The following is a 54,921-nucleotide window of genomic DNA, read 5'->3' as shown; positions in this document are numbered from 1 at the left end:
CCGTGATTCGGCCCAGGGCGTGGCGCGGCGCCAGCAGGCGCGGCTGGCGTTGCTGCTGGATGCGGCTCTGGCCGGCTCGCGCCTATACCGGCAGCTGCTGGCCGCCCGCACCACGGCCCGTACACCGCTGCAGAACTTGCCGGTGGTGACGCGCGGGCAGCTGATGGAGCGCTTTGATGACTGGGTGACCGACCCCTGCCTCACGCTGGATACGCTGCGCGCCTTCACTGCCGACCCGTCGCGCATCGCCCAGCCCTGGCAGGGCCGCTACATGGTGTGGGAAAGCTCGGGCACCAGTGGCCAGCCGGGCATTTTTGTGCAGGACGCGCAGGCCATGGCCGTGTACGACGCGCTGGAGGCGCTACGCCGCTGCGCACCGCGCCCGCTGGCGCGCTGGCTGGACCCGCTGAGCCTGGCCGAGCGCATTGCCTTTGTGGGCGCGACTAGCGGGCATTTCGCCAGCTATGTCTCGGTGCAGCGGCTGCGCGCGCTCAACCCCTGGCTGGCGGGCAACACGCGCAGCTTTTCCATCCAGGTGCCCACGCCCGAGCTGGTGGCTGCCCTCAATGACTTCGCACCCACGGTGCTGGCCACTTACCCCACTGCAGCGGCGCTGCTAGCCGACGAGGCGGGCAGCGGCGCCTTGCGCATCGCACCGCGAGAGGTGTGGACCGGTGGTGAAACGCTGAGCCCCACCGTGCGCGCGCACATCGAGCAGGGGCTGGGCTGCCCGGTGCGCAACAGCTATGGCGCTTCAGAGTTTTTCACCATGGGCTGGGAGTGCGCCCATGGCCACATGCACCTGAACGCCGACTGGGTGATCCTGGAGCCGGTGGACGAGCACCAACGCCCCGTGCCCCCAGGCCAGCCCTCGTGCAGCGTGCTGCTGACCAACCTGGCCAACACCGTTCAGCCCCTCATCCGCTACGACCTGGGTGACCAGGTCACGCTGCAGGCCGGGCCCTGCGGCTGTGGTTCGCCGTTGCCGGTGATACGGGTGCAGGGGCGCCAGGACGACGCTTTGCACATGGCGGGGCGGGGCGGCCGGCCGGTCACGCTGCTGCCAATGGCTTTGTCCACCGTGCTGGAGGATGACGCAGGCGTGTTCGACTTTTATCTGCGCCAGCAGGACGACCACACGTTGGTGCTGCGCCTGCCTGCGCCGGGCGAGGCCGGGCAGGCAGCCATGGACCGGTGCTGCACAGTGCTCAAGGCCTTTGCCAAGGCGCAGGGCGTGCCCGGGCTGCGTGTGTTGCAGGAGCTGGGACTGCCCGTGCCCCGGGGGCGCAGCGGCAAGGCCTGCCGCATCGTTGCGTGCCCGGCCTGAATGTGCTATCGAAGTAATAGCTATATGCGCTTGCTGAATAAGCGCCATAGCCTGTTTTTATCAAAATTCAGACGGCTTTTGCGTGTGTGCCGCAGGGGCGCGGCAGGTGTTCACGGCATCGATGAAACGTAGGCCACCACGGCCTCGATGTCGGCATCCGACATCAGCTTGGTGTTGGGGGTCATGATGGAGTTGGCGCGCACCCCGGTGCCCGCGCGGTAGCGCTGCAGCGTCAGGCGCAGGTAGTCGGGCTGCTGCCCGGCGATGCGGGCGATTTGCTCATTGCCCCGCCCTCCGGTGCCATGGCAGCGAAAGCAGGTTTTCTCGAAATACTCCTGTCCCTTGGCGGCGAGCATGGGGTTGGCGGGGGTCTGGTGGGCCACTTGCTGCGCTGCATAGAACAGCACCATGCCGATTTTTTCGTCGCTGTTCATGGCGCGGATCATGCCTTCCATGAATTCGTTGCGGCGCCGGCCGTCGGCAAACTGCCGCATCTGCTCCAGCAGATAGGCGGGGTTCTGCCCGGCCAGGTTGGGAATGGAGGGCTTGGTGCTGGTGCCGCCCTCGCCATGGCAGTTGGCACACACGGCGGCCACCTTGCGGCCCACCTTGTAGAGGTCATCGGCCAGCTGGGGGCTGGTTTGTGCTTCCTTGAAGCGGGCGTCCAGGTCCACGTTGGCGGTGGCGCGTGCCTTGGCAGGCTGGGCCACCACGGGCTGGACCGCGAGTGCAGCCATCAATGCAGCCATCAATGCGGTCGTCAGTGCTGTGCGCTGGATCATGGAGGTAACCACTTTATTGAAAAGGTCATTTTAGACCTCCCTGCATGCCTGTGATTGCCGGAGAAGTGCGGTGAAGCCGGGGTTGGATCAAACGGTGTGCTTTTGGGGCCAGGCGGGCGCACCGGTTTTGTTGGTGCACCGGCTGCAGTCAGGGTGTCGCGGCCGTGCAGACAGTTTGGGGTGTTGTTCGTAAAATGGCCAGCGCAGGCTGTTACTGCCGTGGCCTGCAACGCCGCGTGGGATTCCCGCCCCAGAAAACCATGTGCGCCCGCAGGCCGCCTGCGGCATGGGCTGTTTTTCCCAACTTCTCCTCATCCTTTCTCTTTTGACGAACGCAGTCCTCCCGGGGGCTGGCTGTCGCTTCATTCAACACGTATGCAACGTCATTGGCCCCCGTTTGCCTGGGTGTGTTTTGCCATGTGTGTGGGGGTCATGGGCACCGCCCTGGCCAGCCCGCTGTATCCGCTGTACCAGGCGCACTGGGGCTTGCAGCCCAGCCACATCACCGGCATCTATGTGGCCTATATGTTCGGGGCGCTGGCCAGTCTGCTGTTTCTGGGGCGGCTGAGCGACCGGTTTGGTTTTTTGCCGGTGCTGCGCCATGGCCTGGTGCTGGTCACGGCCGGCGTGCTGCTGTCGGCGCTGGCCTGGAGCGTGGCATCGTTCGTGGTCAGCCGCGTGCTGATCGGCATTGCCTCGGGAATGATCACCACGTCGGCGTCGATCGGCCTCACGCAACTCAACCGCAGTCGCAATGTGATGCGCGCCTCGGCCATGACCAGTTTTGCCATGGCATTGGGTTTTGGCCTGGGGCCGCTGGTGGGCGGGGTGATGGCGCAGTGGGTGCCGCAGCCGCTGGTGACGGCCTATGCACCCAGCGTGGTGCTGGGGGGGCTGGCGATTTATGCATTGCACCAGGTGCAGCTGCCCCGCCCGGCTTCTGCCGCCGCGCCAGGGCGGTTTGCCTTGCATGACTGGCTGCCGCGCATCACGCTGCCGCAGCCCGCCCTGCGCCGCCCTTTTCTGATTGCCAGCCTGGGGGCGTTCAGCACCTTCGGCATCTTTGGCCTTTATGCATCGCTGGCACCGAGTTTCATGGCGCTCATGGTCCCCTGGCACGGGCCGGCCGTGAGTGGCCTGTCGATTGCCATGATCTTGTTTCTCTCTGCCGGCTTTCAGTGGCTGGCCCGGCCGGTGCACACCAAGACCTGCGCCATCGCGGGGCTGGGTTTGCTGGCGGTGTGCAATTTCTTGCTGATAGCCACCACCTACACCAATCTGCCGCTGCTGTTTGTGCTGAGCGTGCTCACCACGGCAGCGGGCCACGGTCTGGTCAACCTGGCGGGCATTGCCATCGTGAACAAAGTGGCTGGCCCGCAGAACCGGTCAGGGCTGTTGTCCACGTATCTGGTGGTGGGGTATCTGGGCACCATCGTGCCCATTCTGGGTGTGGGCTGGCTGTCGGACCACCTGGGCCTGACGGTGGCCATCGTGATTTTCTGTGGGGCAATGGCGCTGCTGACCGGCGCACTGGCCTGGCTGGCGCACCGCACCCCGGTGATCGAACAGGCCTGAGCGGGCTGCAGCGTGGTGCCGATGTGGTGCCGGCACGGTGGTGGCTGCGGGGCAGGGCCTTGGTGTCAGGCGCCACCCGTCGCACTGGCGCTGTGCAGCGGCGCGTGGATGGCGCGGGCATCCTGGGGGCGGACCACGCGCGCCATTTCCGTTCCATCGCGCAAAAACACCAGCGTGGGCCAGAGCTTCACGCCAAAACTGCGGCCCAGGCGCTGGCCGGGGCCGTCTTCCACCTTGACGTGGACCACATCAGGCCGGTCGCGCAGGGCCTGCTCGATGAGGGGCTGGGCGCGCTGGCAGTGGCCGCACCAGGGTGTGCCGAATTCGAGCACGGTGGTGCCGGGCAGGCTGTCCACCTCGGCGCGGGTGGGGGCTTGTGCAAGGTGCTGGGCGGCGTAGGGCATAGGTGCGAAGATTTCTGCAGAAATGCGAAGAGATCCATTGTGCTGCGCTTCACCCGCTCGGCGTGCAAGCGGCGCGTCCCCGGCCAGGGACGCCGAGCAAGGGCCGCCCCGCAGCGAGGGCGTCGTCCCCCTCTAGGGGAAGGCGCGAAGCGACACAGGGGGGTTAAATGACACCGTCAAACACCATCACATCCACGGCGTCACCCGGCGCCACGTTGCCCTGGCCGTGGTGCAGCACGATCAGGCCGTTGGCCTGCACCATGGAGCTGAGCACGCCCGAGCCCTGGTTGCCCGTGGTGCAGACCTGCAGCGTGCCGTCGGCTGCCGTGGTGACGGTGCCGCGCTGGTATTCGGTGCGGCCAGGTTTCTTGCGGATGGCTTCGGTGCTCACGGCGCGCAGCAGTGGCGGTGCGGCGCGGGTGCAGCCCATCATGCGCAGCAGGGCGGGGCGCACAAAGGCGAGAAAGGTCACCATCACCGCCACGGGGTTGCCAGGCAGGCCAAAAAGAACAGCGCCGCTTGCCGCTGACGCAGTATTGTTTTGATAGCTGCTTGCGCTTTCTGCATAAGGGCTAGAGGCACTTTTGGCTTGAAATCCTGCGCTGGCGATGCGCCCCACGGCCATGGGCCGGCCGGGGCGCATGGCGATGCGCCAGAAGGCCACGTCACCGAGCTGCTTCATCATGGTGCGCGTGTGGTCGGCCTCGCCCACGCTCACCCCGCCGCTGGTGATGATGGCGTCGGCCCTTTGCGCAGCATCGCGAAAGGCGGCCTCCAGCAGGGCGGGTTCGTCGCGCACCACGCCCAGGTCGATCACCTCCACGCCCAGGCGCGTGAGCAGGCCAAACACGGTGTAGCGGTTGCTGTCGTACACCGCGCCCTCGCGGGGCGGCTCGCCCAGGCTCAGGATTTCGTCGCCGGTGGAGAAATACGCCACGCGCAGGCGGCGGTACACAGTGATGGTTTTCAGGCCCAGACTGGCCACCAGGCCAAGAGCAGCGGGCGTCAGTAGCTCACCTTTGGATAGCGCTACGCCGCCTTCCATGAGATCTTCCCCCTTGAAGCGGCGGTTGTCACCCAGGCGCAGCACGTTGGCGGCGATGGTGATGTGCCCGTCGGCGCTGGTGGTGAACTCTTGCGGCACCACGGTGTCCAGGCCCGGGGGCATGATGGCGCCGGTCATGATCTTCAGGCACTCGCCTGCGCCCACAGCGCCAGTCCAGGCCTTGCCAGCCAGTGCGGTGCCCACCACGCGCAGCGTGAGCGGCTGACCCGCCACCAGTTGCGCGCCAGCCAACGCATAGCCATCCATGGCCGAGTTGTCGTGGGGCGGCACGCTCAGGGGCGAGACCACATCGCGGGCGAGCACGCGGCCCAGGGCCTCGAAAATGCCAAGCTCTTCGGTGGCTGTGACGGGCAGCGCCAGCCGTTCAAGAAAGGCCGACACCTGGTCGGCGCTGAGCGCCTGCGGGTCGTAACCCTGCAACTCGGCGGCAATCTGGGCAATGGATTTCATGGGAGAGTCAATACAGAAGGGGGAAGGAGCCGCACCATGTGCAGCTGGTCGTAACCTGCGCCCTGCACCACGATGGCACGGGGCAGCAAGCCCCAGGCGCGAAACCCGGCGCTCTCGTACAGGCGCACCACATGGTGGTTGGACGCGGTGACCGAGAGGGTCAACTGCTCCAGCCCGGCCACCTGCGTGGCCCGGTCAATGCAGGCGGCCAGCAGTTGATGCCCGATGCCGCGGCGCTGCGCGGCGGGCGCCACCATCATGCTGACCACCCTGGCACTGTGCCGCTGCTGGGGCAGCAATTCGCGCTCGGAGCCAATGCAGCCCAGCAAGGGGCCATCAGGGGCGAAGGCGCCCAGAAAAAAATGGCCCGATGCGGGGGCGCCAAAGCGCGGGGCGTAAGCGCTGGCGGGCCGGTTCACCGACGCGGCATGGTCCGAGCTGAAGGACTCGGGGGCGCAGTCAAGGGCTTCGTCCCGCAGCGATTTGTAGGGGTCTACGTCCGCAGCCGTCAGGGGGCGGATGAGCCAGGTCATGGCGCGCCAGAACCCTCAAGGCGGTGCAGCTCGGCCAGCGTGTTGGCGTTGAAGAACGCCAGCGGGTCATCGCCGGGCTGGTCAAACGGCACCACCACCTGGTGGTGCTGGGCGGTCCAGGCGTCAATCTTGCGGCCACCTGCCTGGGTGAAGGCAACCAGGCTTTCAAGCAGGTCCACGCGCAGCAGGCTGAAAACGGGCTGGGGGCGCACGGCGGTGCCGCCCGCGCCATCGTCTTCCGGGGCGGCGGCCATGGCAATGTCGGCGCCTGCCTGGTCGGCGGCAGCGGCCAGCCGCGCGGCCAGGTCCAGCGGAAACAGGGGCGTGTCGCAGGGCACGGTCAGCAGCCAGGGTGTTTCGCAGCGCTCCAGCCCGGTCAGAAAACCTGCCAGCGGGCCGGCATAGTCGGCCAGTACATCCGGCCAGACCGGTGCGCCAAAGGCCTCGTAGGCCGCCAGATTGCGGTTGGCATTGACCATGGTGGCGCCCACCTGCATCTGCAGGCGCATCAGCGTGTGCAGCGCCAGCGGCAGGCCGCGAAAGTTCTGCAGGCCCTTGTCGACGCCGCCCATGCGGGAGCCTCGGCCACCGGCGAGGACCAGGCCGGTGATGTCTTGGGTGTCAATCATGTTTTTGCGGGGTGTGTGCTATGAGCGCGTGCCAGGCCAGGGCAGCCCAGCAAGGGCCGCCCCGCAGCGAGGGCTGCGTTCCCCTCCCCGCGCGCAGCGCGAGAGGAGGGGGAAGGCGCCGAAGGCGACTCAGGGGGAGGTGTCACGTGCTATCCGCCGATGTAGCTCATCTCGACGCGCCGCGCTCCACCTTGCGTGGTATCCGCAGGCAGGCTGCTGCGCAGCTCCGAATAGCGGTCGGTGCGCTGCTGCCAGATGGGGGCGATGGCCGATGCAATGGCTTCGTCGGTGGCGCCGCCGCGCAGCAGCGTGCGCAGGTCGTAGCCCTGGGTGGCAAAGAGGCACAGGAAGAGCTTGCCTTCGGTGGACAGCCGCGCGCGGTTGCAGTCGTGGCAGAAAGCCTGGGTCACGCTGCTGATCACGCCCACTTCGCCCAGCGCCGGGTCGTGCTGGCCTTGCGCGTTGGTGTAGCCCCAGCGCTCGGCGGTTTCGCCGGGGTTGGTGGGGCTGAGCGGCACCAGCGGCAGCTCGGCGCGCAGGCGTGCAATGAGCTCGGCCGAGGGCAGCACTTCGTCCATGCGCCAGCCGTTGGTGGCGCCCACATCCATGAATTCAATGAAGCGCAGCGTGGTGCCCGTGCCGCGAAAATGCCGCGCCATGGGCAAGATCTCGTGGTCGTTGGTGCCGCGCTTGACCACCATGTTGACCTTGATGTGCGACAGGCCCGCTGCGTGCGCGGCCTCGATGCCCGCCAGCACATCGGCCACCGGAAAATTCACATCGTTCATGCGGCGAAACACCGCGTCGTCCAGGCCATCCAGGCTCACGGTGACACGGTTCAGGCCCGCATCCTTGAGCGCCCGCGCCTTGCGCGCCAGCAGCGAGCCATTGGTGGTGAGGGTGAGGTCGGGTGGCAGGCCGTCGACCGTGCGCAACTGGGCCAGTTGCGCCACCAGTTCTTCCAGGTTCTTGCGCAGCAGGGGCTCGCCCCCGGTCAGCCGGATCTTGCGCACGCCATGCGCCATGAAAAGTCGTGCCAGCCGCGTGATTTCTTCAAAGCTCAGCAGGGCGTTGTGCGGCAGGTAGGCGTGGTCCTTATCGAACACCTCCTTGGGCATGCAGTAGTTGCAGCGGAAGTTGCAGCGGTCGGTCACGCTGATGCGCAGGTCGCGCAGCGGGCGGCCCCGGGTGTCGGTCAGCAGCCCGGTGGGGGCGGCAGCCTGCGCGGGCACCTTGGCCGCCAAAGCGGCGATGCGTTGGTCCACCAGAGGAATCACACGTTCAGCCATGGCGTGATTCTGCCGCATCGGCCCCGCCATCGACGGCTTGCCCCTACCGGCGGGGTTGACACGCATCAACCGTGCGGGTCGGGAGGTGCGTTTTGCAAGTGTCCGGCGAATGGCACTTGCTTGACTTGGCTCATGGGGTGCACATGCCGCATCACAACAATCACGGGCACACAGTTTCAAGGATATGACATGACGAATGCGACATCGATAGCACAAGCGCTGCCCTGCCAGCGCCGGGTGGCCGTGCAGTGGGTGGCGGCAGGCATCCTGCTGCCCACCTGGGCCAACGGGGCGCAGGCGCAAGTTGCGCTGTCGGGGGCCATCAACCACGCGGGGCGTTTTCGTGCGCTGTCGCAGCGCATGGCCAAGGCGTATTGCCAGCAGCATCTGACGGTGATGCCTGCCGCCGCCGTGGATGTGATGGCCCATGCGCGCAAGCTGGTGCAGCAAGGCTCTGCCGAACTGGCGCGGGGCTCGCAGTCGGGCCAGTGGCCTGCCGATGTGGTGCGCCAGCTGGACGAAGTGCAAAAACAGTTTGCCTTGCTAGACGAGTTGACCGCGGTGCCCACGTCGCGGGCCGCCGTGGTGGCGGTGTCCGAGCAGTCCGACCGCACGCTGCTGGTGGCCCAGGCGGTCACCGAAGCGATCGAAAAAATGGCGCGGGTGGCCAGCGCGCGGCTGGTGAACCTGGCTGGGCGCCAGCGCATGCTGTCGCAGCGCATGGCCAAGAACTATTTTCTGGTGGCGGCCAAGGCCGACTCCAAGCTGGTGCTCGCGCAACTGGCGGCAGACGCCAACGATTTCCGGCAGGCCATGCAGTCCCTGGTGGCGGCACCGGTGTCCACGCCCGCCATTCGCGGCGAGCTGGAGCTGGCGGCCTCGCAGTGGGTGTTTTTTGAATCAGCCCTGCGTCGGCCCGCCGACGAGCAGGGCATGAGCGCGGTGGCCACCACCAGCGAACGCCTGCTGAGCGTGATGGACCGCCTCACCGGCCTCTACGAAGCCGCCTTGCGCGAAGTGCTGGGCTGACCACGCAGCGTGCAGCGTGGCGTGCCCGTGCGCAGGGTGTTACTCCAGCCAGCGCACGTTCTGCATGACTTCGTCAAAAAAGCTGCGCAGCGTTGACGTGCTCATGCTGTAAGGGTCGAAATCGACCGAACTGGAGTATTTGAGGAACAGTTGCCGGTTGGTGTCCAGCGAGGTCAGCAGCCCCATGGACCAGCTGGTAAAGCGCCGGTGCGGAATTTCACCAAAGTCGAGCACGGCAGTGTCGCGGTGGCGCGTGTCCTTGAGCAAGCGGTGGTACAGCGCATTCACCGCTGCGCGGTCACCTTCAAGCTGCTGCAAAAAGATGCCATGGTTCAGGCACAGCGCGCCCGTAATGCCCGTCCGGGCATTGTTGCGCTGCGATGCGCCCTGAATATCCTTGATGTCCGCAGGGCCCAGCACGCGCGCGGTGCGGCTGGCGTAAGTGAGTTGTATCAACATGTTTGTCTCCTGAGGGGCGCAGTTTCTCAGGTTCGGCGTACCAGGGTGCGTGGGTCCGCCAATGACCCTGCACTCCGCGCGCACGGTGTGCGCCGCCCGTATTTCGCAGGGTTTCAGGTGTCGGTCAGACGCAGCGGGCGCCGTCCACCTCGATGCACACGCCGCTGACAAAAGCCGCCTCGTCGCTGGCCAGGTACAGCGCGGCGTTGGCTACATCCAGCGCGGTTGAAAAACGGCCCAGGGGAATGGTGGCCAGAAACTTCGCACGGCGGGTTTCGTCCACCGGGCCGCCCGCAAACTCGGCGGCCAGTCCCGTGTCGGGGTTGAACACGGGGTTGATGCAGTTCACGCGGATGTTGTCGGGCCCCAGCTCGGCCGCCATGGACTTGCTGGTGGTAATGACGGCGCCCTTGGAGCCGTTGTACCAGGTCAGGCCCGGGCGAGGCCGCAGCCCGGCGGTGGAGGCAATGTTGATGAAACTGCCTCCACCGGCCTGGCGCATGGCCGGCACCGCGTGGATGGCCGAGAGGTAAATGCTTTTGACGTTGATGGCATAGACCTTGTCGAACTCTTCCTCGCTCACTTCGAGCATGGGGCGGTTGCGGTGCGTCCAGCCCGCGTTGTTGACCACCACATCCAGCCGGCCATGCAGGCGCAAGGCTTCATCGACCAGGGCCTTGACGTCGGCGGATTGCGTTACGTCGGCCTTGAAAAACGCCGCCGTACCGCCCGCAGCCATGATCTCGGCCACCACGCGCTGGCCACCGGCCTCGTTGATGTCGTTGACGATGACCTTGCCACCCTCGGCGGCCAGGCGCTTGGCAATGCCTTCGCCAATGCCGTTGCCAGCGCCGGTGACGATGATGGATTTGTGCTGCACGCGCATGGTGTTGTCTCCTGGCTGTTTAAATTTGATAGCAGCTTGCGCTTTATGGATAAGCGCTTGGGGCCATTTTCATATATTTTTTTTGCCCCATGACGCGCGCCAGGGCTACCGCCCGGTATGCGCGTCGGCCGTCGGGCTTTGTGTGGCGGCCTGGTCCACCGGCACTGCCAGACCGTCGGGGCTGCGGCGGTAGAACTGCGGAAAATACTCCTTCACACCGTTGCCATGGAAGTCCCAGCCGGTGCACTGGCCCAAGTGGCGGGGCGGCTCGTCCTCGTTGGCCGACGAAAACACGGCGGGCACCGACTGGAAAGCCGCCGTGGCCAGGTTGAACAGCAGCTCGCGCAGGTGCGTGCAACTGGCCACGCCGCCCAGGTTCTTCTGGATGGCCTGGCGCCAGCCGCGTGCCATGCTGCAGCCCACCATGGATTGCAGCGCGGGCTGGGCCTGGGGGCAGTCTTTGAGCGGGTGGGTGTCCATGGCCACGTCAATGGCCTGCACCACCAGCTGGCGGTTGACGGTAACGCGCAGCCACATGTGGTGGATGGGTTCACCGGCACGGCGCATGCCGGCATCGCGAAACGAGGGGGCGTCGTGCATCTTGCTGTCGTGCAACTCGCCTTCGATGTCCCACAACCCATCGTCGCGTTCATAGCCTTGGTAATTGACGCGGCGCTGGTGCCGGGCGGTGCGGGGGGCAGGGGGGCTCAGGGGCATGGAGAAGAAAAAACGTCGTGCAAAAGTGAAAGGGGAAGTGCAGAGGCAACCATGCTAGCGGCACACCGCCGCGCCGTCGTGCACCGGCGTGACAGGGCCTGCCGCAGTCAGCCGTGCTGAATGGCCACGGTTTTGAGCGTGGTGAAGCCATACAGCGCCTCCAGGCCCTTTTCGCGCCCGTAACCACTGGATTTGACGCCGCCAAAGGGCAGCTCCACACCGCCTGCAGCGCCGTAGTTGTTGATGAACACCTGTCCGCTGTGCACGCGCCGGGCCATGCGGAACTGGCGGCTGCCGTCGCGCGTCCAGATGCCCGCCACCAGCCCGAACTGCGTGGCGTTGGCCAGCGCCACAGCATGGTCTTCGTCCTGAAAGGCCATGGCCGACAGCACGGGGCCAAACACTTCTTCTTGCGCCAGACGGTGATCCACCGGCACATCGCGCAGCAGCGTGGGGGCCTGGTAAAAGCCGGTTTCGGGCGCCTCGTCCACGATCTGGCCCTGGGCCACCATGGGGATGCCGGCAACTTGCGCGTCTGACAAAAAGTCCCACACGCGCTGCTGCTGCGACTGGCGGATCAGCGGGCCCACATCCAGGTCCATGGCGGCGGGGCCCACGCGCAGCGCTTCAAAGGCAGTGCCCAGGCGCTCCAGCAGCGGCTCGTAGATCAGCGAGTCAATCAGCACGCGTGAGCCGGCCGAGCAGGTCTGCCCGGCGTTTTGCACGATGGCGTTGATGACCACCGGCACGGCAGCGTCCAGGTCGGCATCGGCAAAGATGATCTGGGGGCTTTTGCCGCCCAACTCCAGCGTCACCGGGCAGTGCCGCTCGGCGGCCACCTGTTGGATTTGCGTGCCAATTTTGGGGCTGCCCGTGAAGCTGATGTGGGCAATGCCCGGGTGGCGGGCCAGCGCGTCGCCCACTTCGTGGCCGTAGCCGGTGACGATGTTGAGCGCGCCCGACGGAAACCCCACTTCGGCCGCCAGCTGTGCCACGCGGATCAGGCTCAGGCACGCGTCTTCAGCGGGCTTGACCACGCACACATTGCCCGCCGCCAGAGCGCCGCCCACGCTGCGGCCAAAAATCTGCATGGGGTAGTTCCACGGAATGATGTGGCCCGTCACGCCATGGGGCTCGCGCCAGGTCAGCACGCTGTAGCCGTTGGGGTAAGGAATGGTCTCGCCGTGCAACTTGTCGCAGGCGCCCGCATAAAACTCGAAGTAGCGCGCCAGCGCCAGCGCATCGGCCCGCGCCTGTCTGGTGGGCTTGCCGCAGTCGCGCCGCTCCAGGGCGGTCAGCTCATCGGCGTGCTCCAGGATTTTTGCCGAGAGCTTTTGCAACAGGCGGCCCCGGTCGGCAGGCGCCATCTTTTGCCACACGGCGTGGTAGCACTGGCGCGCGGCATGCACGGCGGCATCGATGTCGTCGGCCGTGCCGCGCTGGATCTCGTCAAACGGCTGGCCGTCGGACGGGTCGATCACCGGGATGGTGCGGCCGGAGGCGGACGCAACGGAGGCGTTGGCGATGAAGTGCAGTTGCATGGCCAAATTGTGCGACAAAAACAATGTGTTCTTATGGTTTTTAGGCAAAAATGGCCTATAGCCCTTATGTATTAAGCGCTAGTAGCTATTAATACAGTAGCGTTTGGATGCGGTTTGCGCTGGGCGGCAGGTGGCGCAAGGGGGCCGCTAGCGGCCCAATAAGGCCAAAAAAAAGGCCCGCCGCAGCGAGCCTTTGAGGCCGTGGCGGTGCATCAGCCGCCGTGAAACTTGACCACCAGTGGCACGATGAGCAGCGCCACGATGTTGATGATCTTGATCAGCGGGTTGATGGCGGGGCCGGCGGTGTCCTTGTAGGGGTCGCCCACGGTGTCGCCCGTGACGGCGGCCTTGTGGGCCTCAGAGCCCTTACCGCCGTGGTGGCCGTCTTCGATGTATTTTTTGGCGTTGTCCCACGCCCCGCCGCCGGTGCACATGCTGATGGCCACGAAGAGGCCCGTAACGATGGTGCCCATCAGCAGGCCGCCCAGCGCCTTGGGGCCAAGCGCCAGGCCCACCACGATGGGCACCACCACGGGCAGCAGGCTGGGGATCACCATCTCCTTGATGGCGGCGGTGGTCAGCATGTCCACGGCCTTGCCGTATTCGGGCTTGGCCGTGCCTTCCATGATGCCGGGGATGTCGCGGAACTGGCGGCGCACTTCCACCACCACGGCGCCAGCGGCGCGGCCCACGGCCTCCATGGCCATGGCGCCGAACAGGTAGGGAATGAGGCCACCGATGAACAAGCCGACGATGACCAGCGGATCGCTCAGGTCAAAGCTGATGGCGCGGCCATAGCTTTCGAGCTTGTGCGTGTAGTCGGCAAACAGCACCAACGCGGCCAGGCCGGCCGAGCCAATGGCATAGCCCTTGGTTACGGCCTTGGTGGTGTTGCCCACGGCGTCCAGCGGGTCGGTGATGTCGCGCACGCTGCTGGGCAGCTCGGCCATTTCGGCAATGCCGCCGGCGTTGTCGGTGATGGGGCCATAGGCATCCAGCGCCACCACGATGCCCGCCATGCTCAGCATGGACATGGCCGCCACGGCAATGCCGTAAAGGCCTGCCAGCTGGTAGGCCGCCAGGATGGCCAGGCACACAAAAATCACCGGCCAGGCGGTGGACCGCATCGACACGCCCAGGCCCGCAATGATGTTGGTACCGTGGCCCGTGGTCGATGCCTGGGCGATGTGCTGCACGGGCGAGTATTGCGTGCCGGTGTAGAACTCGGTAATCCATACCAGCGCTGCCGTCAGCACCAGCCCGGTGGCGCACGCGCCAAACAGCTTCATCTGGCTGCCGGTGGCGGTGATGGCGTTGTCCGGCATGATCCAGATTGTCACGAAATAGAAGGCGATGAGTGACAGCACGCCCGCAATCGCCAGGCCCTTGTACAGCGCAGGCATCACGTTCTTCATGCCGGGCGAGGCCTTCACGAAGAAGCAGCCGATGATGGACGCAATGATGGACACGGCCCCCAGCGCCAGCGGGTACACCACGGCGTTGACGGGCGCGGTGGCCACCAGCAGCGCGCCCAGCACCATGGTGGCGATCAGCGTCACGGCGTAGGTTTCGAACAGGTCGGCTGCCATGCCGGCGCAGTCGCCCACGTTGTCGCCCACGTTGTCGGCAATCACCGCGGGGTTGCGCGGGTCGTCTTCAGGGATGCCCGCCTCGACCTTGCCCACCAGGTCGGCGCCCACATCGGCGCCCTTGGTGAAGATGCCGCCGCCCAGGCGCGCAAAGATCGAAATCAGCGACGAGCCGAACGCAAAGCCAATCAGCGGGTTGAGCAGATTGGCCAGGTTGGCCGTGGGCGTGAGATTGCCGTTGCCCGCCAGAAACCAGTAAAAGCCCGTGACGCCCAACAGGCCCAGCCCCACCACCAGCATGCCGGTGATGGCCCCGCCCCGGAACGCTACATCGAGCGCCGGGCCAATGCCGTGCGTGGCGGCCTGCGCTGTGCGCACGTTGGCGCGCACCGACACGTTCATGCCGATGAAGCCGCAGGCGCCCGAGAGCACCGCGCCCACCACAAAGCCCACGGCCGTCGTGCCGTCGAGAAAAATGCCGATGAGAACCGCCAGCACCACGCCGACGATGGCGATGGTCTTGTACTGGCGGGCGAGGTAGGCAGCAGCCCCGGCCTGGATGGCGGCGGCAATCTCCTGCATGCGGGCATTGCCGGGGTCCTTGGCAAGAATCCATCCCCGGGCCCAGATTCCATAGGCCACCGCAATCAATCCGCAAACCAGAGCCAGTATCAGAGGGGCAGTCAGCGCTGTATTTCCAGCCATTCGTCACTCCTTGAAGTATTGAGATGCACGGAAGGAAACACAACGCATCGGTGTGCTTCCGCTGCGTTGCTTCCTCGCGCTCTAGCGTACTGGAGTCGATTGGCCAACAGACCCAATTTACAGCCAAACGCCAGATTGCAAGCGGGCAGAAAGGGGTGTGTGCCTAAAATCAGGGTTAATCCCGACGCGTCGTGCTGCGTGGATTGTCTTCAATCAACTTTTCATACAAGACATGTCTCTCAACAACGTCCCCCCAGGCAAGAACGTTCCCGATACCTTCAATGTGGTCATCGAGATCCCGATGAACGCCGACCCTATCAAGTATGAAGTGGACAAGGAATCGGGCGCCATCTTCGTGGACCGTTTCATGACCACGGCCATGCACTACCCCACGAACTACGGCTATGTGCCGCAAACGCTGTCGGGCGACGGTGACCCGGTGGACGTGCTGGTGATCACGCCTTACCCCCTTCATCCCGGTGTGGTCGTGACTTGCCGCCCCCTGGGTATCCTGATGATGGAAGACGAAGCCGGCGTGGATGGCAAGGTCATTGCGGTGCCCACCTCCAAGATCCTGCCCATGTACGACCACTGGAAGACCATCGACGACGTGAACGCCATGCGCCGCAACGCCATCGCTCACTTCTTCGAGCACTACAAGGACCTGGAAAAAGGCAAGTGGGTCAAGGTGCTGGGCTGGGAAGGTATCGACTCGGCCAAGAAGGAAATCAGCGACGGCATCGCCAACTACCAAAAGAGCCTGGGTTGAGCCGGTTCAACCCCATTTTTGAATCAAATGACGCCGAAGCCCTTTACTAATAAGCGCTGACAGCTATCAAAATTAAAGCATGCACCCCAACGGGGTGCATGCTTTTTTTCTGGCCGGTGGGCAGCCTGGGGAATGCTGCCGCGTCGACCAGACGGCCAACGCAGCACCAAACGCCCGTGGCCCCCGCACGAAGTCCGTCCATACCGCGCCATCGATCCGCGCCACGCTGGCAACGGGGTAGTTGTGAGCAAATGCAACTGAAGACTGCTATGCTCTGCCGATATGCGCAGGCCCGGCGCAGTCGCCAGCCTGCCCGAACCGATGTTTTCAAGGATGCGCACATGATTTCTGCCCCCACTGCAACCCGTTCCGAGGCGTCTTCGCGCACCGCTGCCGCAGCCCGCGCGGCGGAATATCTGACCTTTCGCCTGGGGGAGGAGGAGTACGGCATCGATATCCTGCGGGTGCAGGAGATCCGCTCGTACGAGCAGCCCACGCGCATGGCGCATGCGCCCGACTTCATCAAGGGCGTGGTGGATTTGCGCGGGCGCATCGTTCCCATCGTGGATCTGCGCCTGAAACTGCACTGCCCCCAGGCCGATTACACCGATTTCACCGTGGTCATCATCCTGAACGTGGGTGGCACCGTGCTGGGTGCGGTGGTGGATGCCGTGGCCGATGTGGTAGCCCTCACGCCCGATGCCATCAAGCCGGCGCCACAGTTTGAAAGCCAGGTGGACTCGGCCTTTGTGACCGGCATTGCCACCGTGGGCGACCGCATGCTCATCATGATGGACATTGAATCCTTGCTGAGCAGCGCCGAAATGGGCCTGGTGGCCCAGGTCGCGCAGTAAGCGGCACCGGCGAATCAGCACGCCTTTTCTCGGGCCGCCCGGGTGTCGCGGCCCTCACTTCTTCAGCAGGGTGAAGGCCGGGCAACGCTGCGGCGGAGGGCAGGGCTGCCTCGCACAAAAAACCTGAATCGCTGATGCCCTGACGGTCGGTAACTGCCGCCGTGCAGCGGCAGAGCATTGCACGCTTTTTAGCGGCTTGCCCTGCGCCACCGTTGTGCTGTCAAAGTACTTTTTGCGCCGCAGAGCGTGTGGCGGATGTTGTGTTGGCGAGCGTCACGCATTAATATTCATGTAAAATGAATCTTATAAATTTCCGCTGCTTGCGTCGTTCCGGCGCAGCGGGCCGCACCGCATGAAACCCATCTCAACACCCGTCGTCTCCACCGCAGGCGTGGCTCCGGCCTCTGCTTTGCAGGGCTTGCCATTCCTGCGTCTGGGTTTTCGCCCGTTTTATCTGGGCGCGGCCTTTGTGGCGTGCCTGACCGTGCCGCTGTGGATAGCTTCCATGCTTGGGTGGCTTGCGCTCGATCTTCCGGTCGCTCCCCTGCTGTGGCACGCCCACGAAATGCTGTTCGGGTTTGCCGCCACCGTCATCATCGGGTTCTTGCTCACGGCCGTGAAGGCGTGGACAGGGCTGTCCACGCCGCGCGGTGCGTTGCTGGGGGCGCTGGCACTGCTCTGGCTTGCCGCCAGGGTGGCTGCCGTGGTGGCCCCCTATGCGGTCTATGCAGCGCTGGACATGGTCTTGCTGCCGGTGGTGGCGGGCATTTTGCTGGCGGTGCTGCTGCGGGCGCGCAACCGCCGCAATTTGCCGCTGATGGGGGTGCTGGTGCTGCTGTCGCTGGCCAATGTCGCGTTTCACCTGGCGGTCATGGGTGTCATCAGCCTGCCGCCCGTGCAGGCGCTGCATGCTGGCCTGGCGCTCATTGTGCTGATTGAATGCGTCATGGCCGGACGCGTGGTGCCGGCTTTCACCATGAGCGTGAACCCGGGGCTCAAGCTGCAGGCGCAGCGCCCGCTGGAACTCACCACCATGGCCGTCACGGCCATGGCGCTGGTGTCGTGGGTGTGTGCTCCTTTTGGCGTGGGCGCGGTCACGGCGGTGCTTGCCGGGCTGGCGGCGCTGCTGCACGGCGTGCGCATGTGGCGCTGGAAGCCCTGGATCACCCGCAACCGTCCCATCTTGTGGATTCTGCACGCGTCGTATGCCTGGATTCCTGTGGGCTTTGCTCTGCTGGCCTTGGCGCAACTGGGTGTTGTGGCCGTGTCGGCTGCGGTGCATGCCTTTGCCGTGGGTGTCACGGGGGGGCTGATCATCGGCATGATCACCCGCACGGCGCGCGGCCACACGGGTCGGCCGCTGCAGGCTTCCCGGCTGGAGGTGCTGGCCTATGGGCTGGTGATGGGCGCCGCTGTTTTGCGTGTCCTTGTGCCGCTGGCCGCACCGCAGTGGTATGCCGCCACACTGGTGGTGGCCGCGCTGGCCTGGTCCACGGCTTTTGCCATTTACCTGGGCCTCTTTACCCCCTGGCTGTTCCAGACCCGGCTGGACGGCAAGGACGGCTGATGGCGCTGTGCGCGGGCGGTGTTGTTGCAACGCCTTGCCAGCGCCTCAACGACTCAGCGCCGGGGCCGAGGTTGCCCGTCTGAATCATTTTTCGTTGCTCTTGTTCACTTTCCCTAGAAAGGCTTTGCCATGACTTCCACCCAGAATTCCGTCATCGATGTGCGTGAAATTGCGCCCCGCGAGCGCCACGCCCTGATTTTTGGCCGCTTCGATGCGCTGTTGCCCGGCGAGGCGCTGCAATTGGTCAACGACCATGATCCACAGCCCCTGCGCCAGCAATTCGAGGTCCGCTCTGCGGGCGCGTTCAAATGGGCTTATCTGCAGCAAGGCCCCGATCTGTGGCGTGTACGGATCAGCAAGACCGAGCCCGCCGCAGCCACGGGCGGTTCTTGCTGCTCGGGTGGCGCCTGCGGCGGCTGAGGCCCCGCAGCGTCGGCGGCGCGAGGCCGCCGGGTTTTGGCCCCGCCATTGTGTGAGGCGAGGTGTCAGGCCGCCCGAAACGGGCTGCGTGCCTGCAGATGGTCCAGATACTGCTCTACCCCCGCACCTTCGCGGGCCAGAAACCGGTCCACCGCATCCGCAAATGCCGGATGTGCCAGCCAGTGCATGCTGGTCGCCGGAACGGGCAGCAGGGCGCGGGCCATTTTGTGCTCGCCTTGCGCGCCGCCTTCGAATCGCTGCACGCCATGCGCAATGCACCATGCCAGGGGCTGGTAGTAGCAGGCTTCGAAATGGAGGCAGTCCACCCGCTCCAGCGCACCCCAGTAACGGCCGTAGGCGGTGCAGCCGGCATACTTTGAATGATATTGGCCTCTGGCGCTTGATGGCTGTGCGCTGATAGCTATCAAACTACTAGCAATTGGACGGCCTTCGCGCTCTGCAATAAACAGCAGCCAGTGTTCGGGCATGCGATCGGCCATCTGCTGAAAGAATGCCCGCGTGAGGTAGGGCGGGTTGCCGTGTTCCAGATAGGTGCGTTCGTAGCAACGGTAAAAGAAGTTCCAGTCGTCCGCAGTGATGTCAGCCCCCTGTGCCCAGCGAAAGGTGACACCTGCCTCGGCCACGCGCCGGCGTTCCTGGCGGAATTTCTTGCGCTTTTCCTGCGTGAGGTGCGCCAGAAAATCGTCGAAATCGCGGTAGGCAAGCGTTCCGGCTGCCGCCGAGCCGCTGTCGCAATGGCTTTCGACCGCTGCGAGGACGCTCTCTGTGGGCAGCAAAAACCCGCCCGTGCCGAGCGTGGGGGCCGCACCCGAGCCGCCGCCGGGCCGTCCCAAGGCGGCGAGAGCCCCCTCGGGGGGCAGCGAGGACACGTCAGTGCCGAGCGTGGGGGCCGCACCCGAGCCGCCGCCGGGCCGCCCCAAGGCGGCGAGAGCCCCCTCGGGGGGCAGCGAGGACACGTCAGTGCCGAGCGTGGGGGCCACATTCTTCCAATGAAACTGCACCGTATGCCGCAGCATCAGGCCTTCGCGGGCGCCGGTCAGCACATCGTCGTCGCTGGCGAACAGCACATGCAGTGACGAGATGCCCTCGTCCTCGCACCACTGGCACAGTGCCTGCACCAGCCCCTGGCGGGCTGCGGCGTCGCGCGCCATCAGCCGGGTGCCGGGCACGGGCGTGAAGGGCACCGCCACCACGGCCTTGGGGTAGTAGGGCACACCGTGTTGCTCGTAGGCACTGGCCCAGGCCCAGTCAAACACGTATTCGCCGTAAGAATGGCTTTTGAGGTACAGCGGGCAGGCTGCCACCAGCAGGTCGCCCTCCCACAGGGTCATGAACCGGGGTGTCCAGCCCGTGTGGGGAACAGCGCTCTCGCTCTCATGCAGGGCGGCCAGGTATTCGTGGCGCATGAACGGGGTGGGGTGCGATTGCAGTGCCAGCAGGGCGTTCCAGGCAGTGGCGTCCACCTCCAGGGGCGATGCCAGCACGCGCGCGATAATGGCGCCTTCAGCCATGCTGCCTCCGTGGACCACCGTTTTGCACGGGGCCGTTGTGGGCTGTGGTGGCGGTGTCCAACCCGGCTACAAAAGCCGATTCCAGTTCCATGATGCTCTCCATTTGCACCGCTCAGCTCAATTTTGTCGTGGGCGACATGCCCGGCAATGCGCAGAAAATCATCGCAGCCGCGCATGAAGCCCATGCGCAGGGCGCGCGTCTGTTGCTGACGCCCGAACTGGCCATCTGTGGCTACGCGGCAGAAGACCTGTTCCTGCGCCCCGCGTTTCTGGCGGCCTGTGATGATGCCGTGAAAACCGTGGCCCGCGAGACCGCGGGGTTGAATGGCCTTGCGATCGTTCTGGGCCATCCGCAAAAGCTGGCTGCCGGCGACCCGGCGTTCAGCCCGTGCCTGAATGCGGCCAGCGTGCTGCGGCATGGCCAGATCGAGCAGACCTATGCCAAGCGCGAGCTGCCCAATTACCAGGTGTTCGATGAGCGCCGCTATTTCGTTGCCGGCCAGTTGCCCTGCGTTTTCGAGGTGCAGGGCGTGCGGGTCGGGGTGCTGATCTGCGAAGACGCATGGTTTCCAGAGCCTGCACGCGCTGCTGCCAGCGCGGGGGCGCAGCTGCTGGCGGTGATTAATGCATCGCCCTTTCACCTGGGCAAGAGCGCCGAGCGCGAGCAGACCATGCGCGAGCGCGTGGCCGAGACCGGCCTGCCACTGGTCTATGCCCACCTGGTGGGCGGGCAGGACGAGGTGGTTTTTGAAGGCCGCTCGTTTGCCCTGAATGCAGATGGCTCGGTAGCGGGGCGCGCCCCAGGCTTCAAGGAAAAACTGGTGTTTGCGCATATCCGGCAAGCGCAAGCAGCTATCAAAATAGAAGCAAAGGTGGTGCCCGAGTGCAGCCTGGAAGCCGACCTGTGGGATGCGCTGGTGCTGGGCGTGCGCGACTATGTGGGCAAAAACGGCTTCCCGGGCGCCTTGCTGGGTTTGTCGGGCGGCATTGATTCGGCGCTGGTGCTGGCCATTGTGGTGGATGCCCTGGGCGCCGACAAGGTGCGCACGGTGATGATGCCGTCGCCCTACACGGCGGACATCAGCTGGATCGATGCGCGCGACATGGCCGAGCGCATGGGTGTGCGCCATGACGAAATCTCGATTGCGTCACAGTTCGAGGCCTTCAAGGCCGCGCTGGCGCCGCATTTTGCCGGCCGCGCCGAAGACACGACCGAAGAGAACCTGCAGGCGCGCATCCGCGGCATGCTGCTCATGGCCTTGTCGAACAAATTCGGGGCCATTGTGCTGACCACCGGCAACAAGAGTGAGCTGGCCACGGGCTACTGCACGCTGTACGGTGACATGGCCGGCGGCTTTGCGCCCATCAAGGACGTGGCCAAGACCCGGGTGTTTGCCCTGGCGCGCTGGCGCAATGCCCACGACCCGTATGGCACCGGGGCGAACCCCATCCCCGAGCGCATCATCACGCGCCCGCCCAGTGCCGAGTTGCGCCCCGACCAGAAAGACCAGGATAGTTTGCCGGCTTACGAGGTGCTCGATGCGATCGTGGCTCGCTACATGGAGAATGATGAACCGATAGAGTCCATCATTGCAGCCGGGTTTGAGCGCGCCGATGTCGAGCGCGTCACACGGCTGATCAAGCTCAACGAATACAAGCGCCGCCAGGCCCCTGTGGGCGTGCGCGTGACGCGCCGCAGCTTCGGCAAGGACTGGCGTTACCCTATCACCAGCAAATTCAGGGCCTGACGGGCATCCGCCAGGCCCGCCGCTTTTTTAATTCCCCCAGGAGACCCCCCATGAAAATGATCACCGCCGTCATCAAGCCCTTCAAGCTCGAAGAAGTCCGAGAAGCCTTGGCCGAATGTGGCGTGACCGGCCTCACCGTGACCGAGGTGAAGGGTTTTGGGCGCCAGAAAGGCCACACCGAGCTGTACCGCGGGGCGGAATATGTGGTTGATTTCCTGCCCAAGGTGAAGGTTGAGGTGGTGGTCAAAACCGAAGACCTGGAGCGCTGCGTGGACGCCATCGTCAATGTGGCGCGCACGGGCAAGATAGGGGACGGCAAGATTTTTGTGACGGCCGTGGAGCGCGTGGTGCGCATTCGCACCGGCGACCTGGATGACGCAGCGATCTGATCCGTGACGCTCCCCGCAGGCGCGCTGCGTAGCTCGCTGTACGCCTTGCGCGGTGGCCGATGCTGAGGTTTGCGCGACCGGGGGCTTTGGTTCTTAAATCACCGAGCGCAATGGCATGGATGCCTGATCGGGACCGGCCTCCTGCACCAGCGTGCGCAGCAGGGCCTCTACATCGGTGCTTGCGTGCAGAAGGTCCATTTGCCAATTGCCCATGAATCCGTTGGCCACGCTGGATTGCAAGAAGCCCAGCAAGCCGTCGTAATAGCCGGCCACATTGAGCAGGCCCAGCGGCTTGTCGTGATAGCCCAGCTGGCGCCAGGTCCACACTTCAAACAGCTCCTCAAAGGTTCCGATGCCGCCGGGTAGCGCAACAAAGGCGTTGCTGCGCTCCGCCATCATGGCTTTGCGCTCATGCATGGTCTGCACGATGTGCAACTCGTCGCACTGTTGGTTGGCCAGCTCCTTGTCGACCAGGGTTTGCGGTATCACGCCCACTACACGGCCACCGGCCAGGCGCGTGGCTTCGGCCACCGTGCCCATCAGGCCGCTGCGCCCGCCACCGTAGACGAGTTGGCCGCCATGCGAACCAATCCACTGGCCCACGGCCGCAGCCGCCTGGGCAAACGCCGCGCTCTCGCCGGGGCGCGAGCCACAGTACACACAGATCGAAAATGCGGGCTCAGCCATGAAGAAACCTTTGAAGAATGGCGGCAGACCAGATGCTGATGCACAGCAGCAGCGCCAGCAGTACGGCAGCGCTGCCCATGTCCTTGGCCCGTTTGGAGAGGTCGTGCCACTCGGGGCCGATGCGGTCGATGGCTGTCTCGATGCCGGTGTTGAGCAGTTCAACAATCATGACGATCACCACTGAACCCGCCAGCAGCGCCACTTCGACCCAGCCATGACCCAGCCAGAACGACAGCGGAACCAGGACGACGGCCGCAAGGGCCTCCTGGCGAAACGCTTTTTCGTTCCAGCCGGCACGCAGCCCTGCGATGGAGTAACCGGTGGCATGCCAGATGCGGTTCAGCCCGGACCGGGCCTTCTGGGGGTTGGCAGGTGCGTGGTGTGACGGGTCGGATGATTGCATGCCGCGATTGTCGGGGGAGGATGTGTCCGGAACGGGTCGGTCCGAACAGGGCTTACTTTTTTGCAGGTTCGTAGTGCACCAGGCGTGTGCCCGCCAGTGCGTCGTGCCAGAACTGCTGCTGTGGGTGAAAACGGCTCAACACCGCCCACACGGCGACCCAGCCCAGTACGATCACCGTGGCTTCACCGCCCGGCAGCGAAAAAGGTGCCAAAGCGGCCAACGGCGGCAGAAACCACAGCCAGGAACAAACGTAGCGCAGCAGTGCGCGCCGCTGGGTGAGCGGACGGCCATCGCGATCCACGACACGGATGTGCCAGGTCTTCATGGCCAGCGTCTGCCCCTTGGCCCAGAACCAGGTGAAGTAGATGCCAAACACCACGAACAGGAAGGCCTGCAGCGCGTGGCGGTTGTCCATGGCGTTGCGGGTCTGGCTCAGGGTGCCAAACAGGTAGCCGGCGATGAAGACCACGCCGAACATCAGGATGCCTTCGTACATCCAGCATGCCATGCGGCGGATCAGGCGGGGGGCTTGCAGATTCAGGGGTGCTGCCACAGCGGCAGGCAGTGCGTCAGGGGAGGGCAAGGCAGACATGCAAATTACGGGGGAGCATGCAGGGGCGCATCGTGCCCCCCTGGGGCAAGGTTATGGGCGGGCGGTGTGGCCGACAGGGGCGGCAGCGTGACTGGCTCGGCCACAGGCACGTTGACCGGGCTGGTTTCCACCACAGGAGCCGGCGCCGGTGCAGGATATCCAGGGGCGCCGGGCGCGGCCGCCGGGGCGGGCTGCACCGGCGTTGCAGCGCGCGGCGACAGGCTCTTCACGGGCGGAATCTTGGGCTGGTTGGGGCGGTTGGGGTTGACCTCCGAGGCCGCCGGAATCTGTGCCAGCTTGCGGGGAGAAACCGGTTTGATCGCCGGGGCTGCGCCCTGTGATTTGGTTGCCGCGCGGGCAGCCAGCTTGCGCTTTTCTTCGTCACTCAGCGCCTGATAGGCTTGCCACTGGGCGAGTTTGTTGTCGCGGGCCAGGCGATTGGAGTCGGCATAGTTGAGCCTTGCCTGATTGCGCTGCTGCGCGCTGAGGCTGGCCCATTCCGTCATGCGACTGTGCAGCTTTTCCTGCTCGGTTTCAGGCAGCGTCGGAAAATTCTGGGCGAGGGCGAGCCAGCGCCGTTTTTGCAACTCGCTGAGAAGTGCCCAACGTTCCGCCAGTGGGTAAAGTGCCAATTTTTGGGGCGTGTTCAGGACTTCCCAGCCCGGGCCGGCATGGGTTTGCCGGTTCGGGTCGGTCACCGTGCCGGGGGCGCCCTTGCCACCAGACTTGGGTGCCAGCGCAGCGGCTGGAAGTAGGGTGCCGGGTGCCATGCGCACCTGATTGAGCACTGACACGCCGCCTGCCGCGAGCGCGCCTAAAAGCACCAAAGCCAGCACGAAGGCTGGCATGGTGAGGCGGGCGTCAGGTGAACTTGAGTGCATGCAGTAAAAAAGGGCGCAATCAGTTGCTGGAATGGGCTGTTTTCAGGAACTGTACAAAACCGGGGTCGGAATAGGCTGCAGGGGGGAGATCATCGGTCAGCAATGCAGCGTCGACTTCTGCCACTTCGTTGGTGCCGATTTCGTCCTGGGAGTCATTGATCACCACAAGTCCCACCAGCAAGGCCATTACCGGGATGGCCGAAACCAGCGCACTCCACCAGCCACTGCGTTCGTTGCCACCACCGAGCACCGCCGTGTTGCCTGAATGCAGAACGGCGGGGGCTGCACGCCGGACCTGCACGACGACTTTGCGCTTGGCCAGTGCCTGCATGCGGGCGGCGCGCAGCCGCTCGGAAATATCGTAGGGCAGGTCATCCGTTCCACTGGTCAGTCGCGCGGTGACGCGGCGGGCGAAACGATCTGCCGCCATTTCGGTGGGGAGAGTGTTTGCTTTGTTCATGGCTCGATTCCTTTTGCCTTCAGTGCCTTGCTGAGGGCCTGTACTGCACGAAAACAGTGTGTTTTGACGCTGCCTTCGGAGCAGCCCATGGCGGCTGCTGTTTCTGCGACATCCATTTCTTCCCAGTAACGCATGAGAAACGCTTCCCGTTGACGTGCTGGCAACTCCTCAATCTCTGCTTCGATGTCCTTGAAGGTCTGCGCGCGCCGCGCCAGATCTTCCGCGCTTTCGGCCCGCTCCCCATTGTCGGGGCCGGCATAGGCTTCAAGCAGATCAAATTCTGCGCCATCGTCGCCCGGTCCATCAAAGTCGCTCATGCTGGAAAAAAGCGCATTGCGCGTCTTCTGGCGACGAAACCAGTCCAACGTGCAGTTCGACAGAATGCGCTGAAAGAGCATGGGCAGCTCGCCCGGGGGCTTGTCGCCGTAGTGCTCGGCCAGCTTGAGCATACTGTCCTGAACAATGTCCAGGGCCGCTTCCTCGTTGCGGACGTGATAGATCGAGCGCTTGAATGCGCGCTTTTCTACACTTTTGAGGAAATCGGAGAGTTCTTGTTCTGTTGCCAAGAGGAGTCAGCCCGGGAGGGTCGATGTCGTGCGAGAACGCACGATAGAGCGGTCATAGCCGTTCAATTATCGCATTGGGCGCTGAATTTTCCGCGAATGGCTGGTTTTGTTCGTGTTGCAGTGCGATAATTTCGTTTGCAATTCAAAAGGCAAACGGGTCACGGTCGGGCGCGGCAATCATCCCGCCCATGTCCTTGGCCTCAAGTTCCGAGCTGGCTTCACGAGAGTCCATGCGAGGAGCACCCAAGGTTTTTCGTCAGAGAAATTCACAAAGGTTGATCATGGAAATCACAAAGGCTGAACTCACATCGGCAGCCGCTGCCTCCCAAGGCAACTTCCCCGCCTCCGGCTCTCAGGACCTCATGGGTTCTGAAATTCTCGTCAAGTCGTTGCAGGCCGAAAACGTTCAGTACATCTGGGGCTACCCAGGCGGCGCAGTTTTGTACATCTACGACGCGCTGTACAAGCAAGACACCATTCAGCATGTGCTGGTGCGCCATGAACAGGCAGCAGTGCATGCGGCAGACGGCTACGCACGAGCCACCGGCGAGGTGGGCGTGGCGCTGGTTACTTCAGGCCCGGGGCTTACCAATGCCGTGACCGGCATTGCCACGGCCTACATGGACAGCATTCCCATGGTGATCATCTCCGGCCAGGTGCCCACGGCGGCCATCGGTCTGGATGCTTTCCAGGAATGCGACACGGTGGGCATCACGCGCCCCATCGTGAAGCACAACTTCCTGGTCAAGGATCCACGCGATCTGGCCATGACGCTAAAAAAAGCCTTCCACATCGCACGCACCGGCCGACCTGGCCCCGTGGTGGTCGACATTCCGAAGGACGTTTCGTTCAAGAAGGTGCCTTACTCCGGTTATCCCCAAACCGTGGAAATGCGCTCCTACAACCCGGTAAAGAAGGGCCACGGCGGCCAGATTCGCAAGGCGCTTCAGTTGCTGCTGGCGGCCAAGCGCCCCTATATCTATACTGGCGGTGGTGTGTTGCTGGGCAATGCCACCAACGAGTTGCGTACCCTGGTCGACATGCTGGGCTACCCCGTGACCAACACGTTGATGGGCCTGGGTGCCTATCCGGCGTCGGATCGCAAATTCCTGGGCATGCTGGGCATGCACGGCACCATCGAAGCCAACAATGCCATGCAGAACTGCGATGTGCTGTTGGCGGTTGGCGCGCGGTTTGACGACCGCGTGATCGGCAACACCAAGCATTTTGCGCAGAACGAGCGCAAGATCATTCATGTGGACATCGACCCGTCCAGCATCTCCAAGCGCGTCAAGGTCGATATTCCGATCGTGGGCGATGTGAAAGACGTGCTGACCGAGCTGATCTCGATGATCCGCGAAGGCAGCACCCGCCCCGACACCGGCGCGCTCGCCGCCTGGTGGGACACCATTGAAGGCTGGCGCAAGCGCGATTGCCTCAAGTACGACATGGGCAGCGGCGATGTGATCAAGCCGCAGTATGTGGTCGAGACGCTGTGGAACATGACCAAGGACGCGGACACCTACATCACGTCCGACGTGGGCCAGCACCAGATGTGGGCCGCGCAGTACTACCGCTTTGACGAGCCGCGCCGCTGGATCAATTCTGGTGGCCTGGGCACCATGGGCGTGGGCATCCCCTATGCCATGGGCATCAAGCTGGCCAAGCCGCAAAGCGAAGTGTTCTGCATCACGGGCGAAGGCTCGGTGCAGATGAACATTCAAGAACTGTCCACTTGCCTGCAGTACAACACGCCGATCAAGATCTGCGCATTGAACAACCGCTATCTGGGCATGGTGCGCCAGTGGCAGGAGATTGAATACTCCGGCCGCTACAGCCACAGCTACATGGACGCGCTGCCCAACTTCGTCAAGCTGGCCGAGGCCTATGGGCATGTGGGCCTGCTGATCGAACACCCCAAAGACGTGGAGCCCGCGCTGCGCGAGGCGCGCAAGCTCAAGGACCGCACCGTGTTCATGGACTTCCGCACCGACCCCACCGAGAACGTGTTCCCGATGGTGCAGGCCGGCAAGGGCATTACCGAAATGTTGCTGGGGTCGGAAGATCTTTAAGCCAAATCGGCCTCCAGCGCTTTTCCATCAAGCGTAAGTAGCTATTAATTTAATAGCATTCAATTTTTGACGAATCTATTGCCTGCCAAGCCCGTGCATTACCGTGCACGGGGGAGGGCAGCAAAAAGAGGAATCTGGACACCATGAAACACATCATTGCCGTTTTGCTCGAAAACGAACCCGGCGCGCTGTCGCGCGTTGTGGGCCTGTTCTCTGCCCGGGGTTACAACATCGAGTCGCTCACCGTGGCGCCTACCGAGGATGCGTCGCTCTCGCGCATGACCATCCAGACCACGGGCTCCGAAGACGTGATCGAGCAGATTACCAAGCACCTGAACCGTCTCATCGAGGTGGTGAAAGTGGTGGACCTGACCGAAGGCGCTTACACCGAGCGCGAGCTCATGATGGTGAAGGTGCGTGCGGTGGGCAAGGAGCGTGAGGAGATGAAGCGCATGGCCGACATCTTCCGCGGCCGCATCATCGACGTCACCGAAAAGAGCTACACCATCGAGCTCACTGGCGACCAGTCCAAGAACGATGCCTTTTTGCAGGCGATCGACCGCACGGCGATCCTGGAAACCGTCCGCACCGGTGCCAGCGGCATCGGGCGCGGCGAGCGCATCTTGCGCGTGTAACGGATTCGCCTTCAACCAGCTAACGGTGCTGGGTCGCCTTGCCGTGCCAGAGCACTGTTTGCGGTTCCCCGCCTGGTTATCCGGTTGACGTCGAATCCTATGTAAGACAATCGACTGTTTAGTTTTCAACCCCCAACAACGCATTTCAACCGGAGCGACCCATGAAAGTTTTCTACGACAAAGACTGTGACCTGAGCCTGATCAAGGGCAAGACCGTTGCCATCATCGGCTATGGCTCGCAGGGCCACGCCCATGCACAAAACCTGAACGACAGTGGCGTGAAGGTCGTGGTCGGTCTGCGCAAGGGTGGTGCCTCATGGGACAAGGTCGGCAAGGCTGGCCTCACGGTGATGGAGGTCAACGACGCCGTGAAGGCTGCTGACGTGGTCATGATCTTGCTGCCCGACGAAGACATCGCTGGCGTCTACAAGAACAATGTCGAGCCGAACATCAAGCAAGGCGCATCGCTGGCCTTCGCCCACGGCTTCAATGTGCACTACAACCAGGTCGTTCCCCGCGCCGATCTGGACGTGTGGATGGTGGCCCCCAAGGCTCCTGGCCACACCGTGCGCAACACCTACACCCAGGGCGGCGGCGTGCCCCACCTGGTGGCGGTGCACCAGGACAAGACGGGCAAGGCCCGTGACTTGGCCCTGAGCTACGCGATGGCCAATGGTGGCGGCAAGGCCGGCATCATCGAGACCAACTTCAAGGAAGAAACCGAGACCGACCTGTTCGGCGAGCAGGCCGTGCTGTGCGGCGGCGCCGTCGAGCTGATCAAGATGGGTTATGAAACCCTGGTCGAAGCCGGCTACGCGCCTGAAATGGCCTACTTCGAGTGCCTGCACGAGCTCAAGCTCATCGTGGACCTGATCTACGAAGGCGGCATTGCCAACATGAACTACTCGATCTCGAACAACGCCGAATACGGCGAGTATGTGACCGGCCCCGAAGTGATCAACGCCCAGTCGCGCGAAGCCATGCGCAACGCCCTCAAGCGCATTCAGAACGGCGAATACGCCAAGATGTTCATTCTGGAAGGTCGCACCGGTTACCCCAGCATGACCGCGCGCCGCCGCAATACGGCTGACCACTCCATCGAAAAGGTGGGCGGCCAGTTGCGCGCAATGATGCCCTGGATTGCCAAGAACAAGCTGGTCGACCAGACCCGCAACTGATGCTTCATTTCTGAAGCATTCCAAGGCCACTTCGGTGGCCTTTTTTGTGGCCGGGGTGCTGTGTGGGCAGGCGCTACACTGCTGCCTTCGCCTTGGGCGCACGCGGTGGTTTGCCTGTTTTGCGGGTGATGACTGAATACTATAAATTTGAGAGCTGCTTGCGCATGATGGGCAAGGGCTGGAGGCCTATTTGATGCATGATGGCAGTGAATCTACTGAAAATCCTGGTGTGATGGTGCGCAAACGGCGCAAGGGCATCTACATCCTGCCCAACCTGTTCACGCTGGCGGCATTGTTCGGTGGGTTCTATTCGATCGTGATGGCGATGAACGGCCGGTTTGACATGGCCGCCGTGGGCGTTTTCTGTGCCATGGTGCTCGACAGCCTGGACGGCCGGGTGGCGCGCATGACGAACACGCAAAGCGCCTTTGGCGAACAAATGGATTCGCTGTCCGACATGGTGTCGTTTGGTGCGGCGCCGGCCCTGATTGCCTACGAATGGTCGCTCAGGGGTCTGGGCCGCTGGGGCTGGATTGCCGCGTTTGTCTATTGTGCGTGTGCGGCGCTGCGGCTGGCGCGGTTCAACGTCAACACCAGCGTGGTAGACAAGCGTTATTTTCAGGGGCTGCCATCGCCCGCTGCGGCCGCGCTGGTGGCGGGCTTCATCTGGCTGATGACCGAGCTGGGGGTGCGCAGGGGTGAGGACCTGTGGCTGACCTGGAACCAGGTTACCTGGATCATGTTTGCCTTTACCTTGTATGCGGGGCTCACCATGGTGACCAATGTGCCGTTCTATAGCTTCAAGGACGTGCAGATGAAAAAGAGCGTGCCCTTCGCTGTCATCGTGCTGATTGCCCTGGGCATTGCAGTCATCAATATCCACCCGCCGATTGTCATGTTTGGCGTTTTTGTTGTGTATGGCATGAGCGGCTATGCCGTGTATGCATGGCGCAAGGCCAAGGGGCAACACAGCAGTGTGATCAGCATGTCAACCGACGAGCCCGACGAACGGGGACTGCACCGGTGACGGCTGCAGGGCGTAAAAAACTGTGCTACATTGGATCGCATGAATATGTTTGCACTGGCTCTACTGCTATCTCCCCACGGGCGGAGACGGTAGGCGCACGCGCACACTTTTTCCACAAAGGCCCGTATGCACCCGCAACGGGCCTTTTGTTTTGGGCGCCAGAATTTCGACGTTGCGGGCCACCCCATCAGTATCAGGAGAGACCAAATGGCTGACAAACTCATCATTTTTGACACCACCTTGCGTGATGGCGAGCAATCGCCCGGCGCATCCATGACCAAAGACGAAAAGCTGCGCATTGCCCGCCAGCTTGAGCGCCTGAAGGTGGATGTGATTGAAGCCGGTTTTGCAGCCAGCTCCAACGGGGATTTTGAAGCCGTCCAGGCGATCGCCAATGCGATCAAGGAATCGACCATCTGCTCACTGTCCCGCGCGAACGATCGCGATATCGCGCGCGCAGCCGAGGCCCTCCAGGGTGCGGCCAGCGCACGGATCCACACCTTTATCGCGACGTCGGCGCTGCACATGGAAAAGAAGCTGCGCATGACGCCAGAGCAGGTGCTGGAGCAGGCCAAGCAGTCGGTGCGCTTTGCGCGCAACCTGGTGGGCGATATTGAGTTCAGCCCCGAAGACGGCTACCGCAGCGACCCCGATTTTCTGTGTCGTGTGATCGAGGCGGTGATTGCCGAGGGCGCCACCACCATCAATGTGCCAGATACCGTGGGCTATGCCGTGCCCGAGCTGTACGGCCAGTTCATCAAGAACCTGCGCGAGCGCGTGCCCAACAGCGACAAGGCCATTTGGTCGGTGCACTGCCATAACGATCTGGGCATGGCAGTGGCCAATTCGCTCGCTGGAGTGAAGATCGGCGGTGCGCGCCAGGTGGAATGCACCATCAATGGCCTGGGTGAGCGGGCTGGCAACTGCTCGCTTGAAGAGGTTGTCATGGCCGTCAAGACGCGCCGCGACTATTACGGGCTGGACGTCGGCATCGACACCAAGCACATTGTGGCCGCCAGTCGCATGGTGAGCCAGACCACGGGTTTTGTGGTGCAGCCCAACAAGGCCGTGGTGGGCGCCAATGCGTTTGCCCATGCCAGCGGCATCCACCAGGACGGCGTCCTGAAGGCCCGTGACACCTATGAAATCATGCGTGCCGAAGACGTGGGCTGGAGTGCCAACAAGATCGTTCTGGGCAAGCTGAGCGGACGCAACGCTTTCAAGCAGCGCCTGCAGGAACTGGGCGTGCAACTGGAAAGCGAAACCGATGTCAACAATGCGTTCGCAAAGTTCAAAGAGCTGGCTGACCGCAAGAGCGAGATTTTTGACGAGGACATCCTGGCGCTGGTAAGTGACGAAAGCGTGACCAGCGAGAAAGAGCAATTTGGGTTTGTTTCGCTTTCTCAGCACAGCGAAACGGGCGAGCGCCCCCAGGCCACGATCGTGTTCACCGTGGATGGCAAGGAGGTTCGCGGGCAGTCCGATGGCAATGGTCCCGTGGATGCATCGCTCAAAGCCATCGAGTCACATGTCCAGAGTGGTGCGGAAATGGTTCTGTATTCGGTCAACGCCATCAGTGGATCGACCGAAAGCCAGGGCGAAGTCACGGTGCGTCTGCAAAACAGCGGTCGTGTCGTGAATGGCGTGGGATCGGACCCGGACATCGTGGTTGCCTCCGCCAAAGCCTATCTGAGCGCGTTGAATAAATTACAAAGTAAAGCTGACCGTGTGGCCGCACAAGGTTGAGGCGTGAACCTATAATTCACTTACTTTATTGAAAAGTCGTGCAAGCTGTTGATCTTGCGCGACTTTTTTCAATTCTGTACACTGCCTACACCTTTTACCGTTTGGAGCACTTTGATGCACCATCGCCGCCGCACAGCAGTGAATCCTTTCCTTCAGTTTTTTGGTCTCCTTGTTGTGAGCGTTGCGCTGGTGTTTCCAGCCGCCCATGCAGCGGAACGAAAAAAAGCTTCGGTCAAAAAGCCCCAAGCCCAGTCCGTCAGCGCCAAGCGTTCGGCGGTACTGCGCAAGGCTGCCGGTGCGGGCAAGGCGGTGCGCGTTACGGCGCGAACCGCCAGGGCGCCTACGCGGGTTGCCTACGTGCCTGCCAAGCCTTCTTTCGCCCAGATGGCTGGACTTCACCAGGTCAGCGACCCCCTTGATCTGAAGTCCAGCGTGGCCTTCGTGATCGACCAGGACACGAATGAGGTTCTGATCAGCAAGAACGACCATGCGGTGTTGCCCATTGCATCGCTGACCAAGCTCATGACGGGCCTCGTCATCACCCAGGCCCGTCTGCCCATGGATGAGCTTGTGACCATTACCCAGGATGACGTGGATACGGAAAAGGGCAGCCGCTCGCGCCTGAGCGTAGGCACCACCTTGACCCGTGGCGAGATGCTGCATCTGGCGCTTATGTCCAGTGAAAACCGTGCGGCGCACGCACTGGGGCGCACCTACCCAGGCGGGCTCAATGCGTTTGTAGCCCTGATGAACAGCAAGGCCCGCTCATTGGGAATGACCGACACCAACTATGTCGAGCCCACGGGTCTGTCGAGCCGCAACCAAGCGAGTGCGCGCGATCTGGCTCGACTGGTGAATGCGGCCCATGGAGACCCGGTGATGCGGGAGTTCTCCACCTCTCCCGGATACGAGGTCGCAGTGGGTGAAAGGACCTTGCAGTACAACAACACCAATGGGCTGGTGAAAAACCCTGAGTGGAATATCGGACTGCAAAAGACCGGTTACATCTCTGAGGCGGGCCGGTGCCTGGTGATGCAGACACACATCGCGGGGCGCAAGCTCATCATGGTTTTTCTTGATTCCGCGGGCAAGTTCAGTCGGCTGGGTGATGCGCAGCGTGTGCGCAATTGGGTGGAGGCCCTGCCTGCACTGGGTTCCCAACTCCAGGCGACCCGGTCCAGTCCAGGCTAGTCCGCGCTTGTTTCGCCTGGGGCGACGATCCGCAGGATTCCGGGTCTTTTCTACACATTCGCAGGGCTGCCCGCGTCTTTGGTGGCCAGGTAGCCTAGCGCCAAAGAGATCTCTTGGGCTGTGGCCTGCAGCTTGGGCAGCCAGCCTTCATCCAGGCGATCGGCCGGGGCCGATATCGACAGGCCCGCTACCAGCTTGCTCTGGTCGTCATAGACCCCTGCTGCCATGCAGCGCACTCCCAGTTCCAGTTCTTCGTTGTCACGGGCAATGCCATATTGGCGTGCCTTGGCAAGTTCGCGCTCAAGTATCGGCAGTTGGGTGATGCTGTTGCGGGTGTGTCCTGCCAGCCCTGTGCGCGTGGCATAGGCGCGCACACGCTGCGGGTCGTCGAGCGCCAGAAACAGTTTGCCTGTCGACGTCAGGTGCAGCGGAGCACGCCCACCGATGGCGCGCACCACCTGCATTCCAGAGCGTTCACTGTAGGCGCGTTCCACATAAACAATTTCGTCACCCTGGCGCATGCTCAGGTTCACGGGTTGCTGAATGAGTTTGTGCAGATTGCGCATGGGTGCAAGTGCCGCATCGCGCACACTCAGGCGAGCCTTGACGAGATTGCCCAGCTCCAGCAGCCGCATGCCCAGCCGGTAGCTGCCTGATTCGGGCCGATCAACAAACCGTCCAATGGTCAGGTCGTTGAGAATGCGATGGGTCGTGGAGGGGTGCAGTCCGGTCTTTTCGCTGATTTCCTTGAGGGAAATGGCTTCTTCGCGCGAGGCCAGGACATCGATCAGCGTGAACATGCGTTCCAGCACCTGAACGCTGGGTTTCACGGGAATGCCTGGATCTTTTTTCTTCATGGGATGGTGCGTGACGGGAATGTGCGCATTTTATCTTGTGAAATTTCGATGATGCGATGGGCGACCAGATGCTTGATGGTCCGGCGGGCAGATCCATGTGTTTGCTACCCGTATCTCATGGGGCGTAAACCGGGCTTTGTAGTTCATCTTGGTGCTTTCCTGGATCCAGTAACCTAGGTACACATGGGGCAGCCCCAATGACCTTGCCTGTTCAATCTGCCACATCACGTTGTAGGTGCCGTAGCTGCAACCTGCATCCGGCGCATAGAAGGTGTAAACGGCCGAGAGGCCATCGTTCAGGACATCCAGGATGGACACCATCTTCAGAGCCCCTGCATCACCAGATGCATCGAGTTCGCGAAACTCCACGAGACGGGTGTTTACCCGGCTTTGCAGCAGGAACTGTGTGTACTGGTCAATGCTGTCGTGGTCCATGCCACCCCCAGGATGGCGGGCGTTCTGATAAGACCGGTACAACTGGTAATGCTCTGGAATGAAACACAACCTCAGCACCCGAGCCTGCAGGTGCCCGTGTCGCGCAACTGCTCTGCGCTGGCTGCGATCGGGCTTGAAATCGTGGGCTTTGATACGCAGCGGGACACATGCCTGGCACCCGTCACAATAAGGGCGATAGGTGAACATGCCGCTGCGCCGGAACCCCTGTGCCACCAGGCCTGAGTAAAGATCGCTTTGAATGAGATGGCTCGGGGTGGCGACCTGCGACCGTGCCTGCCGATCGGGCAGGTAACTGCAAGGGTAAGGGGCCGTTGCGTAAAACTGCAGCGTTTGCAGCGGGAGGTCGTTGAGTTGCGTCATGCCGTGGGCGCCCGGGTATTACAGCAATTCGTTCCAGTATAGGGGCTCGAAGTGCCACGGAATGGGCGGCTGGGAGCTCTGGTCTTTTACATGCTGTATGAACGTTGTGCGCGGTATTTCATGTGCACCGAGCGATGCCAGATGCACTGTGTTTTGTTGGCAGTCAATCAGTTCGACACCGTTGCGGCGGCACAGGCAAACCAGAGCTGCCAGTGCGATTTTGGAGGCATCCGTCGCGTGGGCGAACATGGATTCTCCGAATACAGCGTGTCCGATCGCCACGCAATACAGTCCACCTGCCAGCTTTCCGTCCACCCATGTTTCCACGCTGTGCGCAGTGCCTTGTGCATGCAGCGCTTCATAGGCTGCCACCATGGCAGGGACGATCCAGGTGCCGTTCTGCCCTTCCCGCGCGGTGCTGGAGCACGACCGGATGACCTGGTCAAAAGCGGAGTCGATGCGTATTTCGCAGGCCGCATCGGCGCGAAACCGATTCAGCGTCTTTCTTAGTGACCGGTGCAGCCGGAACTCGGCAACTTTCAGCACCATGCGCGGGTCTGGTGCCCACCACAGAATGGGCTGACCGGCGCTGAACCACGGAAACGTACCCTGAGCGTAGGCTGCGCGCAGTTGGGACACTCCAAGGGCTCCGCCCGCTGCCAGCAGTCCCGGGGCCGGGCTGTCCGCTCCCCATGCGGTGGAAGGATCGGGTAACGGGTCCTCTGGTTCCAGCCAGGGCAGTTGAGGAGGCATATCGCGCTGAGTCAGGAAAGCATTCGATTGTGCTGCAAAGCGCCGTTCACGTGGGCCCAGCGCGAGCCAGGGCAACGCGCTCTTCTTGCGAGCATCATGCTTTCGCGGGTTGCTTCACCAATACTGGCATTGTCTCCGCTGGAATGAGGCCATGTTTGGCACATGTGCTCGCGATCACGCCGAGCTCTTGCTCAATCTCTTGAAATGATGGCCGACTTGTCGGGATATCGGAAAGGCACCGGGCTTTCAACTGGTGGAGTGTTGTCAGTCTGTCGTCCGAGTCTGCCGGCATATCGCTGCGTTCGACCAACTCTTCCAGAAGACAGCCGAACGCACGCACTTCGAGCTGTTGCAGTCTGCTGTGAAGCGCTGAGGGACCGGGTGGATACAAAGAAGCCGCCCCAAAATCGCCGAGCAGCGCACGGCCTTGTTCTTCATGCAGGATGTTATGCGCGTAGAGGTCGCCGTGGATGATGCCTTGCTGGTGCAGATGGTGGGCCGCAGCGGCAATATCGAGCGTGAGGCGCAATATGGCGGTCAGGTCAAAGCGCACGCCTTGCGCATAAACATCACGTGTGCACGATTGCAGGCTGGGTGGGGCGGCCAGGTTGCGAAAACGGGTGTCGATCAGCGACATCACCAAGCCATTGGCACCGGCAGGATGGTGCGCAATCCGGCCCAGGACAGGGATCAGGCCGGGGTGCTTGCCCGCTTGAATGCAGGTCGTCATTTCGGACATAGGCAGGCCGTCACTGGTGATGTCGCCTTTGAATATCTTGACGGCAACCGGTTGCACCTGATCACGGTGAAAAAGCTCGGCCATGTAGATGACCCCTGAGGCGCCTTCTCCCAGTGAGTGCACGATTCGCAGTCGATCCCAGGGGATCGAAGTGATAGGCGTGGCAACTTGCGCAGAACGCCCCGGCGCTTCACAAAATGGATTTCCGGCGTATGCCAGCCACGACAACCGGGGCATTGTCATGAGCCACTCCGGCAATTCAGACAGCTGGTTGGCAGGAACGCGCAGCAGTTCTAGGCGCGAGCATCGGGACAGCTCGGGGGGCAAGGTTTTCAGCTGATTCCCTGAAAGCATCAGCTTTTGCAGTTGGGTGCAGTCTCCGATTTGGGCTGGCAATTCGTTAATGCGGTTGTCGGTCAGAATCAGCCAGCGCAGCAGCGGAGGAAGTCCCTTCTCCGATACTGTGCGGATTTGATTGGCCCTGAATCCCACCATGCTCAGCTGCGGACACCGGCCTAACACCTCGGGTAACTCTGTGAACTGATTGTCCGAGCAGAACAGGATGCGCAGCTTGCTCAATCGATTCAGATCGTCCGGCAAGGAAGTCAACGCATTGCCGGATAGATCCAGGATCTCCAGCGTATCTGCCAATTCAAATAGTGCCTGCGGAAATGCCGTCAAACCGCAGGCCAGTTTGACCTGGCGAGCACCTCGGAGGTCGCCGCAATGCAGTTGATCCAGAGTGTTCATGGCAGGCAATGACAGTTCATCGTGATGGAGTGTTGGCCGAACGTCGGTGTTCTCGACACCGCCCGAAGGTCGATGCGTTGCGACACTGGTGCGTGCGGCAACCCTTTTCGGCTGTTTGCCATTACAACAAAGCAAAAAGGCTACCCGGAAGGGTAGCCTTTGCTGCCAATTGATGGCTCCTCGACCTGGGCTCGAACCAGGGACCTACGGATTAACAGTCCGGCGCTCTACCGACTGAGCTATCGAGGAATGATCGGTATGTAAAAGGCCCTGCGTGCACATGCAGGGCCAGAAAAATCTTGGCTCCTCGACCTGGGCTCGAACCAGGGACCTACGGATTAACAGTCCGGCGCTCTACCGACTGAGCTATCGAGGAACAAGACTTAGATTATATACATAAAAACAGAGCAATTCCCCGTGGCCTGCGCTCATTAGGTGCGCTTGTCTGTGGGCTCGGGCCTGCGCCACAGCCATGCCAGCACACACGCCATACAAATGCAGGCGAGAGCCACAGCCCAGCGAGGCGCTTCAGTGAAAGCCAGAATGGTGCCGCTCACGGCCATCATCACGGTGGCGCTCCATTTGGAGCGGCGACTTACGCGGCCACCGCTGGCCCAGTTGCGCAGCATGGGGCCGAACAGCGGGTGGAGCCAAAGCCATCGGTAGAGCCTGGGTGAACTCCGGGCCGCCGCCCATGCGGCCAGCAATATGAAAACGGTGGTTGGCAACCCGGGCAAAAATATGCCCACAATGCCCAGAACCAGGCACAACAGCGCAAACACTGTCAGTAACCAACGCAGGGGCCGCGGTAGCTCCTTGGGCATCGGTGTGTCAGGAGGGTTTTTGGTAGGCAAAGCCATTGGCCTTGATTGTGCATGGATGCCATGCGATGGCATCGCGCTCGCGCTATGCTTGTCAGCTTTCCTGTGAATGCGGTGAACTGCAGCAGTTTTCTGGCCCGGCCTCATGACCATCCACTCCATTTTGAAAATGGGCGATCCGTGCCTGTTGCGCATCGCTCAGCCCGTGCAGAGTTTTGATACCGACGAGTTGCATCTGTTGGTGCGTGACATGTTTGAAACCATGCAGTCTGTCCATGGTGCGGGTCTGGCGGCCCCCCAGATTGGCGTTGATTTGCAGGTGGTGATTTTTGGCTCGGGCACTCCCAATCCACGCTACCCAGAACGGCCCTTGGTCCCGCCCACTGTGCTTGTCAATCCGGTCATCACGCCGCTGGGTGAACAAGAGGAGGAGGATTGGGAAGGGTGTCTTTCAGTGCCTGGATTGCGTGGCAAGGTGCCGCGCTGGCTGCGCATACGGTACACAGGGTTCGACCCTTATGGCGACCCTATCGACCGCACAGTGGAGGGATTTCACGCCCGCGTCGTGCAGCACGAATGCGATCACCTCATCGGAAAGCTTTATCCCATGCGCGTGCGCGATTTCACTCAGTTTGGCTACACCGAAGTGCTCTTTCCGGGTATCAGCGCAGCAGAGGAGGACTAATAGCGAGTAAGGATGGGCTTGGCGAACGGTTGGTGTAGCCGTGCTCGTCAGGCGCTGAGTGTTGTGCCGTTGTCCGTATCAGGCCATGCCGGGCTCGCAGTTGCCTGCGTCCTGCATCTGTGGAGCCGTTGGTTTTGGGCATGATGCTTTCGGGAGGGCAGGAACTGTTTTCACCGCGAATTGGCGCGCTGGTTTCGGCGCGCTCCCAAATTTCTTGCCTCCTTCGGAGTCTCTATGCCAAGCCAGCCAGAACGCCAAGACACACCCAGTGGGCCTGCAGGGGATGTGACGCACTGGAATTTCGGTCCCACAAGTCGCAAGCCCGGCATGCCAACAAGCGACACACGGCGCGACCCGAATTGGTACAAGCGGGATACCGAGCAGACACCGCGAAAGCCTGGGCTGCTGGCACGACTGCGTGAGGTATTTCGGTAGAGACCAGGCCAGATTTGCCCGGAGTGAAAGGACCGGCACCACTCGGTATGTGATCAGGATTTGCCTGACCGGCAAAGGTCTGAGATGGTGCAGGATTTGGATAACGTGCCTACAGATTGCCTGCAACCTCACCAAAGAAAAAAGGTTCACTGCTATTTTGATAGCAATGAACCTTTGTCTATATTGGTGCCGGAGAGATGAATCGAACACCCGACCTTCTCATTACGAATGAGCTGCTCTACCGACTGAGCTACACCGGCGTAAGCCTCAAATTATAGCGTGGAATGGTAGCTTGTCACGCGCTCCACCTCATTTTTTGAACCCAGAATCACGCTGACACGTTCATGCAACTGCGTGGGCTGGATGTCCAGGATGCGTTGCTTGCCGTTGGTGGCGGCGCCGCCGGCTTGCTCGATGAGCCAGCCCATGGGGTTGGCCTCGTACATCAGGCGCAGCTTGCCGGGCTTGTTGGGTTCGCGCTTGTCCCAGGGGTACATGAAGATGCCGCCGCGCGTCATGATGCGGTGCACGTCGGCCACCATGCTGGCGATCCAGCGCATGTTGAAGTCCTTGCCGCGCGGGCCTTCCTTGCCCTGCAGGCATTCGTCGATGTAGCGCTTGACGGGCTCGTCCCAGTGGCGCATGTTGCTCATGTTGATGGCGAATTCCTTGGTGTCCTCAGGAATGCGCACGTTTTCTTGCGTCAGCACGAACGAGCCCTGCTCGCGGTCGAGGGTGAACATGGCCACGCCGTCGCCCACGGTGAGCACCAGCGTGGTCTGCGGGCCGTAGACGCAGTAACCGGCGGCCACTTGCTGGCTGCCCTTTTGCAGGAAGTCGCCTTCGTCCACGCCGCGGTCGTCTTCGGGCATCTTGAGCACGCTGAAGATGGTGCCGATGCTCACGTTCACGTCAATATTGCTGGAGCCGTCCAGGGGATCGAACAGCAGCAGGTATTCGCCCTTGGGGTAGCGGTTGGGCACGACGTAGATGCCGTCCATTTCCTCGCTGGCCATGCCAGCCAAGTGGCCGCCCCATTCGTTGGCCTCGATGAGCACTTCGTTGGCGATGATGTCGAGCTTTTTCTGGATTTCGCCCTGCACGTTCTCGCTCTCGGTGCTGCCGAGCACGCCGCCCAGCGCGCCTTTGTTGACGGCGTGGCTGATGCTCTTGCAGGCACGCGCCACCACTTCCAGCAGCAGGCGCAGTTGCCCGGGGATGAGGCCGTCCACACGCTGTTGTTCGACCAGGTAGCGGGTCAGGCTGATTTTGTTTGCCATGAAAATTCTCCTTATTCGGCCAGTGCGCGGGTGACGACCTCGCGCACGTCGTTGCTCAGGTCGGGGCGAGCGGCCACGCGGGCAATGGCCTCGCGGGCGCCGCTGCGCCAGGGTTCGGCCAGCTTCTTCCAGCGGTCGAGGGCGCGCGCCAGGCGTGCAGCCACCTGTGGGTTGATGGCGTCGAGCTCGATCACCCGGTCGCTCCAGAACACATAGCCTGCCGCGTCCGCCCGGTGAAAGGCACCGGGGTTGGCACTGCAATAGCTGAAGATCACACTGCGCGCGCGGTTGGGGTTTTTCAGGCTGAAGTCCGGGTGTTGCATGAGCTGGCGCACGGCGGGAAGCACGTTGCCACCGCGGTCAGGCGCGCCCGCCTGCAGGGCAAACCACTTGTCGATGACCAGGGGCTCGTCCTTGAACAGCGTGTGAAAGCGTGCCAGGGCAGGGGCTGCCAGTTCGCTGCCGCTGGCGACCAGGGCGGTGAGGGCGTTGAAGCGGTCGGTCATGTTGGCCGCCACCTTGAAGCGCTGGTAGGCCTTGCCAGGCCAGACCACATCGCCGGTGCGCCGGGCGGCAATGCACAGCATCTGCAGCGCCAGGCCACTCAGGGCGCGGCGGCCCGACGAAACCGGGTCAGGGCGGTAGCCACCGGTGTCCTGGTTTTGCTCCCAGGCCCATTCCCAGTCGGCTTGCAGGGCCAGCGCCAGTTGCTCGCGCATGGCTTCGCGCACGGCATGGATGCGCTGCGGGTCCACCACGTTGAGCTGCTCTGCGATGTAGGTTTCAGAGGGCAGGGTGAGCACCAGCTCCTTGAAGGCCGCATCGAGTGCCGGGTTGCGCAGCACGGTGCGCATGGCCTCGATGAAGTCGGCATCAAGAAATTTATGGTCAAAAGTGCCATTGGCGCTTGCCTGATAAGCGCTGTCAGCTATTGTATTTATAGCAATTCGCAGTGCCAGGCGCTGGCCTGCTTCCCAGCGGTTGAAAGCGTCCGCATCGTGCGCCAGCAGCGTGAGCAACTGGGCGTCGGTGTAGTCGATGTCCAGTACCACGGGGGCGCTGAAGTTGCGCAGCAGCGAGGGCACCGGCTCGGCATCCACATGCACGAAGGTGAGCGTTTGCGTGGGCTCGGTGAGTACCACGGTGCGCGATGCGGCGCCCGGGGCGCTTTCGTCCGCCATCTGCAAGGGCAGGGCGGCGCCGCTGGCGCTGAGCAGGCCCAGCTCCACTGGAATGACGAACGGCTCCTTGGTGCTCTGGCCCGGCGTGGGGGCGCAGCTTTGCGTGAGCGTGAGCGTGTAGGTGCGGGCAGCCGCGTCGTAATTGCCGGTGGCGTGCACATGGGGCGTGCCGGCCTGGCTGTACCAGCGCTTGAACGCGGGCAGCAAGCGCGCCAGGTCGCTGGTGGGGTTGGCGTCGGCAATGGCGCTGGCGAAGTCGTCACAGGTCACGGCCTGGCCGTCGTGGCGCTCGAAATACAGCTTCATGCCCTTGGCAAAGCCTTCGCGGCCCACCAGCGTGTGCATCATGCGCACCACCTCGGCACCCTTTTCGTAGATGGTGACGGTGTAGAAGTTGTTGATTTCGATGTAGCTGTCGGGCCGCACCGGGTGGGCCATGGGGCCGGCGTCCTCGGGGAACTGGGCGGTGCGCAGCACGCGCACGTCCTCGATGCGCTTGACGGCGCGCGCCGATGGGCTGCCGGCCAGATCCTGGCTGAATTCCTGGTCGCGAAAGACCGTGAGACCTTCTTTCAGGCTGAGCTGGAACCAGTCGCGGCAGGTGACGCGGTTGCCCGTCCAGTTGTGGAAATACTCGTGGCCGACCACGCTCTCGATGTTGGCGAAGTCGGTGTCGGTGGCGGTGGCTTCGCTGGCCAGAACATACTTGGTGTTGAAGATGTTCAGGCCCTTGTTCTCCATGGCGCCCATGTTGAAGTCGCTGGTGGCGACGATCATGAAGCGCTCCAGGTCGAGCGGCAGGCCAAAGCGCGCCTCGTCCCAGGCCACGCTGTACATCAGCGAGTTCATGGCGTGCTCGGTCTTGCCCAGGTCGCCCGGGCGCACATACACCTGCAGCAGGTGGTTGGAGCCCGAGCGGCTCTTGATGAGTTGCTCTCGCGCCACCAGCTTGCCGGCCACCAGCGCGAACAGGTAGCAGGGTTTCTTGTGCGGATCAACCCATTTGGCAAAGTGACGGCCATCGTCGAGCGCACCGCTGTCCACCAGGTTGCCGTTGCTCAGCAGCACGGGGTAGAGTGCCTTGTCGGCACGCAGGGTGACGGTGTAGCTGGCCATTACGTCCGGCCGGTCGAGAAAATAGGTGATGCGCCGAAAGCCCTCGGCCTCGCACTGCGTGAAGAACGTGCCCTGGCTCACATAAAGGCCCATGAGCTGCGTGTTCTTGGCGGGCGCGCAGGTGGTGAAGATCTCCAGATCGAAGGACTCGGTGCCTTCGGGCAGGTTTTCCAGCACCAGCTGGTTGCCATCCATCTTGAACGAGGTGCCGCCGCCGTTGACCATGACGCGCGCCAGGTTCAGCTCTTCGCCGTCCAGGCGCAGCGGTTGGGCCGCCACGTCCGGGTTGCGGCGCAGCCGCATCTTGTTGAGCACGCGGGTCTTGGCGGGGTCCAGGTCGAACGTCAGGTCGACGGTGTCGATCCACCAGGCCGGGGCCTGGTAGTCGGCGCGGTGAATGGCGGGCGCCTGGGCCTGGCCGTCACGCAGTAGCAACATGGGTTTTCCTTAAACGCCCTGCTTGAGGGAGGCTTCGATGAATGCGTCGAGGTCGCCGTCCAGCACCTTCTGGGTGGCAGAGATTTCGACGTTGGTGCGCAGGTCCTTGATACGGCTGTTGTCCAGCACATAGCTGCGAATCTGGTGGCCCCAGCCGACATCGGTCTTGGTGTCTTCCAGCTTTTGCGCTTCTTCCTGGCGCTTGCGCATCTCAAAGTCGTAGAGCTTGGAGCGCAGACGTTGCCAGGCGATGTCGCGGTTGCCGTGCTGGCTGCGGCCGTCCTGGCACTGCACCACGATGCCCGTGGGCATGTGCGTCAGGCGCACGGCCGAGTCGGTCTTGTTGATGTGCTGGCCGCCCGCGCCGGATGCGCGGTAAGTGTCGGTGCGCACATCAGCGGGGTTGATGTCGATCTGGATCGAGTCATCAATCTCGGGGTAGACAAACAGGCTGGCAAAGCTGGTGTGGCGCCCGCCCGAGCTGTCGAATGGGCTCTTGCGCACCAGGCGGTGCACGCCGGTTTCGGTGCGCAGCAGGCCGTAGGCGTATTCGCCCTCGATCTTGATCGTGGCGCTCTTGATGCCCGCCACGTCGCCGGGGGTTTCTTCTTCGACCGTGGTCTTGAAACCCTTGCGCTCGGCGTACTTGAGGTACTGGCGCAGCAGCATGCTGGCCCAGTCGCAAGCCTCGGTGCCACCGGCGCCGGCCTGGATGTCGACAAAGCAGTTGAGCGGGTCGGCCTCGTTGCGGAACATGCGCCGGAACTCGAGCTGTTCGATCTCGGGTTTGAGCTTGGCGGTCTCGGCTTCGATGGTCATCAGGCCCGCTTCGTCGCCTTCTTCCTTGCTCATGTCGTAGAGCTCGGTGTTGTCGGCCAGTTCACGCGTGAGTTTGTCGAGCGTGAGCACCACGCCGTCCAGGGATTTCTTTTCTTTGCCCAGCTCCTGGGCTTTTTTGGGATCGTTCCAGACCGAAGGGTCTTCCAGCGATGCGTTTACCGTGCGCAGGCGTTCAAATTTGGCATCGAAGTCAAAGATACCTCCGTAACTCTTGCGTTCGCACGGCCAGGTCGTTGAGGGTGTTGCCAATGAGGTTGATACGTTCTGCGTCCATGGTGTTGTCCTGGGTGTTCTGTAAATAACCCGTGATTTTCTCATGGGACGCGCTCTGTGCCGTCCAATGCCCCTTGGCAGGCCAGCAACCCGTAGCGGCAGCCGTGTCATTGCCTGAAAACAATCAAAAATGATAGCTTATGGCGCTTGCTGCATAAGGGCTAGCAGTCATTTTGATTAAAAGTCGCCCACAAACTGCTCGATCAGTGCCGCCACCGCCTCGGGCTGGTCGTGGTGCAGCATGTGGCCTGCGTCCGGCACCACGGCAATGCGGCAGTTGCGCACATGGGTCAGGCGCTGGTGGTATTCGTCCAGGCTGTATTTGCCTTTCCACCACTGTCCCAGGCTGTCGTCGCCAGCCTCCACGGCCAGCGTGGGCGCGCTGATGGCTTCGTATAGCGCCAACACTTCGTCCAGGCGAAACAGTTGCGCGCTGGTGATCTTGTGCGCCGGGTCGCCCAGAATGTTCCACTGCCCGCTGGCGTTGGGCGCGGCCCAGTGCTGTGCCAGCCAGTCGGCCTTGTCCTGCGAAAGGCGCGGGTTGGTCTTCATGAGGCGCTGGGCCACGCCAGCCGCGCTGTCGTACGACTTGAGCGCCATGGCGCCCTGCTGCAGCTGCTTCATCTCGTCCATCCACTGCGCATAACGGGCGGGTGCCTGGCTGGGCTGGGTGGCTGGCATGCCAAAGCCTTCGAGGTTGACCAGGCGGCGGATGCGCTCGGGCCGGGCTCCGGCATAGAACATGACCACGTTGCCGCCCATGCTGTGACCCACCAAGTCCACCGGCGTGCCTGGCGCGTAGTGGTCGAGTAGCTGATCGAGGTCGGCCAGGTAGTCGGGGAAGAAGTAGTGATCGGTGGGCACGGGCGGGGCTGTCAGGCCAAAGCCCCGCCAGTCGGGCGCGATGATGCGGCGGCCGCGCAGGAAGTCCTCGCCGAAGGCCTCCACGACGAACTGGTAGGACGCGGCCACGTCCATCCAGCCGTGCACCAGCACCAAGGGTGGCAGGGTCGAGGTCTCGGGCCCCCACAGGCGCACGTGGTAGCTCAGCTGGCGGATGGCAACGAATTCGCTGCGCGAGGTCTGGCGGGTGACATACATGGCAACGATGTTACCCAGCCGCCGCGCAGGCCATGTCAATCGCGGGACAGCGGGCCATGCCGGGCGATGAAGCCATCAACGCGCGGGGGCTGATGCGAATATGTCGGCCAGGCGCTGGCTGACGATGTGTTCCGCCTCGCTCATGATCCGGTCCATCAGCTCCCCTACCGTGGGGATGTCGTGAATCAGGCCCGCCACCATGCCACAGGACCATGCGCCAGCGTCCAGTTCGCCGTTCTGCATCACCTTGGGATAGACGCCGCCCACCTCGGACACGATGTCGGCAAATGTGATGGCGGCGCCCAGCTCGCGCTCCTTTTCCAGCAGCCGCTCGACCCCTTTGTTGACCAGGACCCGCTCCGTGTTGCGCAGCGGCCGCATCACCAGGCGGGTGTCCAGCTCCGTCGCGGCCAGAATGGCCTGCTTGACGTTTTCGTGCACCGGGGCTTCCCGGGTGGCGATGAAGCGGGTGCCCATGTTGATGCCATCTGCGCCCAGGGCCAGCGCGGCCACCAGAGAGCGTGCATCTGCCATGCCTCCCGAGGCGATGAAGGGAATTTTGAGCTCTTCGGCCGCGCGGGGCAGCAAAATGAAATTGGGCACATCGTCCTCGCCCGGATGGCCGCCGCACTCGAAGCCGTCCACACTGACGGCATCGCAGCCAATGTCCTGCGCCTTCAATGCGTGCCGCACGGCGGTGCACTTGTGGATGACCTTGATCCCCGCTTCCTTCAGCAGGGGCATCCACTGCTGCGGATTGTTCCCGGCCGTTTCTACGATTTTCACCCCGCCTTCGATGATGGCGCGGATGTAGCCGGCATAGTCGGGCGGTGTGCGCACGGGCAGGAAGGTCAGGTTGACGCCGAACGGCTTGTCCGTCATCGACCTGCACCGCGCGATCTCGGCTGCGAGCGCGGCGGGGGTGGGCTGGGTCAGCGCCGTGATGATGCCCAGTCCGCCGGCATTGGACACCGCAGACGTCAATTCGGCGAGGCCGACGTAATGCATGCCCCCCTGGATGATGGGGCGTTCAATACCCAAAAGTTCGGTGATACGGGTGCGCATGCGGTTCTCCTAGAGGAATGTGGTGGGGAAAGGCCGGGTGGCGTGGCCGAGCCAAAAAGCACCGATTGTGGTGCTGAATGATGCTGAAGGCATGCCTTGGCGGGGATTCAAAAACTGCAATGCAGAACATCTAACGGTAAAAGCATCCTCAAAGCCGGACACCTGTTCTGCGCAGTGGCATGATCGGTGCCACCAAGGAGGCATATCGTGACATTGGTGGACAAGCCAGCAGGGGAGTCGCCCCGTCGATCGGGCCCGATCAAGGACGACCGTCACTTCGTAACGGCGCTGGCGCGGGGCCTGGAGGTCTTGCACGCGTTCAAGTCGGGCGAGGAGAGGCTTGGAAACCATGAGCTTGCGGAGCGGTGCAGCTTGCCCAAATCCACTATCACGCGGCTGACCTACACGCTGACCAAGCTGGGTTATCTGCACCACATCGCCGAGTCGGGGCGGTACCGGCTGGGCCTGATGGCGCTGACGCTGGGGGGCACGACCCTGTCGCGTCTGGACGTCAAGGAGGTGAGCAATCCCTTTTTGCAGCAGCTCGCCAATGCGACCGACACCATGGTGGCGCTGGCGATCCGCGACGACCTGTCCATGTTCTACATCGAGAACTGCCGCAGCGAGACGGCCATTCTCACGCTGATGCTGGGCATCGGCTCGCACATTCCGCTGGGCACCACGGCCGCCGGTCGTGGCTATCTGGCCGGTGCGCCGGCGGGGGCGCGCCAGACGCTGGAGGCGCGGCTCCAGACCATCGACCCGGTGGGCTGGCCGATGGTCGAACAGGGCATTCGCCAGGCGATGGCCGACCTCGCCGAGTTCGGCTGCGTGCGTTCGTTTGGCGATTGGCGGCGCGAAATCAATGGCATTGCGGTGCCCGTGCGCCTGGGTTCGGGCCTGCCCCTGATGGTGGTGAATGCCGCCGCCGCGGCCTCGTCGATTTCGGCCGAAACGTTCATGGACGAAGTCCGGCCGAGACTGATTGCCACGGTGCGCGGCATCGAGGCCCAGTACCACGCCAAATAGTGACACCGGTCACCGCGCCACGCCAGCGCGGTGAATGGAGTTTGAGGTCTTACTTGCGGCTCAGGCCGAGGGCGTCGAGGATTTCCTTTTCCTGCTTCATGGTGTCCACCGCGAACTGGTGGAAGTCCTTGGAGCTGCGGTATTCGGGTTCCATGTCGTACCGGGCGAGCGCCTTTTTGAATTCCGGCTGCTCCATGGCCTGCTTGAACACGTTGTGCAGCCGGGTCACGACGGCCGGGTCGGTGCCCTTGGGCGCAATCAAGCCCCAGTGCGAGGTCTGGCTCAGCGGAATGCCGACTTCCCTGAGCGTGGGCACGTCCGGAAAGCTGGCCATGCGCTTGGCTCCCCAGGTCACCAGCAGACGCATTTTCCCGTCCTTGACATGCGGCGCCCAGGCAGAGGTTTCGCCTGCAGAATCGATTTGCTGACCCAGCAGCGCCTGCATGGTTTCACCCGTTCCCTTGTAGGGGATGTGGTTCAGCTGGATGCCCGCCATTCTGGAGATCTGTTCCATCGTCAGGTGGTTGGTGGTCGCAACGCCAGGGGTTCCATAGGTCAGCTGACCGGGTTTGGCCTTGGCTGCTGCCAGGTAGTCGGCCCAGGTCTTGATGGGCGAGGACGATGGAACGACCACGCCGAATGCATACCCGGTCAGGCCGATGACATAGGTGAGGTCCTTGGCCGGGTCCCATTTGAGGTCGGTTGTGTACGGCAGGCGGTACACGCCCAATGAGGCGATGCCGAGCGTGTAGCCGTCGTTCGGTGCCGACTGCATGGCCACCGCCGGGAGCGTGCCACCCGCACCGGGCTTGTTTTCGATGATGACGGGCTGCTTGAGCAGCTTGGAGGCCGATTCCGCCAGCACGCGCATGGGCGTGTCGGTGGAGCCGCCCGGCGCAAAACCGATCACGATCTTGATGGGGCGTACCGGCCAGGCGGTGGACTGGTCCTGCGCATGGGCGGCGGGCAGCACGGCCACGGCGGACAGCAGCAGCGCGGCGAGGAATGGGGGGCGGGAACGCATGGGACTTGTCTCCTGATAGGTTGTGGTTGTAGGGGGAATCGGGTGGTGCTCAGCGGCCTGTGGCCTGCACGATGGCTTCTTCCATGTCGCGCAGCCGGTCTTTGCCAAAGTACATCTCCTGGCCGATGAAGAATGTGGGGCTGCCAAAGGCGCCACGCGCATGGGCCTGCTGGGTGTTCGTCAGCAGGCGTTCCTTGACGTCGGGCTCCTGGCTGGTGGCCAGAATGGCCTGGGAATCCAGTCCGGCGGCGTCGAGTTCGGCCGCGATGACCTGCAGGTCTGCCATGTTGCATCCGCGCTCCCACATGCTGGCGTACACCGTGTCCACATAGCGGTCGAAGCAGTGGAGCTTCTGCGCGGCCACGGCACCGCGCATGATGTGCAGCGTGTTGACGGGGAAGTGGGGGTTGCGCTGGAAGGCTGTCAGTCCGTGCTTGTGTATGAAGCGCTGCATCTCCATGCGCTCGTAGGCGAGCTTGTGGGGGATGTGCGCGTAGGCCTCCACCGGCGAGCGGTTGTTGGCGAGCTTGAACAGCCCGCCAAGCAGGATGGGGACGTACTCGAACTGTGCGCCGGTATTTGCTGCCATCTGGGGGATGATCTTGTGGCACAGGTAGGCGTTGGGGCTGCCGAAGTCGAACAAGAACTCGACGGTCGTGGGGGTCATGGTGTCTCCTTCCAATGATCAAAATTGTCGGGGTTGATCGTTGCCGGGTCCGTCACCATGGCTCCATCCAGGGGCGGATTTCGGTTTCATGCGTCCAGGCGTCGCGCGGCTGCATGTGGATCTGCCAGTACAGGTCCGCGATGTGATCCGGGTTGATGATGCCCCCCTGGTCCCTGGTGGCGTAGCGCTCAGGGAAATTGGAGCGGATGAACTCCGTGTCGATGGCGCCATCCACGACCGGATGGGCCACATGGATGCCCTTGGGCCACAGCTCGCGCGCCATGCTCTGCGCCAGCGCCCTGAGCGCGTGCTTGGCGCCGGCGAAGGCCGCGAACCCGTCGCGGCCGCGCAGGCTTGCCGTGGCGCCGGTGAAGATGATGGTTCCCCGGCCCCGTGGCAGCATGACCTTGGCCGCTTCGCGCCCCATCAGGAAACCGCCGAAGCACGCCATCTCCCAGACCTTGAAGTAAACGCGGGCCGTGGTCTCGGTGATGCCAAAGCGCACGTTGGCGCCGATGTTGAAGATGGCGGCTTCGATCGGGGCGATCTCCGCCTCGATTTTCTGCACCACCGCCACCATGTCTTCTTCCTTGCGGGCGTCGCTGCCGAAGCCATGGGCCTCTCCGCCCTCGCTGCGGATCTGCTCCAGCAGCGGAGCGAGCTTGTCTTCGCTGCGGCGCGTCACGCAGGCGACGTAGCCTTCGCGTGCAAATCGCCGTGCGATGGCACCGCCGGTGGCGTCGCCGGCACCGATGATCAGAACAGCCTTTTTGCTTTCCATGGGATCTCCTGGGGTTTCGAGTGGGGGGGGGGGCGGTTTCAGGCGTGCGATGCACGGCCTTGCTCTGCCATCTGCTTGAGCACGTTCTTGAGCAGCTTGCCGGTGGGCGCTGCAGGCAATTGCTCCATGATGTGGATCTCTGCGGGCTGCTTGTAGGGCGACAGCTGTCCGCGCAGGTGGTGCCGCAGGGCCTGTTCGTCGATGGGGTGGTGGCTTGGCACCTCGACGTAGGCGATGACCTCCTCGTTGTGGTCCACGGTACGCCCGACGACGGCAGACTGAACCACGCCCGGAAACGCGTTGATCGCCTGCTCGACCTCCAGCGGATAGACGTTGAAGCCGGAGCGGATGATCAGCTCCTTGGTGCGTCCGGCGATGTGCAGTGCACCGTCATCGCCCTGGCGTGCCATGTCGCCGGTATTGAACCAGCCTGCAGGGTTGATCACCTGGCGTGTGAGTTCGTCCTGGCGGTAGTAGCCTTTCATCACATTGGGCCCCCGCACCCACAGTTCGCCGACATCGCCTGGCGGCACGTCGACGCCCTGGGTATCCACGATCCGTGTCTCTATCCCGGGAATCGGCAAACCCACCGCGCAGTCGGTACGTGGTGCCTCGGGTCGCACCTGGGCGATGGTCGGGCCGGTTTCGGTCAGGCCGTAGCCGTTGAGCAGCGGCAATTGAAGCCGCGTCTCCACCCCTGCCTTCAGCGCCGGAGTGAGGGGCGATCCGGCAACGCTGATCACGCGCAGCGTTGGCGCCTGCAGCAGGTGCCCAGGGTCACGCAGCCAGTCGAGCAGGCGGGCATACATCGCGGGCACGCCGGTAAATGACGTGACACCCTGGCGCAGTGCCGCTGCAAGGCGTTCCGGCGAGAAACGGGGTTCGAGCACTACCGAGGCGCCGGCGGCCAGACTGCCCAGCAACTGGGTTGACAGACCCACGACATGCGCCATGGGCAGGACGCCATAGATCACATCGCCCGGCCCGACGCGCCGCAGGTTCGTGCCTGCCACGAAGGTGAGATTGGCGTGTGTGAGCATGACCCCCTTGGGGGCGCCCGAGGTGCCGGAGGTATAGATCAACGCGGCCACCTGTTCGGCGGCGGCATGGCAGGGCTCCGGGGCGGCGGCCTGGTTCAGCGGCCCCAGATGCAGCGGGCCCATGCCAGGCCACTGGCATACCTGTGCGCCGTGGCGCTGGGCATGCTGCAGCGCGTCGGGCGATACATGGGTGGTGTAGATGACGCGCCGTGGCATGGCGTGCGCGATGATGCCGTCGATCTCGCGCGGGCTCAGGCGGCCGTTGACGATGCACACCCAGGCGTCCAGGCGGCTGAGTGCAAAGGCGATCACGCCCGCCGCAGCGCAGTTTTCACCGACGATCAGCACCCGGTCGCCAGCGCGCACGCCCCAGTTGCCCAGCTGCGTGGCAGCGTCCATGCTGGCCTGCTGTAATTGGGCGAAGGTGTAGGCATGGTGCGCATCGGTCAGCGCACTCTGGTGCGGCTGGCGCGCGGCCCAGGGGTCCAGCAAGGCATGGAACCGGGTCGGCCCGGCAGAGGTGGATGTATGCATGAAAACCTGGGGGCTGGTGAACGATGCGGGCCAGTCTATTGCGATATCCAGTCTTTTGCGCCCGCAAAACACGGTCTGAGCGCAAACGAAAACTGCAGTGCAGTTCAAGCGCGGTGCGCAGGGGCTCACCCGACGCGGGGGGGCACGGTCCTCGTAAACTCATGTCCTTGCTTATTTACGGGAGCCTGCATGAAAACCATCCAGCTCGGTCAGTCCGGCCTGCATGTCACCCCCATCTGCCTGGGCACCATGACTTTTGGCGAGCAGGTGGGCGAAGCCGATTCCCATGCCATTCTGGATCGCTCGCTGGAACGCGGGGTCAATTTCATCGACACGGCCGAGATGTATGCCGTGCCTGCCCGGGCGCCCACCTTTGGCGCCACCGAGACCATCATCGGCAACTGGTTTGCCAAGCACCCTGGGGCGCGCCAGAAGCTGGTGCTGGCCACCAAAGTGGCCGGCCCCTCGCGCGGAATGCCGTGGATTCGCGAGGGCAAAGGCATGACGGCCGCTGACATCGTGGCCTCGTGCGAGGGCAGCCTGCGTCGCCTGCAGACCGATGTGATCGACCTTTACCAGATCCACTGGCCCGAGCGCCATGTGCCGGCTTTTGGCCTCCAGTATTACGACCCGGCCAAAGAGAACGCGCAGACGCCCATCCACGAGCAGCTGCAGGCGCTGGCCGGGCTGGTCCAGGCGGGCAAGGTGCGCCACATTGGGCTGTCCAACGAAACGCCCTACGGTGTGCACGAGTTTGTGCGCTTGGCAGAGCAGCATGGCCTGCCACGCGTGGCCACGGTGCAGAACCCCTATTGCCTGATCAATCGCAGCTACGACAACGCGCTGGACGAAACCTGCCACCGCCTGAACGTGTCGCTGCTGGCGTATTCGCCGCTGGGCTTTGGGCTGCTGACGGGCAAGTACGACGCCAGCGGCATCGAGGGGCCTGATGCACCCCAGGGTGCTCGCATTGCCAGCTATGAATCGGTACGCAAGCAGCGCTGGGGCCGCCCTGAGGCGCTGGCCGCCGCGCGCCGCTACAACCAGCTGGCGCGCGAGCACGGCCTGACGCCCACGCAACTGGCACTGGCCTTTTGTTACAGCAACTGGCGCGTGGCCAGCACCATCATCGGCGTGACCTCGCTGGCGCAGCTGGACGAAGACCTGAACGCCTGGAGCACCACGCTTTCGCCAGACTTGCTGGCGGCCATCGACCAGATTCGCTGGCAGGCGGGCGACCCCGCAATTTGAGGTGAAATCGGCCTCTAGCGCTTACTGGTAAAGCGCAAGCAGCTATTATTTTTAATTTAATCATGGCCAAAAAAGACAGCAAGGGCGTGCACGTAAGCGAGACACCCGCCACGCAATTGCTCAAGCGCCACCAGGTGGAATTCACCGAGCACCCCTATGACTATGTGGAGCACGGCGGCACCGCGCACAGCGCGGCCAGCCTGGGGCTTCCTGAGCACACAGTCGTCAAGACGCTGGTGATGCAGGATCAGGATGCCAAGCCGCTCATCGTGCTGATGCACGGCGACTGCAAGGTTTCCACCAAAAACCTGGCGCGGCAGATCGGCGCCAAATCGGTCGAGCCGTGCAAGCCCGAGGTAGCCAACCGCCACAGCGGCTATCTGGTGGGTGGCACCTCGCCGTTTGGCACGCGCAAGACCATGCCCGTGTACATCGAAGCATCGGTGCTGGAGCTGCCGCGCATTGCCATCAATGGCGGGCGGCGCGGTTTTCTGGTGCAGATCGACCCGCAGGTGTGCGTTCAGTTGCTGGGTGCCACGCCGGTGCACTGCGCGCTGGCAGAATAGGCCGCCCCGGCGCAGTGCGCTGCGTTGTTGTTACCCCAAGGAGCTGATTTGAACGCCGTTTACCCCGTCCTGGCCACTGTGGCTGCCTACCTGCTGGGCTCGCTGTCGTTTGCCGTCATCGTGACGCGCCTGATGGGGCTCAACGACCCGCGCACCTATGGCAGCAAGAACCCCGGCGCCACCAATGTGCTGCGCTCAGGGTCCAAGGCCGCCGCCATCGTCACCCTGCTGCTGGACGCGGTGAAAGGGTGGTTGCCCGTGGTGCTGGTGCGCTGGTTTGGCAAGCCCTATGGCATGGAAGACGGCACCATCGCGCTGGTGGGGCTGGCAGCTTTTCTGGGGCACCTGTGGCCCGTGTTCTTTCGCTTTGAAGGCGGCAAGGGCGTGGCCACTGCTTTAGGGGTGCTGCTGGGCATCAGCGGCTGGCTGGGGCTGGCCACGGCGCTCACCTGGGTCATCGTGGCCTTTTTCTTCCGGTATTCGTCACTGGCCTCACTGGTGGCTGCGGTGTTTGCGCCGGTGTATTACCTGCTGGTGAGCGGCGTGGTCTGGTATGCCGAGGCCAGCATTGCCGTGGCCATCGGGGTGATGTCGATGCTGCTGGCCTGGCGCCACAAGGAGAACATCGGGCGCCTGATCGAGGGCAAGGAATCCCGCCTGGGCCGGTCCAAGGCAGCCCCTGCGCCCAAACAACAAAAGCCCTAGCGCACCACGGCGCCCGGTTCTTCGGGCGCGCGTTTGCGCTGACTGGTTCTGCCCCTGGTGGGGTGCTTACAGGGCTCCGGGCACAGTCACCAGGCCCATCAGCCCCGAGTTGTGCGGGGCCGCTGCATACACCCCCAGCCGCACCATGGTGCGGTGGTTGAGTGCCACCGCCACGGCGGAGCGGGCCAGTGCCGACTGGATGCGCGGCTTGTTCGTCATGCCGGTCTGGTAGATGCCCGGCCGCGCGTGGTGCGCCCCGGCACGGTCGAGCAGGCTGGCCACCAGGGGCTGGTTGGCCTTTTCACCCCGGCGCAGCACGATAGCCGTGTCGCCATTGTCCAGGCGCACAAAGGTGCCGGGCGGGCACAGCCCCACCGAGCGCACCAGCGTGTAGCTCACCTCGTCGCGCTGGTCGACTTCATGGCCCACGATGGCGCGCACCGAATCGGTGGCGCTGCGGCCAGCGCGCGACTTGC

General features: G+C 63.2%; 53 protein-coding genes and 3 tRNA genes (2 of these 56 cut by a window edge). 20 read left to right on the top strand and 36 right to left on the bottom strand.

From position 1 onward, the window contains the following. On the top strand, positions 1-1,327 hold the 3' portion of the coding sequence (locus B7Y64_RS03955; RefSeq protein WP_291326543.1) for a phenylacetate--CoA ligase family protein. Its footprint begins 62 nt before the window's first position; 1,327 of the gene's 1,389 nt are visible here — the last part of the coding sequence; its start codon lies off the left edge, out of view; its stop codon occupies positions 1,325-1,327. A gap of 110 nt (positions 1,328-1,437) precedes the next feature. On the opposite strand, the gene B7Y64_RS03950 is transcribed toward B7Y64_RS03955, so the two are convergent. After that, the gene (locus B7Y64_RS03950) at positions 1,438-2,109 is read right to left on the bottom strand and encodes a c-type cytochrome (RefSeq protein ID WP_291326541.1); all 672 of its coding nucleotides are present in this window, start codon (positions 2,107-2,109) and stop codon (positions 1,438-1,440) included. 417 nt (positions 2,110-2,526) lie between these two features. Between B7Y64_RS03950 and B7Y64_RS03945 the strand changes: the two genes are divergently transcribed. Further along, a complete protein-coding gene (locus tag B7Y64_RS03945; protein WP_291328421.1) occupies positions 2,527-3,684 on the top strand; it encodes an MFS transporter in 1,158 nt (385 codons plus the stop codon). A gap of 65 nt (positions 3,685-3,749) precedes the next feature. Here the strand turns inward: B7Y64_RS03945 and B7Y64_RS03940 are convergent, their stop codons facing one another. The 5 genes from B7Y64_RS03940 to moaA form a co-directional block, all read right to left on the bottom strand. Further along, on the bottom strand, positions 3,750-4,088 hold the full coding sequence (locus tag B7Y64_RS03940; protein ID WP_291328394.1) for a thioredoxin family protein: 339 nt from the start codon (positions 4,086-4,088) through the stop codon (positions 3,750-3,752). Between the two features lie 163 nt (positions 4,089-4,251). After that, positions 4,252-5,604, bottom strand: coding sequence for a molybdopterin molybdotransferase MoeA (locus tag B7Y64_RS03935; RefSeq protein ID WP_291328392.1), 1,353 nt, complete (start codon positions 5,602-5,604; stop codon positions 4,252-4,254). Then, entirely contained in the window at positions 5,601-6,137 is a 537-nt protein-coding gene (locus tag B7Y64_RS03930) for a GNAT family N-acetyltransferase (RefSeq protein WP_291323874.1), read from the bottom strand. The genes B7Y64_RS03935 and B7Y64_RS03930 overlap by 4 nt, the downstream gene beginning before the upstream one ends. After that, a complete protein-coding gene (mobA, locus tag B7Y64_RS03925; protein ID WP_291323875.1) occupies positions 6,134-6,766 on the bottom strand; it encodes a molybdenum cofactor guanylyltransferase MobA in 633 nt (210 codons plus the stop codon). The genes B7Y64_RS03930 and mobA overlap by 4 nt, the downstream gene beginning before the upstream one ends. A 149-nt stretch (positions 6,767-6,915) precedes the next feature. After that, complete coding sequence (moaA, locus tag B7Y64_RS03920) at positions 6,916-8,055, bottom strand: GTP 3',8-cyclase MoaA (protein WP_024814705.1); 1,140 nt, start codon at positions 8,053-8,055, stop codon at positions 6,916-6,918. A gap of 189 nt (positions 8,056-8,244) precedes the next feature. On the opposite strand from moaA, the gene B7Y64_RS03915 reads away from it, so the two are divergent. Next, the gene (locus B7Y64_RS03915; protein WP_291323876.1) at positions 8,245-9,084 is read left to right on the top strand and encodes a type IV pili methyl-accepting chemotaxis transducer N-terminal domain-containing protein; all 840 of its coding nucleotides are present in this window, start codon (positions 8,245-8,247) and stop codon (positions 9,082-9,084) included. Positions 9,085-9,123: 39 nt separating this feature from the next. Here B7Y64_RS03915 and B7Y64_RS03910 read toward each other — a convergent pair whose 3' ends face one another. From B7Y64_RS03910 to B7Y64_RS03890, 5 genes are all read right to left on the bottom strand, one after another. Then, positions 9,124-9,543 (bottom strand): BLUF domain-containing protein, encoded by a 420-nt coding sequence (locus B7Y64_RS03910; RefSeq protein WP_291328390.1) that lies wholly within the window; start codon positions 9,541-9,543, stop codon positions 9,124-9,126. A gap of 124 nt (positions 9,544-9,667) precedes the next feature. Further along, positions 9,668-10,429 (bottom strand): SDR family oxidoreductase, encoded by a 762-nt coding sequence (locus B7Y64_RS03905; protein ID WP_024814708.1) that lies wholly within the window; start codon positions 10,427-10,429, stop codon positions 9,668-9,670. Between the two features lie 105 nt (positions 10,430-10,534). Beyond that, positions 10,535-11,146: a DUF2889 domain-containing protein gene (locus B7Y64_RS03900; RefSeq protein WP_291323878.1), complete on the bottom strand. Its 612-nt coding sequence runs from the start codon at positions 11,144-11,146 to the stop codon at positions 10,535-10,537. Positions 11,147-11,253: 107 nt separating this feature from the next. Further along, on the bottom strand, positions 11,254-12,687 hold the full coding sequence (locus B7Y64_RS03895) for an aldehyde dehydrogenase family protein (protein WP_291323879.1): 1,434 nt from the start codon (positions 12,685-12,687) through the stop codon (positions 11,254-11,256). Positions 12,688-12,899: 212 nt separating this feature from the next. Then, complete coding sequence (locus B7Y64_RS03890; RefSeq protein ID WP_291323880.1) at positions 12,900-14,981, bottom strand: sodium-translocating pyrophosphatase; 2,082 nt, start codon at positions 14,979-14,981, stop codon at positions 12,900-12,902. A gap of 232 nt (positions 14,982-15,213) precedes the next feature. Between B7Y64_RS03890 and ppa the strand changes: the two genes are divergently transcribed. The 4 genes from ppa (at position 15,214) to B7Y64_RS03870 (ending at position 18,591) form a co-directional block, all read left to right on the top strand. After that, positions 15,214-15,750, top strand: a complete 537-nt coding sequence (ppa, locus tag B7Y64_RS03885; RefSeq protein ID WP_024814712.1) for an inorganic diphosphatase — start codon at positions 15,214-15,216, stop codon at positions 15,748-15,750. Positions 15,751-16,091: 341 nt separating this feature from the next. Next, a complete protein-coding gene (locus B7Y64_RS03880; protein WP_111864390.1) occupies positions 16,092-16,604 on the top strand; it encodes a chemotaxis protein CheW in 513 nt (170 codons plus the stop codon). 352 nt (positions 16,605-16,956) lie between these two features. Beyond that, positions 16,957-18,171: an NnrS family protein gene (locus B7Y64_RS03875; RefSeq protein ID WP_291323881.1), complete on the top strand. Its 1,215-nt coding sequence runs from the start codon at positions 16,957-16,959 to the stop codon at positions 18,169-18,171. A gap of 129 nt (positions 18,172-18,300) precedes the next feature. Next, the gene (locus tag B7Y64_RS03870; protein WP_291323882.1) at positions 18,301-18,591 is read left to right on the top strand and encodes a DUF2249 domain-containing protein; all 291 of its coding nucleotides are present in this window, start codon (positions 18,301-18,303) and stop codon (positions 18,589-18,591) included. A gap of 65 nt (positions 18,592-18,656) precedes the next feature. On the opposite strand, the gene B7Y64_RS03865 is transcribed toward B7Y64_RS03870, so the two are convergent. Beyond that, complete coding sequence (locus tag B7Y64_RS03865; RefSeq protein ID WP_291323883.1) at positions 18,657-20,123, bottom strand: GNAT family N-acetyltransferase; 1,467 nt, start codon at positions 20,121-20,123, stop codon at positions 18,657-18,659. Between the two features lie 89 nt (positions 20,124-20,212). Between B7Y64_RS03865 and B7Y64_RS03860 the strand changes: the two genes are divergently transcribed. Together B7Y64_RS03860 and B7Y64_RS03855 are read left to right on the top strand one after the other, a co-directional pair. After that, a complete protein-coding gene (locus tag B7Y64_RS03860; RefSeq protein WP_291323884.1) occupies positions 20,213-21,871 on the top strand; it encodes an NAD+ synthase in 1,659 nt (552 codons plus the stop codon). 50 nt (positions 21,872-21,921) lie between these two features. Continuing rightward, the gene (locus B7Y64_RS03855; protein ID WP_024814718.1) at positions 21,922-22,260 is read left to right on the top strand and encodes a P-II family nitrogen regulator; all 339 of its coding nucleotides are present in this window, start codon (positions 21,922-21,924) and stop codon (positions 22,258-22,260) included. Positions 22,261-22,353: 93 nt separating this feature from the next. Here B7Y64_RS03855 and B7Y64_RS03850 read toward each other — a convergent pair whose 3' ends face one another. From B7Y64_RS03850 to B7Y64_RS03825, 6 genes are read right to left on the bottom strand one after another with little or no spacing between them, the layout of a single operon-like run. Then, positions 22,354-22,947 (bottom strand): TIGR00730 family Rossman fold protein, encoded by a 594-nt coding sequence (locus B7Y64_RS03850; RefSeq protein ID WP_024814719.1) that lies wholly within the window; start codon positions 22,945-22,947, stop codon positions 22,354-22,356. After that, positions 22,940-23,350, bottom strand: a complete 411-nt coding sequence (locus tag B7Y64_RS03845) for a diacylglycerol kinase (RefSeq protein ID WP_024814720.1) — start codon at positions 23,348-23,350, stop codon at positions 22,940-22,942. Before B7Y64_RS03845 ends, B7Y64_RS03850 begins: the two co-directional genes overlap by 8 nt. Positions 23,351-23,402: 52 nt before the next feature. Then, positions 23,403-23,942 (bottom strand): RDD family protein, encoded by a 540-nt coding sequence (locus tag B7Y64_RS03840; RefSeq protein ID WP_081739356.1) that lies wholly within the window; start codon positions 23,940-23,942, stop codon positions 23,403-23,405. A 5-nt stretch (positions 23,943-23,947) separates the two neighbouring features. Next, the gene (locus tag B7Y64_RS03835) at positions 23,948-24,790 is read right to left on the bottom strand and encodes a DUF3106 domain-containing protein (protein WP_291328388.1); all 843 of its coding nucleotides are present in this window, start codon (positions 24,788-24,790) and stop codon (positions 23,948-23,950) included. A 52-nt stretch (positions 24,791-24,842) separates the two neighbouring features. After that, entirely contained in the window at positions 24,843-25,283 is a 441-nt protein-coding gene (locus tag B7Y64_RS03830) for a DUF3619 family protein (RefSeq protein WP_024814723.1), read from the bottom strand. Then, positions 25,280-25,849, bottom strand: a complete 570-nt coding sequence (locus tag B7Y64_RS03825; RefSeq protein WP_024814724.1) for an RNA polymerase sigma factor — start codon at positions 25,847-25,849, stop codon at positions 25,280-25,282. The genes B7Y64_RS03830 and B7Y64_RS03825 overlap by 4 nt, the downstream gene beginning before the upstream one ends. Positions 25,850-26,130: 281 nt before the next feature. Here B7Y64_RS03825 and B7Y64_RS03820 point away from each other — a divergent pair, with 281 nt between their 5' ends. The 6 genes from B7Y64_RS03820 to pbpG all read left to right on the top strand — a co-directional run bounded on the left by B7Y64_RS03820 (position 26,131) and on the right by pbpG (position 33,698). Beyond that, positions 26,131-27,921, top strand: a complete 1,791-nt coding sequence (locus tag B7Y64_RS03820; protein ID WP_024814725.1) for an acetolactate synthase 3 catalytic subunit — start codon at positions 26,131-26,133, stop codon at positions 27,919-27,921. A gap of 143 nt (positions 27,922-28,064) precedes the next feature. Continuing rightward, positions 28,065-28,556, top strand: a complete 492-nt coding sequence (gene ilvN / locus B7Y64_RS03815; RefSeq protein WP_024814726.1) for an acetolactate synthase small subunit — start codon at positions 28,065-28,067, stop codon at positions 28,554-28,556. Between the two features lie 161 nt (positions 28,557-28,717). Next, positions 28,718-29,734 (top strand): ketol-acid reductoisomerase, encoded by a 1,017-nt coding sequence (gene ilvC, locus B7Y64_RS03810; protein ID WP_024814727.1) that lies wholly within the window; start codon positions 28,718-28,720, stop codon positions 29,732-29,734. Positions 29,735-29,927: 193 nt separating this feature from the next. Further along, positions 29,928-30,761, top strand: a complete 834-nt coding sequence (gene pssA, locus B7Y64_RS03805; protein WP_024814728.1) for a CDP-diacylglycerol--serine O-phosphatidyltransferase — start codon at positions 29,928-29,930, stop codon at positions 30,759-30,761. Between the two features lie 207 nt (positions 30,762-30,968). Beyond that, positions 30,969-32,507, top strand: a complete 1,539-nt coding sequence (locus B7Y64_RS03800; protein WP_024814729.1) for a 2-isopropylmalate synthase — start codon at positions 30,969-30,971, stop codon at positions 32,505-32,507. Between the two features lie 114 nt (positions 32,508-32,621). Then, the gene (gene pbpG, locus B7Y64_RS03795) at positions 32,622-33,698 is read left to right on the top strand and encodes a D-alanyl-D-alanine endopeptidase (protein WP_291323886.1); all 1,077 of its coding nucleotides are present in this window, start codon (positions 32,622-32,624) and stop codon (positions 33,696-33,698) included. 50 nt (positions 33,699-33,748) lie between these two features. Here the strand turns inward: pbpG and B7Y64_RS03790 are convergent, their stop codons facing one another. The 7 genes from B7Y64_RS03790 to B7Y64_RS03760 all read right to left on the bottom strand — a co-directional run bounded on the left by B7Y64_RS03790 (position 33,749) and on the right by B7Y64_RS03760 (position 38,437). Next, complete coding sequence (locus tag B7Y64_RS03790; protein WP_291323887.1) at positions 33,749-34,555, bottom strand: IclR family transcriptional regulator; 807 nt, start codon at positions 34,553-34,555, stop codon at positions 33,749-33,751. Positions 34,556-34,585: 30 nt separating this feature from the next. After that, on the bottom strand, positions 34,586-35,371 hold the full coding sequence (locus B7Y64_RS03785) for an arginyltransferase (RefSeq protein ID WP_081739357.1): 786 nt from the start codon (positions 35,369-35,371) through the stop codon (positions 34,586-34,588). Between the two features lie 18 nt (positions 35,372-35,389). Beyond that, positions 35,390-36,124 (bottom strand): leucyl/phenylalanyl-tRNA--protein transferase, encoded by a 735-nt coding sequence (gene aat / locus B7Y64_RS03780; RefSeq protein WP_291323921.1) that lies wholly within the window; start codon positions 36,122-36,124, stop codon positions 35,390-35,392. 94 nt (positions 36,125-36,218) lie between these two features. Then, complete coding sequence (locus tag B7Y64_RS03775) at positions 36,219-37,613, bottom strand: leucine-rich repeat-containing protein kinase family protein (RefSeq protein WP_291323888.1); 1,395 nt, start codon at positions 37,611-37,613, stop codon at positions 36,219-36,221. A 173-nt stretch (positions 37,614-37,786) separates the two neighbouring features. Then, positions 37,787-37,862, bottom strand: a tRNA-Asn gene (locus tag B7Y64_RS03770). A gap of 51 nt (positions 37,863-37,913) precedes the next feature. Next, positions 37,914-37,989: transfer RNA gene (locus B7Y64_RS03765), tRNA-Asn, on the bottom strand. A gap of 55 nt (positions 37,990-38,044) precedes the next feature. Further along, the gene (locus tag B7Y64_RS03760; RefSeq protein WP_238324254.1) at positions 38,045-38,437 is read right to left on the bottom strand and encodes a YbaN family protein; all 393 of its coding nucleotides are present in this window, start codon (positions 38,435-38,437) and stop codon (positions 38,045-38,047) included. A gap of 142 nt (positions 38,438-38,579) precedes the next feature. Here B7Y64_RS03760 and def point away from each other — a divergent pair, with 142 nt between their 5' ends. Then, positions 38,580-39,119, top strand: coding sequence for a peptide deformylase (gene def / locus B7Y64_RS03755; RefSeq protein WP_111864374.1), 540 nt, complete (start codon positions 38,580-38,582; stop codon positions 39,117-39,119). 619 nt (positions 39,120-39,738) lie between these two features. Here the strand turns inward: def and B7Y64_RS03750 are convergent. From B7Y64_RS03750 to B7Y64_RS03725, 6 genes are all read right to left on the bottom strand, one after another. Next, a tRNA-Thr gene (locus tag B7Y64_RS03750) sits at positions 39,739-39,814 on the bottom strand. Between the two features lie 12 nt (positions 39,815-39,826). Beyond that, positions 39,827-40,834: a class 1 fructose-bisphosphatase gene (locus tag B7Y64_RS03745; RefSeq protein ID WP_291323889.1), complete on the bottom strand. Its 1,008-nt coding sequence runs from the start codon at positions 40,832-40,834 to the stop codon at positions 39,827-39,829. A gap of 11 nt (positions 40,835-40,845) precedes the next feature. Next, on the bottom strand, positions 40,846-43,569 hold the full coding sequence (pepN, locus tag B7Y64_RS03740; RefSeq protein WP_291323890.1) for an aminopeptidase N: 2,724 nt from the start codon (positions 43,567-43,569) through the stop codon (positions 40,846-40,848). 9 nt (positions 43,570-43,578) lie between these two features. Further along, positions 43,579-44,683 (bottom strand): peptide chain release factor 2 gene (gene prfB / locus B7Y64_RS03735; protein ID WP_111864371.1). Its coding sequence is split into 2 segments (ribosomal slippage): positions 43,579-44,601 and positions 44,603-44,683, totalling 1,104 coding nucleotides; the frame shifts between segments, so codons are not numbered across the junction. A gap of 176 nt (positions 44,684-44,859) precedes the next feature. Then, positions 44,860-45,783, bottom strand: coding sequence for an alpha/beta hydrolase (locus B7Y64_RS03730; RefSeq protein ID WP_291323891.1), 924 nt, complete (start codon positions 45,781-45,783; stop codon positions 44,860-44,862). A gap of 75 nt (positions 45,784-45,858) precedes the next feature. Continuing rightward, the gene (locus B7Y64_RS03725) at positions 45,859-46,848 is read right to left on the bottom strand and encodes a nitronate monooxygenase family protein (protein WP_291323892.1); all 990 of its coding nucleotides are present in this window, start codon (positions 46,846-46,848) and stop codon (positions 45,859-45,861) included. A 207-nt stretch (positions 46,849-47,055) separates the two neighbouring features. Here B7Y64_RS03725 and B7Y64_RS03720 point away from each other — a divergent pair, with 207 nt between their 5' ends. After that, the gene (locus tag B7Y64_RS03720) at positions 47,056-47,877 is read left to right on the top strand and encodes an IclR family transcriptional regulator (RefSeq protein ID WP_051463471.1); all 822 of its coding nucleotides are present in this window, start codon (positions 47,056-47,058) and stop codon (positions 47,875-47,877) included. A gap of 49 nt (positions 47,878-47,926) precedes the next feature. Here the strand turns inward: B7Y64_RS03720 and B7Y64_RS03715 are convergent, their stop codons facing one another. From B7Y64_RS03715 to B7Y64_RS03700, 4 genes are read right to left on the bottom strand one after another with little or no spacing between them, the layout of a single operon-like run. After that, complete coding sequence (locus B7Y64_RS03715) at positions 47,927-48,901, bottom strand: tripartite tricarboxylate transporter substrate binding protein (protein WP_024814763.1); 975 nt, start codon at positions 48,899-48,901, stop codon at positions 47,927-47,929. A 49-nt stretch (positions 48,902-48,950) separates the two neighbouring features. Then, positions 48,951-49,568: a 2-hydroxychromene-2-carboxylate isomerase gene (locus B7Y64_RS03710; RefSeq protein WP_024814764.1), complete on the bottom strand. Its 618-nt coding sequence runs from the start codon at positions 49,566-49,568 to the stop codon at positions 48,951-48,953. A gap of 52 nt (positions 49,569-49,620) precedes the next feature. Continuing rightward, positions 49,621-50,349, bottom strand: coding sequence for an SDR family oxidoreductase (locus B7Y64_RS03705; RefSeq protein ID WP_024814765.1), 729 nt, complete (start codon positions 50,347-50,349; stop codon positions 49,621-49,623). A 38-nt stretch (positions 50,350-50,387) separates the two neighbouring features. Then, positions 50,388-51,923 (bottom strand): AMP-binding protein, encoded by a 1,536-nt coding sequence (locus B7Y64_RS03700; protein ID WP_291323893.1) that lies wholly within the window; start codon positions 51,921-51,923, stop codon positions 50,388-50,390. Between the two features lie 189 nt (positions 51,924-52,112). On the opposite strand from B7Y64_RS03700, the gene B7Y64_RS03695 reads away from it, so the two are divergent. From B7Y64_RS03695 to plsY, 3 genes are all read left to right on the top strand, one after another. Next, the gene (locus B7Y64_RS03695; RefSeq protein WP_291323894.1) at positions 52,113-53,174 is read left to right on the top strand and encodes an aldo/keto reductase; all 1,062 of its coding nucleotides are present in this window, start codon (positions 52,113-52,115) and stop codon (positions 53,172-53,174) included. A gap of 62 nt (positions 53,175-53,236) precedes the next feature. Then, positions 53,237-53,740, top strand: a complete 504-nt coding sequence (ybaK, locus tag B7Y64_RS03690) for a Cys-tRNA(Pro) deacylase (RefSeq protein ID WP_291323895.1) — start codon at positions 53,237-53,239, stop codon at positions 53,738-53,740. Positions 53,741-53,788: 48 nt separating this feature from the next. Beyond that, positions 53,789-54,445 carry a glycerol-3-phosphate 1-O-acyltransferase PlsY gene (plsY, locus tag B7Y64_RS03685; protein WP_114656028.1) on the top strand — a complete coding sequence of 219 codons (657 nt, stop codon included), beginning with the start codon at positions 53,789-53,791 and terminating at the stop codon, positions 54,443-54,445. 66 nt (positions 54,446-54,511) lie between these two features. On the opposite strand, the gene B7Y64_RS03680 is transcribed toward plsY, so the two are convergent. Beyond that, positions 54,512-54,921 carry the 3' end of an HD-GYP domain-containing protein gene (locus B7Y64_RS03680; protein ID WP_114656027.1) on the bottom strand. 616 nt of this gene lie beyond the right edge of the window, so only the last 410 of its 1,026 coding nucleotides appear in the window; its start codon lies beyond the right edge, outside the window; it ends in the stop codon at positions 54,512-54,514.

This window comes from Acidovorax sp. 35-64-16, from assembly GCF_002281195.1.
In the GTDB taxonomy this organism is placed as follows: Bacteria; Pseudomonadota; Gammaproteobacteria; order Burkholderiales; family Burkholderiaceae_C; genus Acidovorax; species Acidovorax defluvii.
This window is presented reverse-complemented; position numbering and strand designations above follow the sequence as displayed.

What these genes read in the sequence shown, in the direction of transcription:
- B7Y64_RS03930 (WP_291323874.1), bottom strand. Translation starts at nt 6,137, where the DNA reads ATGACCTGGCTCATCCGCCCCCTGACGGCTGCGGACGTAGACCCCTAC.
- B7Y64_RS03800 (WP_024814729.1), top strand. Translation starts at nt 30,969, where the DNA reads ATGGCTGACAAACTCATCATTTTTGACACCACCTTGCGTGATGGCGAG.
- pssA (WP_024814728.1), top strand. Translation starts at nt 29,928, where the DNA reads ATGCATGATGGCAGTGAATCTACTGAAAATCCTGGTGTGATGGTGCGC.
- B7Y64_RS03775 (WP_291323888.1), bottom strand. Translation starts at nt 37,613, where the DNA reads ATGAACACTCTGGATCAACTGCATTGCGGCGACCTCCGAGGTGCTCGC.
- B7Y64_RS03730 (WP_291323891.1), bottom strand. Translation starts at nt 45,783, where the DNA reads ATGTATGTCACCCGCCAGACCTCGCGCAGCGAATTCGTTGCCATCCGC.
- aat (WP_291323921.1), bottom strand. Translation starts at nt 36,124, where the DNA reads ATGCCTCCTCAACTGCCCTGGCTGGAACCAGAGGACCCGTTACCCGAT.
- B7Y64_RS03915 (WP_291323876.1), top strand. Translation starts at nt 8,245, where the DNA reads ATGACGAATGCGACATCGATAGCACAAGCGCTGCCCTGCCAGCGCCGG.
- B7Y64_RS03880 (WP_111864390.1), top strand. Translation starts at nt 16,092, where the DNA reads ATGATTTCTGCCCCCACTGCAACCCGTTCCGAGGCGTCTTCGCGCACC.
- B7Y64_RS03945 (WP_291328421.1), top strand. Translation starts at nt 2,527, where the DNA reads ATGTGTGTGGGGGTCATGGGCACCGCCCTGGCCAGCCCGCTGTATCCG.
- B7Y64_RS03860 (WP_291323884.1), top strand. Translation starts at nt 20,213, where the DNA reads ATGATGCTCTCCATTTGCACCGCTCAGCTCAATTTTGTCGTGGGCGAC.
- B7Y64_RS03950 (WP_291326541.1), bottom strand. Translation starts at nt 2,109, where the DNA reads ATGATCCAGCGCACAGCACTGACGACCGCATTGATGGCTGCATTGATG.
- moaA (WP_024814705.1), bottom strand. Translation starts at nt 8,055, where the DNA reads ATGGCTGAACGTGTGATTCCTCTGGTGGACCAACGCATCGCCGCTTTG.
- B7Y64_RS03870 (WP_291323882.1), top strand. Translation starts at nt 18,301, where the DNA reads ATGACTTCCACCCAGAATTCCGTCATCGATGTGCGTGAAATTGCGCCC.
- B7Y64_RS03940 (WP_291328394.1), bottom strand. Translation starts at nt 4,088, where the DNA reads ATGCCCTACGCCGCCCAGCACCTTGCACAAGCCCCCACCCGCGCCGAG.
- ilvC (WP_024814727.1), top strand. Translation starts at nt 28,718, where the DNA reads ATGAAAGTTTTCTACGACAAAGACTGTGACCTGAGCCTGATCAAGGGC.
- B7Y64_RS03895 (WP_291323879.1), bottom strand. Translation starts at nt 12,687, where the DNA reads ATGCAACTGCACTTCATCGCCAACGCCTCCGTTGCGTCCGCCTCCGGC.
- pepN (WP_291323890.1), bottom strand. Translation starts at nt 43,569, where the DNA reads ATGTTGCTACTGCGTGACGGCCAGGCCCAGGCGCCCGCCATTCACCGC.
- B7Y64_RS03705 (WP_024814765.1), bottom strand. Translation starts at nt 50,349, where the DNA reads ATGGAAAGCAAAAAGGCTGTTCTGATCATCGGTGCCGGCGACGCCACC.
- B7Y64_RS03700 (WP_291323893.1), bottom strand. Translation starts at nt 51,923, where the DNA reads ATGCATACATCCACCTCTGCCGGGCCGACCCGGTTCCATGCCTTGCTG.
- B7Y64_RS03905 (WP_024814708.1), bottom strand. Translation starts at nt 10,429, where the DNA reads ATGCGCGTGCAGCACAAATCCATCATCGTCACCGGCGCTGGCAACGGC.
- B7Y64_RS03790 (WP_291323887.1), bottom strand. Translation starts at nt 34,555, where the DNA reads ATGAAGAAAAAAGATCCAGGCATTCCCGTGAAACCCAGCGTTCAGGTG.
- B7Y64_RS03850 (WP_024814719.1), bottom strand. Translation starts at nt 22,947, where the DNA reads ATGGCTGAGCCCGCATTTTCGATCTGTGTGTACTGTGGCTCGCGCCCC.
- def (WP_111864374.1), top strand. Translation starts at nt 38,580, where the DNA reads ATGACCATCCACTCCATTTTGAAAATGGGCGATCCGTGCCTGTTGCGC.
- B7Y64_RS03715 (WP_024814763.1), bottom strand. Translation starts at nt 48,901, where the DNA reads ATGCGTTCCCGCCCCCCATTCCTCGCCGCGCTGCTGCTGTCCGCCGTG.
- B7Y64_RS03745 (WP_291323889.1), bottom strand. Translation starts at nt 40,834, where the DNA reads ATGGCAAACAAAATCAGCCTGACCCGCTACCTGGTCGAACAACAGCGT.
- B7Y64_RS03845 (WP_024814720.1), bottom strand. Translation starts at nt 23,350, where the DNA reads ATGCAATCATCCGACCCGTCACACCACGCACCTGCCAACCCCCAGAAG.
- B7Y64_RS03820 (WP_024814725.1), top strand. Translation starts at nt 26,131, where the DNA reads ATGGAAATCACAAAGGCTGAACTCACATCGGCAGCCGCTGCCTCCCAA.
- B7Y64_RS03710 (WP_024814764.1), bottom strand. Translation starts at nt 49,568, where the DNA reads ATGACCCCCACGACCGTCGAGTTCTTGTTCGACTTCGGCAGCCCCAAC.
- ybaK (WP_291323895.1), top strand. Translation starts at nt 53,237, where the DNA reads ATGGCCAAAAAAGACAGCAAGGGCGTGCACGTAAGCGAGACACCCGCC.
- B7Y64_RS03900 (WP_291323878.1), bottom strand. Translation starts at nt 11,146, where the DNA reads ATGCCCCTGAGCCCCCCTGCCCCCCGCACCGCCCGGCACCAGCGCCGC.
- B7Y64_RS03830 (WP_024814723.1), bottom strand. Translation starts at nt 25,283, where the DNA reads ATGAACAAAGCAAACACTCTCCCCACCGAAATGGCGGCAGATCGTTTC.
- mobA (WP_291323875.1), bottom strand. Translation starts at nt 6,766, where the DNA reads ATGATTGACACCCAAGACATCACCGGCCTGGTCCTCGCCGGTGGCCGA.
- B7Y64_RS03695 (WP_291323894.1), top strand. Translation starts at nt 52,113, where the DNA reads ATGAAAACCATCCAGCTCGGTCAGTCCGGCCTGCATGTCACCCCCATC.
- B7Y64_RS03890 (WP_291323880.1), bottom strand. Translation starts at nt 14,981, where the DNA reads ATGGCTGGAAATACAGCGCTGACTGCCCCTCTGATACTGGCTCTGGTT.
- ppa (WP_024814712.1), top strand. Translation starts at nt 15,214, where the DNA reads ATGTCTCTCAACAACGTCCCCCCAGGCAAGAACGTTCCCGATACCTTC.
- B7Y64_RS03785 (WP_081739357.1), bottom strand. Translation starts at nt 35,371, where the DNA reads ATGACGCAACTCAACGACCTCCCGCTGCAAACGCTGCAGTTTTACGCA.
- B7Y64_RS03935 (WP_291328392.1), bottom strand. Translation starts at nt 5,604, where the DNA reads ATGAAATCCATTGCCCAGATTGCCGCCGAGTTGCAGGGTTACGACCCG.
- B7Y64_RS03760 (WP_238324254.1), bottom strand. Translation starts at nt 38,437, where the DNA reads ATGCCCAAGGAGCTACCGCGGCCCCTGCGTTGGTTACTGACAGTGTTT.
- B7Y64_RS03865 (WP_291323883.1), bottom strand. Translation starts at nt 20,123, where the DNA reads ATGGCTGAAGGCGCCATTATCGCGCGCGTGCTGGCATCGCCCCTGGAG.
- ilvN (WP_024814726.1), top strand. Translation starts at nt 28,065, where the DNA reads ATGAAACACATCATTGCCGTTTTGCTCGAAAACGAACCCGGCGCGCTG.
- B7Y64_RS03725 (WP_291323892.1), bottom strand. Translation starts at nt 46,848, where the DNA reads ATGCGCACCCGTATCACCGAACTTTTGGGTATTGAACGCCCCATCATC.
- B7Y64_RS03835 (WP_291328388.1), bottom strand. Translation starts at nt 24,790, where the DNA reads ATGCCAGCCTTCGTGCTGGCTTTGGTGCTTTTAGGCGCGCTCGCGGCA.
- B7Y64_RS03910 (WP_291328390.1), bottom strand. Translation starts at nt 9,543, where the DNA reads ATGTTGATACAACTCACTTACGCCAGCCGCACCGCGCGCGTGCTGGGC.
- B7Y64_RS03855 (WP_024814718.1), top strand. Translation starts at nt 21,922, where the DNA reads ATGAAAATGATCACCGCCGTCATCAAGCCCTTCAAGCTCGAAGAAGTC.
- B7Y64_RS03840 (WP_081739356.1), bottom strand. Translation starts at nt 23,942, where the DNA reads ATGTCTGCCTTGCCCTCCCCTGACGCACTGCCTGCCGCTGTGGCAGCA.
- B7Y64_RS03875 (WP_291323881.1), top strand. Translation starts at nt 16,957, where the DNA reads ATGAAACCCATCTCAACACCCGTCGTCTCCACCGCAGGCGTGGCTCCG.
- pbpG (WP_291323886.1), top strand. Translation starts at nt 32,622, where the DNA reads ATGCACCATCGCCGCCGCACAGCAGTGAATCCTTTCCTTCAGTTTTTT.